At 50.9% G+C, this 57,671-nt stretch carries 37 protein-coding genes (2 of these 37 only partly in view); 28 read left to right on the top strand and 9 right to left on the bottom strand.

The annotated features are described in order from the left end of the window. The 3 genes from AB2U10_RS03335 to AB2U10_RS03325 all read right to left on the bottom strand — a co-directional run. Positions 1-1,486: the 5' portion of a peptide MFS transporter gene (locus AB2U10_RS03335; protein ID WP_367914175.1), read on the bottom strand. Its footprint begins 29 nt before the window's first position; 1,486 of the gene's 1,515 nt are visible here — the first part of the coding sequence; the start codon lies at positions 1,484-1,486; its stop codon lies beyond the left edge, outside the window. Between the two features lie 113 nt (positions 1,487-1,599). Further along, the gene (locus tag AB2U10_RS03330) at positions 1,600-2,928 is read right to left on the bottom strand and encodes an ABC transporter permease (protein WP_367914174.1); all 1,329 of its coding nucleotides are present in this window, start codon (positions 2,926-2,928) and stop codon (positions 1,600-1,602) included. A gap of 7 nt (positions 2,929-2,935) precedes the next feature. Next, positions 2,936-3,844: an ABC transporter ATP-binding protein gene (locus tag AB2U10_RS03325; protein ID WP_367914173.1), complete on the bottom strand. Its 909-nt coding sequence runs from the start codon at positions 3,842-3,844 to the stop codon at positions 2,936-2,938. A gap of 309 nt (positions 3,845-4,153) precedes the next feature. Here AB2U10_RS03325 and AB2U10_RS03320 point away from each other — a divergent pair, with 309 nt between their 5' ends. From AB2U10_RS03320 to AB2U10_RS03250, 15 genes are all read left to right on the top strand, one after another. Beyond that, entirely contained in the window at positions 4,154-6,643 is a 2,490-nt protein-coding gene (locus tag AB2U10_RS03320) for a transglycosylase domain-containing protein (RefSeq protein WP_493820157.1), read from the top strand. Positions 6,644-6,781: 138 nt separating this feature from the next. Next, entirely contained in the window at positions 6,782-7,885 is a 1,104-nt protein-coding gene (gene ychF / locus AB2U10_RS03315) for a redox-regulated ATPase YchF (protein WP_367914171.1), read from the top strand. Positions 7,886-8,033: 148 nt separating this feature from the next. Beyond that, positions 8,034-9,047: a PDDEXK nuclease domain-containing protein gene (locus AB2U10_RS03310; protein WP_367914170.1), complete on the top strand. Its 1,014-nt coding sequence runs from the start codon at positions 8,034-8,036 to the stop codon at positions 9,045-9,047. A gap of 107 nt (positions 9,048-9,154) precedes the next feature. Beyond that, positions 9,155-9,847 (top strand): hypothetical protein, encoded by a 693-nt coding sequence (locus AB2U10_RS03305; protein ID WP_367914169.1) that lies wholly within the window; start codon positions 9,155-9,157, stop codon positions 9,845-9,847. 111 nt (positions 9,848-9,958) lie between these two features. Continuing rightward, entirely contained in the window at positions 9,959-11,602 is a 1,644-nt protein-coding gene (locus AB2U10_RS03300; RefSeq protein WP_367914168.1) for a TldD/PmbA family protein, read from the top strand. A gap of 6 nt (positions 11,603-11,608) precedes the next feature. Further along, positions 11,609-12,928: a TldD/PmbA family protein gene (locus tag AB2U10_RS03295; RefSeq protein ID WP_367914167.1), complete on the top strand. Its 1,320-nt coding sequence runs from the start codon at positions 11,609-11,611 to the stop codon at positions 12,926-12,928. 150 nt (positions 12,929-13,078) lie between these two features. Then, positions 13,079-14,713, top strand: coding sequence for a TldD/PmbA family protein (locus AB2U10_RS03290; protein WP_367914166.1), 1,635 nt, complete (start codon positions 13,079-13,081; stop codon positions 14,711-14,713). 5 nt (positions 14,714-14,718) lie between these two features. Next, on the top strand, positions 14,719-16,056 hold the full coding sequence (locus tag AB2U10_RS03285) for a TldD/PmbA family protein (RefSeq protein WP_367914165.1): 1,338 nt from the start codon (positions 14,719-14,721) through the stop codon (positions 16,054-16,056). 18 nt (positions 16,057-16,074) lie between these two features. Further along, a complete protein-coding gene (locus AB2U10_RS03280; protein ID WP_367914164.1) occupies positions 16,075-16,689 on the top strand; it encodes a DUF4159 domain-containing protein in 615 nt (204 codons plus the stop codon). 5 nt (positions 16,690-16,694) lie between these two features. Further along, positions 16,695-17,657 (top strand): AAA family ATPase, encoded by a 963-nt coding sequence (locus AB2U10_RS03275; RefSeq protein WP_493820153.1) that lies wholly within the window; start codon positions 16,695-16,697, stop codon positions 17,655-17,657. Next, complete coding sequence (locus tag AB2U10_RS03270; protein WP_367914162.1) at positions 17,644-18,507, top strand: DUF58 domain-containing protein; 864 nt, start codon at positions 17,644-17,646, stop codon at positions 18,505-18,507. The genes AB2U10_RS03275 and AB2U10_RS03270 overlap by 14 nt, the downstream gene beginning before the upstream one ends. Beyond that, positions 18,495-19,559, top strand: a complete 1,065-nt coding sequence (locus AB2U10_RS03265) for a BatA domain-containing protein (protein WP_367914161.1) — start codon at positions 18,495-18,497, stop codon at positions 19,557-19,559. Before AB2U10_RS03270 ends, AB2U10_RS03265 begins: the two co-directional genes overlap by 13 nt. Next, on the top strand, positions 19,556-21,736 hold the full coding sequence (locus tag AB2U10_RS03260; RefSeq protein WP_367914160.1) for a hypothetical protein: 2,181 nt from the start codon (positions 19,556-19,558) through the stop codon (positions 21,734-21,736). The genes AB2U10_RS03265 and AB2U10_RS03260 overlap by 4 nt, the downstream gene beginning before the upstream one ends. 4 nt (positions 21,737-21,740) lie before the next feature. Beyond that, on the top strand, positions 21,741-23,357 hold the full coding sequence (locus AB2U10_RS03255; RefSeq protein WP_367914159.1) for a hypothetical protein: 1,617 nt from the start codon (positions 21,741-21,743) through the stop codon (positions 23,355-23,357). Positions 23,358-23,599: 242 nt separating this feature from the next. Then, entirely contained in the window at positions 23,600-27,265 is a 3,666-nt protein-coding gene (locus AB2U10_RS03250) for an ATP-binding protein (RefSeq protein ID WP_367914158.1), read from the top strand. A 135-nt stretch (positions 27,266-27,400) separates the two neighbouring features. On the opposite strand, the gene AB2U10_RS03245 is transcribed toward AB2U10_RS03250, so the two are convergent. Further along, positions 27,401-30,559, bottom strand: a complete 3,159-nt coding sequence (locus AB2U10_RS03245; protein ID WP_367914157.1) for a UvrD-helicase domain-containing protein — start codon at positions 30,557-30,559, stop codon at positions 27,401-27,403. A 223-nt stretch (positions 30,560-30,782) separates the two neighbouring features. Here AB2U10_RS03245 and AB2U10_RS03240 point away from each other — a divergent pair, with 223 nt between their 5' ends. The 11 genes from AB2U10_RS03240 (at position 30,783) to AB2U10_RS03190 (ending at position 50,194) form a co-directional block, all read left to right on the top strand. Then, positions 30,783-33,059 carry a TonB-dependent receptor gene (locus AB2U10_RS03240; protein ID WP_367914156.1) on the top strand — a complete coding sequence of 759 codons (2,277 nt, stop codon included), beginning with the start codon at positions 30,783-30,785 and terminating at the stop codon, positions 33,057-33,059. 55 nt (positions 33,060-33,114) lie between these two features. After that, the gene (cmk, locus tag AB2U10_RS03235) at positions 33,115-33,804 is read left to right on the top strand and encodes a (d)CMP kinase (protein ID WP_367914155.1); all 690 of its coding nucleotides are present in this window, start codon (positions 33,115-33,117) and stop codon (positions 33,802-33,804) included. A 4-nt stretch (positions 33,805-33,808) separates the two neighbouring features. After that, complete coding sequence (locus AB2U10_RS03230; protein ID WP_367914154.1) at positions 33,809-34,870, top strand: NAD(P)/FAD-dependent oxidoreductase; 1,062 nt, start codon at positions 33,809-33,811, stop codon at positions 34,868-34,870. A gap of 54 nt (positions 34,871-34,924) precedes the next feature. Then, positions 34,925-37,159 carry a BamA/TamA family outer membrane protein gene (locus tag AB2U10_RS03225; protein ID WP_367914153.1) on the top strand — a complete coding sequence of 745 codons (2,235 nt, stop codon included), beginning with the start codon at positions 34,925-34,927 and terminating at the stop codon, positions 37,157-37,159. Positions 37,160-37,391: 232 nt separating this feature from the next. Then, entirely contained in the window at positions 37,392-38,378 is a 987-nt protein-coding gene (locus tag AB2U10_RS03220; RefSeq protein ID WP_367914152.1) for a PorP/SprF family type IX secretion system membrane protein, read from the top strand. 16 nt (positions 38,379-38,394) lie between these two features. After that, the gene (locus AB2U10_RS03215) at positions 38,395-40,833 is read left to right on the top strand and encodes a carboxypeptidase regulatory-like domain-containing protein (RefSeq protein WP_367914151.1); all 2,439 of its coding nucleotides are present in this window, start codon (positions 38,395-38,397) and stop codon (positions 40,831-40,833) included. A 147-nt stretch (positions 40,834-40,980) separates the two neighbouring features. Next, on the top strand, positions 40,981-41,874 hold the full coding sequence (locus AB2U10_RS03210; protein WP_367914150.1) for a type IX secretion system membrane protein PorP/SprF: 894 nt from the start codon (positions 40,981-40,983) through the stop codon (positions 41,872-41,874). Positions 41,875-42,108: 234 nt separating this feature from the next. Further along, a complete protein-coding gene (locus AB2U10_RS03205; protein ID WP_367914149.1) occupies positions 42,109-44,868 on the top strand; it encodes a 2-oxoglutarate dehydrogenase E1 component in 2,760 nt (919 codons plus the stop codon). A 9-nt stretch (positions 44,869-44,877) separates the two neighbouring features. After that, a complete protein-coding gene (gene odhB / locus AB2U10_RS03200; protein ID WP_367914148.1) occupies positions 44,878-46,410 on the top strand; it encodes a 2-oxoglutarate dehydrogenase complex dihydrolipoyllysine-residue succinyltransferase in 1,533 nt (510 codons plus the stop codon). Positions 46,411-46,440: 30 nt separating this feature from the next. Further along, positions 46,441-47,841, top strand: a complete 1,401-nt coding sequence (gene lpdA / locus AB2U10_RS03195) for a dihydrolipoyl dehydrogenase (protein ID WP_367914147.1) — start codon at positions 46,441-46,443, stop codon at positions 47,839-47,841. 115 nt (positions 47,842-47,956) lie between these two features. After that, positions 47,957-50,194: a glycoside hydrolase family 20 protein gene (locus AB2U10_RS03190; protein WP_367914146.1), complete on the top strand. Its 2,238-nt coding sequence runs from the start codon at positions 47,957-47,959 to the stop codon at positions 50,192-50,194. Between the two features lie 11 nt (positions 50,195-50,205). On the opposite strand, the gene AB2U10_RS03185 is transcribed toward AB2U10_RS03190, so the two are convergent. The 5 genes from AB2U10_RS03185 to AB2U10_RS03165 form a co-directional block, all read right to left on the bottom strand. Beyond that, positions 50,206-51,276 carry a dipeptidase gene (locus AB2U10_RS03185; RefSeq protein ID WP_367914145.1) on the bottom strand — a complete coding sequence of 357 codons (1,071 nt, stop codon included), beginning with the start codon at positions 51,274-51,276 and terminating at the stop codon, positions 50,206-50,208. Positions 51,277-51,352: 76 nt separating this feature from the next. After that, on the bottom strand, positions 51,353-51,817 hold the full coding sequence (locus tag AB2U10_RS03180) for a RidA family protein (RefSeq protein ID WP_367914144.1): 465 nt from the start codon (positions 51,815-51,817) through the stop codon (positions 51,353-51,355). 6 nt (positions 51,818-51,823) lie between these two features. Further along, positions 51,824-53,137: a gluconate:H+ symporter gene (locus AB2U10_RS03175; protein ID WP_367914143.1), complete on the bottom strand. Its 1,314-nt coding sequence runs from the start codon at positions 53,135-53,137 to the stop codon at positions 51,824-51,826. A gap of 93 nt (positions 53,138-53,230) precedes the next feature. Continuing rightward, on the bottom strand, positions 53,231-54,859 hold the full coding sequence (locus AB2U10_RS03170; protein ID WP_367914142.1) for an amidohydrolase: 1,629 nt from the start codon (positions 54,857-54,859) through the stop codon (positions 53,231-53,233). Between the two features lie 121 nt (positions 54,860-54,980). Next, on the bottom strand, positions 54,981-55,487 hold the full coding sequence (locus AB2U10_RS03165) for a DUF6702 family protein (protein WP_367914141.1): 507 nt from the start codon (positions 55,485-55,487) through the stop codon (positions 54,981-54,983). A 31-nt stretch (positions 55,488-55,518) separates the two neighbouring features. Here AB2U10_RS03165 and AB2U10_RS03160 point away from each other — a divergent pair, with 31 nt between their 5' ends. Next, positions 55,519-56,103, top strand: a complete 585-nt coding sequence (locus AB2U10_RS03160) for a HupE/UreJ family protein (protein WP_367914140.1) — start codon at positions 55,519-55,521, stop codon at positions 56,101-56,103. A 9-nt stretch (positions 56,104-56,112) separates the two neighbouring features. Beyond that, positions 56,113-57,671 carry the 5' portion of a M1 family metallopeptidase gene (locus AB2U10_RS03155; protein WP_367914139.1) on the top strand. It continues 757 nt past the right edge of the window, so the window shows 1,559 of its 2,316 coding nt (coding positions 1-1,559); the start codon lies at positions 56,113-56,115; its stop codon lies off the right edge, out of view.

Genomic DNA, 57,671 nt, shown 5'->3' with positions numbered 1-57,671 from the left:
CTATCGGGGAAATAACAATCAGCACTACCCCCGCAATCAACGCATAGATGGCCAGCTGCTGGTATCCTGCGGTAAAGGCCATAAGCTTATCCATGGCCGGGGCGTCGTTATCGGCGGTGCTCATACCGGCGCCCAAAATCCCGGCTACGTATTGGCCGTAGGCGGTAGCCAGAAACCACATGCCCATCATCATGCCCTGAAGCTTGGCCGGGGCCAGCTTGGTCATAATAGAAAGCCCGATCGGCGACAGGCAGAGCTCTCCCAGCGTCATAACCAGGTAGGCCAGGGTAAATACATTCAAAGAGGTAATCCCCAGGTCATTGGCATAAAACCGGGTGGCGTAGAGGATGTAAAAAGCAATACTCAGGAAGATGAACGCCAGCCCGAACTTGACTACGGTATTGGGCTCAATTTTCTTTTTAGCCAGCGCTATCCAGATTAAGCCGGCCAGCCATGCCAGTATAATCACAAAGAAAGCATTGGCCGAGTTATTGACAGAATTGGGATCAAGGGTCATGAAGCCCAGCAGCTTGTTGTCGAGGTTGGAAGCGGCAAAGATGCTGAGCGAACCTCCGCTCTGTTCAAAAAACGCCCAGAACAGGATGGAAAACAGGATAAATACCAGGGCGGCTATCAGCTTCTTGTTTTCACCGGCTGAATACCTCCTCATTTCAAACAAAAGGTAAAGCAGCACGGCCGGGCCTATGGTATACATGAACCAGTCGGTATATTGTGTTTTGGAAACCATGGTCATGATGATGGGAATACACGCCAGCGCGCCGGCATATACGGCATAATCGTACCAGGGTTTGGCCTGCAGACCTTTTAAGGCAAACGGACTTTCGCCTATGGGGCCCAGGTTTTTCTTCGTAAATAAGAAGGTGATCAGGCTGATGGTCATCACCAATGCCGCGAACCCGAAGGCCACGTTCCATGTTTTATCTGCCGGCACCAGCGAGGTGAGCATGGTTCCCTTTCCTACGGCTACACAGATGTACCCGCCAAGCACGGCCCCGAGGTTAATGCCCGAATAAAAGAGAGAAAAACCGGCATCGCGCCGTACATCGCCGGGCTTGTATAAAGCACCTACCATGGTAGAGATATTGGGCTTAAAGAAACCGGTGCCAATCACCGTAAAGCTGATGCCCAGGAAGAAAAACGCTTTGGGATCAATGGCCAGGATGAGGCTCCCGGTGATCATCAGGATACCGCCCCAGAAGAGCGATTTCTTAAACCCTAAAATTTTATCGGCGAAGAGTCCGCCGATAAACGTAAAAGCGTACACGAAGGCCTGGGTGGCACCGTACTGCAGCTGGGCTGCTTTTTCGTCAAAAAGCAGCTCATGAACCATGAAGAAAGTGAGCATGCCCCGCATACCGTAGAAACAGAAACGTTCCCACATTTCGGAGAAGAAAAGCGACCAGATCTGCTTGGGATACTTTCCTGAGAAATTTTGAATACGGTCTAATTCGACATTATTTTCCAATGCGTTTTGGCTCATAGTCTTTGGGTTTTTTAATAAATCGGGGACAAATTATAACTTTATTGATAAACTTCCAGCCTGAAGGGCGTTTTTTATCGATTTTTGATACATCCGTTTTATGTTTTATAGAAAAGCCATTTCCCCAATTCTTTCCAGGTGATCTTCTTTCCGTACATCAGGATACCCACCCGGTAGATCCTCGAAGCCAGCCAGGTAGTGAAGATAAAGCCTCCAATCAGTAAGGTTACGGAAAGGACGATCTGCCAGGCCGGCACACCGAAAGGTATACGAACCATCATGATAATGGGGGAGGTGAAAGGAATCATGGAGGCCCAGACGGCCAGCGGGCTGTAGGGGTCCCGTATCACGATCTGGGCAATGGCAAACGAAGCAATGATGGGAATAGTGATAGGCAGCATAAACTGCTGGGTGTCGGTTTCGCTGTCTACCGCAGAGCCTACGGCTCCGAAAAGAGAGCTGTACAGCAGGTACCCGCCTATAAAATACAGGATGAAGCAGAGTATAATCGTACCTACCGGCAGGGTGGAGATGGCATCCATAACTTTGATGATGGCATCGGCACCGGTAGACTGGTTCTGCAGGGCATCTTTTGCTTCCGGAGGCAGGTTACCCATTTGCATGGTCAGGCTTTCGGGAACGGCTTTTACCCGGTTGGTCATCAGCTTCCCTCCAAAGCTGGTGATGGCGGCGGTCAGGATGATCCACAACCCAAACTGGGTCAGTCCTACCAGGGCTACACCTACTATTTTGCCGATCATCAGCTGGAAAGGCTTTACGGAAGAGATCAGGACTTCCACGATGCGGCTGGTTTTTTCTTCCGTTATGCTCCGCATGACCTGCGCTCCGTAGATAAATACGGCCATATAGATCAGGAAAGCGGAGATTCCCCCGATGATCGAAGCAGCCGTAGCGCTGCTTTTTTTCTCTTCACCGGCTTTCAGGCTGATGGTTTCTGCAGAAACTTTTACCTTGGCGCTTTCAAGGGTGCTCCGGGTGATACCGGCCTGGGTGAGCTTAATATTTTCTATCTCATTTTCAATCTCTTCTTCAATACGGCCCTGTAACTCCAGCGAAACCCCTTTCTCACTGTAAATCTTTACTGAGCCGGGGTTTTCAAAAATATGGGCGGGAATATACACAAGGGCATCGGCACCCGATTGCTTCAGGGCATTCTTCAGGCTGTCGATATCTCCTTTCTTGTATTCATAAATATAGGAAGAAGAGTTTTTGAATTTGTCGTGGAACAACTCGCTTTGATCCAGGATTTCTATTTTTTTCTGGTTTATGGAAGACATGGCCGCCCAGAAAATCCCGGCATACATAAGACCAACCAGCACCGGACCGAGGATGGTCATCACAATAAATGATTTTTTTCTGACACGGGTCAGGTATTCTCTTTGTATGATGAGCAGGATATTTTTCATGGGTTTGTCAGAATTTTACGGATTTAAGGAAAACATCGTTCATAGAAGCCACGTCTTCGCGGAAAGAAATGACGTGCACACGGTCAACCAGCTCTTTCAGGATGTCGTTAGACGTATGCCCCGGCAGGGCTTCTATGGTAGCTGAAACTACGCCCTCCGGGTTGGTACGGCTTTTTTGTACCCGGAAAGTAGAATTGTCGCCGCTCAGGATACCCGTGAAATCCAGTGAAAAGGTATTGGGCTTGAATTGCTGCTTGATATCCGTTTTCCGGCCTTCCAGCACTTTTTTTGATTTGTTGATCAGGCCGATATAGTCGCAAAGCTCTTCCACCGATTCCATGCGGTGTGTAGAGAAGATAATGGTGGAGCCTTTCTCCTTCAGTTCGAGGATTTCGTCTTTAATGAGGTTGGCATTGATGGGGTCAAATCCTGAAAAGGGCTCGTCAAGGATGATCAGCCTGGGTTGATGAAGCACCGTGGCTACAAATTGTATCTTCTGCTGCATCCCCTTGCTGAGGTCTTCCACATTTTTATCCCACCAGGTTTTGATATCGAATTTGATAAACCACTCTTTCAGCTTTTCCATGGCGTCTTCCCGGGTCAGCCCTTTGAGGCGGGCCAGGTAGAGCAGCTGTTCGCCCACCTTCATTTTTTTATAAAGCCCTCTTTCTTCCGGAAGATAACCGATATCATAAATATTGTTTTCTGCCAGGGGGTGTCCGTCAAACAGGACAGTGCCTTCATCCGGGCCTGTGATCTGGTTGACGATCCGTATAAGAGAAGTTTTCCCGGCCCCGTTCGGCCCTAAAAGCCCGTAAATAACTCCTTTAGGCACGGTGAGGCTTACATTATCCAGTGCGCGATGATTAGCATAATTTTTTACTACATTCCTGACTTCCAGAATATTCTCGGACATACCAGCGTTTTTTGGAACAAAAATAACCTTTTTACGCAGTATTTAAAGGATTTGTTGAAAAGATAGTACCGGGTGGATAGTGCCGGCAGACCGTGAGTGGCGACATATACGTGGAGTCTTGCGCCGGAGAGCTCTGCCGGCCCGGCCCACTATTTCATATTTAAAAGTCAATTTGATTTGAAATTAAATTTATTGCTATAATTTTGGAGCAGGTTCGGTTACAGATAAGAAAGCGTCTAACACGTGATTCAGAGGTTCAGAGATTTTTTGCGGAATATAACAGCGAAGATAAGTAATGCGATACGGATCTTGCTGGTAAATGCATTGGGAGAGCAGCGGGTAAATGCAGGCATACAATTCTATTACAAGGGAAGGAGGGCGCTGAGCCGTTTTCTTTTCGGGCACCTGGACGAGACCGGGAAATACTACCCCGTGATCCGGAATATTTATAAATTTACGTTCCTGGCCCTGGTTCTGGCGATAGGGTTTTACCTGCAGCTGCGCACCAATTTCTTATGGCTCACGGGCGGCATGCCCAGTATTGAAGCCCTGCAGAATCCCAAGATGAACCAGTCTTCTTCTATTTACTCGTCTGACGGCGAGCTGATCGGGAAGTTTTTTACGGAGAACCGTTCGGCGGTAGACAGCTCGGATATTTCTCCCTGGATGTTCAGTGCGCTGATTGCTACTGAAGATAAGCGTTTTGACCGGCATTCGGGTATTGATATCCGGCGTATGGCCAGTGTGGCGGTAGGGGTGCTGACCGGTGATGCCGACCGCGGCGGCGGAAGTACCATTTCGCAGCAGCTGGCCAAAAACCTGTACAATACCCGGCGGAAGGAAATGCGGGGCGTGCTCTACCATATCCCGTTACTGGGTACCCTCATTTATAAAGCCAAGGAATGGATTACGGCCATTCAGCTGGAAAAACGCTTCACCAAAGGCGAGATCGCTACCATGTATCTCAATACCGTGGATTACGGGAATAACGCCTTCGGTATCAAAACGGCCGCCAAAACCTATTTTAACAAGACACCGGATAAGCTGGATGCATCGGAGTCTGCCGTTTTGGTCGGACTGCAGAAGGCCACAACCTATTATAACCCGATCCGGAACCCGCAAAACTCGAAGCGCAGGCGGAATACCGTGCTGGGCCGCTTGGTGCAAAGCGGTGACCTCGACGCCAAAGAGGCTGAAAAGCTGATGGAGAAGGATATTAAGCTGGATGTGAATATTGAAGATGCCAGCGACGGCCTTGGTAACTATTTTAAGGTGGCACTGGCCAGGCAAATTGAAAAGTGGGCCAAAGAGAAAGATATCGACATTGATATTTATCGTGACGGGCTGAAAATACATACCACCATTGACTCGAGGATGCAGGTTTATGCCGAATCAGCCATGGAAACCCATATGCGCATGCTGCAGCGCGAGTTTGATGCCCAATGGAAAGACAAAAACCCGTGGACGTACGAGAACGGGGAGGAGATCCCGAATTTTATTGAAACGGTTGCCAAAAGAACCCGTTTTTACCAGCAGCTGGAAGCGAAATATGCCGGTAACCTGGATTCGATCAACTATTATATGAACAAACCCATGCGGATGAAGCTGTTCAGCTGGAAAGGCCCTATAGAGCAGGAGATCAGCCATATGGATTCTCTCCGGTATTATAAGCGCTTCCTCCAGGCGGGAATGATGGCGTATGATCCGTACTCCGGGTTTATCAAGGCCTGGGTGGGCGGGGTAGACTTCGACCATTTCAAATATGACCATGTACGGCAGGGCAGGCGGCAACCCGGCTCGGTTTTCAAGCCGGTGGTGTATACGGCGGCTATAGACGGTCCGCTGGATCTGGGCCCCTGCGACCGGCGCCAGGACAAGATGGTGGAGTTCAAATGGAAAGAAGACGGGGTAGAGAAAGTATGGCGCCCCCGCAATGCCAACGGGGTTTATTCGGGAGCCAATCTTACGTTAAGGTCGGCGCTGGCCCGCTCCATAAACACGGTAGCCGTACAGCTGACCGGTGAGATGAAGCCCAAAGGTGTGATTGAATATGCCAAAAAGATGGGAATTACCTCTCCGCTTGATAATGTGACGTCTATCGGGCTGGGTACGTCAGACGTATCGCTCTACGAGCTGGTAGCAGCTTATGGGATCTTCCTGAACGAAGGTACCTACCGCGAGCCCATCCTGGTATTTAAAATAGAAGACAGTAACGGCAAAGTGCTGGCCGAGTTTAAGCCGGCAGAACACCAGGCCATTCGCCCTGAATCGGCCTATTTAATGCAGTATATGCTGCGCGGAAATGTGGAAGAGCCGGGCGGTACCGGCAAACGGTTATTTAATTACAATGCCCTTTTCAGAAACGGCGGACAGGTAGCGGGGAAAACCGGTACCACCTCTAATAACTCTGATGCCTGGTATGTGGGCTTTACCAAAGACCTGGTGTGCGGTGTTTGGGTAGGAGGCGATGACCGGAGTATCCATTTTAAAGGAAGCATGGGAGAAGGAAGCAAAGCAGCGCTACCGGTTTTCGGTATATTTATGAACAGCGTTTATTCTGACAAATCGCTGGGTTATGTAGCGGGGCCTTTCCCTAAGCCTGCCGTAAAAATTCAGAAAGAATACCTGGGCTGCTCTTCGTATGAGGTAGAAGAAACCGGCATCGATAGCCTGAACACCGCTGAGATAGACTCGATCATGGCCTACAAGAATCGTTTTCGTAACGACTCGCTCATCAATATGGAAAAGCTGGAGCGTACTTTGCCGGCCAGGAGGCCGGATAGCCTGAAGCTGCCGTAGGGGAAGTACTTTTTGGGTAAATTTGTTTTTTTGTTTTTCTGCCGGGGTGGTTAAACCTCTGCACAAAAAAACGAATTTACAAAAACCCAAGCAACTTGCGCCTAAAAAGCGTAATTTTGCGAAAAAATTTAGAATCGTATGGCTTTAAGGGCAGGGATCGTTGGTTTACCCAATGTAGGCAAATCCACTTTATTCAATGCAGTTTCCACTAGTGCGAAGGCGCAGGCCTCCAATTACAGGTTCTGTACCATTGACCCCAACGTGGGCCTGGTTGACGTTCCTGACGAGCGGCTGGACCAGCTGGCTGAGCTGGTAAACCCCAATAAAATTGTTCCTACGCAGATAGAGATTGTTGATATTGCCGGCCTGGTGAAGGGGGCCTCCCGCGGAGAAGGGCTGGGAAATAAATTTCTCGGTAACATCCGTGAGGTAGACGCCATTATTCATGTAGTCCGGTGTTTTGAAGATGAAAATGTATTGCGTGAGGAAGGAGCGATTAACCCGGTTTCCGATAAAGAAATTATTGATACCGAGCTTCAGCTGAAAGACCTGGAATCGGTAGAAAAGAAGATCCAGCGGATTCAGAAGCAGGCCCGGGTGGGCGGAGATGCCCAGGCAAAGTTTGAGCTTGACGTGCTGGAGTCGGTGAAGCAGTGGCTGGAGCAGGGAAAGAATGTGCGTGGAATGGGCCTGACCAAAGAGCAGCTGGTGGCTGTTAGTGACCTCTTCCTGCTGACGGTAAAGCCCACGCTCTATGTGGCAAACGTAGATGAGGCGTCTATGCATACCGGTAATCCGTACTCGGAGGCCTTAAAAAAAGTAGCAGATGAAGAAGGAGCCGAGCTGATTGTGCTGAATAACAGCATTGAGGCGCAGATTGCCGAAATGGATGACCCGGAGGATAAAGCCATGTTTTTTGCCGAATACAATATGGAAGAGCCGGGGCTGAACAAGCTGATCCGGTCGGCCTACAAGCTGCTGAACCTGGCTACTTATTTTACGGCCGGTGTTCAGGAAGTGCGGGCATGGACTATCGGTAAGGGCTGGAAAGCGCCGCAGGCGGCCAGCGTGATTCATACTGATTTTGAAAAAGGATTTATCAAGGCCGAAGTGATCTCTTTTGACGACAGGATCAAATACAAAACCGAAGCGGGCTGCCGTGATGCCGGCAAGCTGCGTATCGAAGGAAAAGAATACATAGTTCAGGACGGCGATGTGATGCATTTCCGGTTTAACGTGTAAACAGGCACTTTTTAGTGAAAAATCCCGTGGCGGCCGTTACGGGATTTTTTTTTATTCCCTGGAATTTACCTTGTCAAATCTTATCCACGATTCAGAAGAGACGACAGATTAGTTCATACCTTTGCAGGGCAACTTAAACAATTAAAACATGCTTATTCATCCATCCGTCATAACTGATATCAGATCCATTATTGCCGAATCGAAAGAAAAAGCAATTCGTGCTGTTGACCACCAGCGAACACTGATGTACTGGCATATTGGCAAACGCATCTTTGAGGAAGAGCAAAAGGGACAAGACCGGGCAGATTATGGAACGTACCTGATAAGATTTCTTTCCGAACAGCTTCAACCTGAATTTGGAAGTGGTTTTTCTTACCGACAATTAAATTGGTACAGACAGTTTTACCGTACTTTCCCAATTGTGTCTGCACTGCGGACACAATTGAGCTGGACCCAATATAAACTACTTTTAAGTATTGATAACGAAGATAAAAGAGTATTTTATATTACAGAGTCGGTAAAGAATAACTGGACTTCCCGGCAACTAGAGCGACAGATTCAGAGTAGTTTGTATGAACGCCTCTTACTAAGCAATGACAAGGAAAGTATATTGGCAATTGCCAAAAATGAGAAGCAGCCCTCCGATGCCCGCGAAATCATCAAAGATCCGATGGTTCTGGAGTTTTTAGGATTAAAAAGAGAATCTTCCTTTTATGAAAAAGACATGGAAGGGGCTATCCTTTCACACTTACAGGATTTTTTATTAGAGCTGGGCAACGGTTTTTCGTTTGTGGCAAGGCAAAAAAGAATACACCTGGAAGGGGATGAGTTTTTTGCTGACCTGGTCTTTTATAACCGCTTAATGCAGTGTTTTGTGATTATAGAGCTTAAAACAACCCGGCTCACCCACCAGCATATAGGACAACTTCAAATGTATGTCAATTACTATGACCGCGTAGAAAAACTGCCGCATGAAAATCCGACGATAGGGATTCTGCTATGTGCAGGCAAAAACGATACGGTGGTTCGCTTTACATTGCCGGAAAACCAAAAACAGATCATTGCCAGCCAATATGAGCTCTACCTTCCCACTGAAAAGCAGTTACTGGAAGAAGTAAAAAAAGAATTGGAAAGTTTTGAAGGAAAAGAAAGCAGTCGTTAAAATTTCGGTTAGAAAATTGGATTTCAAAAATAAAATATTTAATATTATGAATATTTTACCGGGGTATAAGGGATAAGCACCTTGCCTGTCCCGAATCTTACCTCTTCATGATTAAATTATTGGTTTGTTGTATTCTGCTCTGTCTTGTGGTTTCTGCCGAAGGTCAGCTCATTGATTTCTCCCGGATAAAGCAGCGGAAAGTACGCAAGCTGATGACGGAAAACCACCTGTCGTCCCAGAAAGATTTTAACGGACTGGAAACGGCCTGCTTCGCTGAGGGCGGGGGGTATTCCAAAAATACCAAGACCTTCCTGGTAAAAGCACGGCCCGATGAGGTGTGGGATGCCTATCGCAACAGCAGCCCCAAACAGTGCTGGGGCGGAAAGCTGGTCTCGTTCGGTGTGCTTTTTGATTCTGCAGAAAAACCCCTGGTATATGCCGATGCCCCGTATGGAGGTATGAAAGCGGGCCAGATCATCTTTATCCAGTTACGCTTGCTGAAAGGGCTTTACAAGCTGGCTGTAGCCCATAAAGTGGTGGCGATAGATGATTTGCATAAAAGCCTGCAGATATGCTATATGAAAAAAGGCGCCTCAGAAGGAAGCCAGTTCATCAGCCTCAGAGAAACCCCCGAAGGCTTCACGGAAGTTACTCACGAAACATATTACAAAAGCAAATCGAAATTCAGGGACCGGCGGATCTACCCGGGTATCCACGAAAAGGTCATTTCCGAGTACCATGCAAATGTAGCCCGTAGTGTTGTCCACCGGGAATTGGCAGGTATTGAAATTACGCCCTGATCTACCAAAACACGGCTTTCATCTTTCAGATTATTTTTTTCTCCCGGAAATGTGCAGCTATTTGCATCTTTGTTGATACTTTTAAGTATTCTTTAACAACCCAAAATGACTATGAAGAGACGGGACTTTATTCAATGGTCCGGGATGGGCGTGGGCGCCATTCTGGGATCTTCTATTCCTGTGATCGGCCGGCCGGTGACCCTCGAGGAGCTGCTGGAGCCTGCCGCTGACCGGGCCCTCAAAAAACGACTGGCTGATGTGGCGCTGAATGCCGCCAGGGCCAAAGGAGCTACCTATTCTGACGTACGGATAGGCCGCTACCTGCAGCAATACCTTTTTACACGGGAAAAAAATGTGCAGAACATCGCCAATGCCGAGTCGTATGGCGTAGGTATCCGGGTGATTGTCAACGGCACGTGGGGATTTGCCGCCACCAGTGACGTCACCACCGACGGTGTGGCCAGATGTGCCGAAACGGCGGTGGCCATTGCCAGAGCTAACTCCCGTATCCAGACCGAACCCGTAAACCTGGCTCCTCAGAAGGGCGTAGGAGAGGTAGTCTGGAATACTCCCATCCGAAAGAATGCATTCCAGGTGCCTGTTCAGGAAAAAATAGACCTGCTGCTGAATGTTAACAACCAGGCCATGCAAAACGGTGCGGCCTTTGTAACCTCTAACCTTTTCCAGATCAATGAGCAGAAGTATTTTGCTTCTACAGACGGCTCGTATATTGACCAGGATATCCACCGGATCTGGCCTACTTTTACCGTAACCGTAGTAGATAAGGCCGCCGGGAAATTCAAGACACGTGATGCTCTCAGCTCACCTATGGGTATGGGGTATGAATACCTGGACGGGCTGGCCTCAGAGAAAATTGCCGGACCTAACGGCCTGGTGGGGTATCGTAACTCGTACGATATGACAGAAGATGCCATCCTGGCCGCTAAGCAGTCGAAAGAGAAAGTAACGGCCAAATCGGTAGAGCCCGGTAAATATGACCTGGTGCTGGATCCGAATCACCTGGGCCTGACCATTCATGAGTCGGTGGGTCACCCTACCGAGCTCGACAGGGTGCTGGGCTACGAAGCCAACTATGCCGGAACCAGCTTTGCCACGCTTGACAAATGGCGGTCAAAGTCGTTCAACTACGGAAGCCCGCTGGTGAATATTGTAGCCGATAAGACCCAGCCGCATACATTGGGATGTGTAGGGTATGACGATGAGGGCGTTCCCTGCAAGCAATGGGATCTCATCAAAGACGGTATACTGGTGAACTACCAGGCTACCCGCGACCAGGTAGGCATATTGGGTGAGAAAGAATCGCACGGATGCTGCTATGCCGACGACTGGAGCTCGGTACAGTTTCAGCGTATGCCGAATGTATCGCTGCAGCCCGGCAAGCAGAAGCTGAATGTGCACGAAATGATCAAAGGCGTGGAGAAAGGCATTTATATTATCGGTCGCGGTTCTTATTCCATTGACCAGCAGCGTTATAACTTCCAGTTCGGCGGGCAGCTGTTCTATGAGATCAAAAACGGCGAGATTGCCGGGATGCTCGATGACGTGGCCTACCAATCGAATACCCAGGAATTCTGGAACTCCTGTGCCCAGATCTGTGACAAGGATGATTACCGTACGTTCGGATCGTTTTTTGACGGGAAAGGACAACCCTCGCAGGTTAGTGCCGTGTCGCACGGTTGCTCCACTACCCGTTTTAACGGCGTAAATGTTATTAATACCGGACGAAAAATCTAAACGATCATGGCAATTTTAAGCAAAGAAGAAGCAAAGAAAATTATAGATAAGGTTTTGTCGTTTGCTAAAGCCGATGAAACCGCAGTAAGCCTGAACGGCAGCAAGACCGGGAATATCCGGTATGCACGCAATACCGTCTCTACCAGCGGGGAATCTACCAATCTCTCGCTGGCCGTTACCTCCGTTTTTGGTAAGCGTTCAGGTACCGCTACCATCAATGAATTTGATGATCAGTCGCTCGAAAAAACCGTACGCCGGGCAGAAGAGATTGCGCGGCTTGCTCCTGAAAATCCTGAATATGTACCTATGCTGGGGCCTCAGCAGTATATCGACGTAGAGGCAACGTATGCAGCCTCTACGGCGGCCATAGACCCGGAATACCGTGCGAAAGCAGCCCTTGACAGCATCGAGATATGCAAAAAGAGGAACCTGACCTCTGCCGGGTACCTGGAAGACTCTGCCGGGTTCATGGCCATGGGAAACAGCAAAGGATTGTTTGCCTACAACCGTTCTACTTCGGTAGATTTTTCGGTTACGGTAAGAACAGATGACGGATTGGGTTCAGGGTACGCTATTCAGGATTACAACGATGTCAGCAAGCTGAATGCGGGAGCCTCTACCGAGGTGGCCGCCCAGAAAGCCCTGGCTTCGAAAGGAGCGGTGGCATTGGAGCCGGGTAAATATACGGTGATCCTTGAGCCGGTAGCAGGAGCAGAGCTCATTCAGAACATGATGCGTAGCTTTGATGCCCGTAATGCTGATGAAGGCCGGAGTTTCCTGAGTAAGAAAGGAGGAGGTACCCGTTTGGGCGAAAAGCTTTTTGACGAGCGGGTAACCATTATTTCCGATCCTGCCCATCCGGATATCCCGAAATCAGGATTTTTCATGGACGGCCGTCCGAGGGAAAAAACCACCTGGGTAGAAAAAGGAGTAGTGAAAAACCTGGCTTACTCCCGTTTCTGGGCGCAGAAGCAGGGTGTTAAAGACCTTCCGCCTCCGTTTGGATTTATTATGGAAGGCGGAAACGAGTCACTGGCCGATCTGATCAAAGGGACCAAGAAAGGTATCCTGGTTACCCGCTTCTGGTACATCCGGGCAGTAGACCCGCAAACCCAGCTGTATACGGGCCTGACGAGAGACGGAACATTTTATATTGAAGACGGTAAGATCAAGCACCCGATCAAGAACTTCCGCTTTAACGAAAGCCCCGTAATTATGCTGAATAACGTGGAGGCCGTGGGTAAATCGGTGCGGGTAGGAGGAAGCATGATTCCGCCGCTGAAGATCCGTGATTTTACGTTTTCCAGCTTATCGGATGCCGTATAAGGCATCTGCCTTCAGCAATATGCTTCCGGCCGGTGGCGGCGACGTTTTCAGGCGTTAGCCCTCTGCTGCCGTAAAAGCATATTGCTGAAGGCTTTTATACATGAAAAAGCATACTTATATTTATACCTTTACCTGTTAAACAATAAAACATTGAAAAGAAGAGACTTTATCCAGCTGTCAGGAATGGGAATCGGCGGAATGATGATGATTCCTGTCCTGGGCCATGCGGTATCTCCAGAATCTTTCCTGGATTCGGGGGTAGACGTGGCCGTGAAAAAACGCCTGGCTGATGCTGCGCTGAACGCGGCAAAGTCAAAGGGCGCTACCTATACCGATGTGCGCATCGGGCGTTACCTTAACCAGTATGTGATCACGCGGGAAGACAAGGTACAGAACATCGTCAATACCGAATCATACGGGGTGGGCGTACGGGTGATTGCCGATGGTTGCTGGGGTTTTGCCGCCATTGTAGACGCCAAAACCGAAAAAGACACCGCCAGGGCCGCTGAAGAGGCCGTGGCTATTGCCCGGGCCAATGCGCGGCTGATGAAGAGCCCGGTTATCCTGGCTCCGCAAAAAGGCTTTGGTGAAGTCAGCTGGAAAGCCCCTATCGGGCGAAATGCGTTTGAAGTGCCTATCCAGGAAAAGGTAGACCTGTTGCTGGGCGTCAATGACGCGGCGCTGAAGAACGGAGCCAATTACGTGAACTCCATCCTGTTCATGGTGAATGAGCAGAAATACTTTGCCTCTTCTGACGGCTCGTATATTGACCAGGATGTTCACCGCATGTGGCCCATTTTTGCGGTGACCTGCATTGATCCCAAAACCGGGAAATTTGAGACCCGCCAGTCGCTGAGCGCTCCCATGGGTATGGGTTACGATTACCTGCAGACCAACCCGGCCGATAAGATAACCGGCATCACCACCCGGTATAACAAAGGGTACGATATGCTGGAAGATGTGGTGGCCGCTGCACAGCAGGCCAAAGAAAAGCTTTCTGCCAAGTCGGTGGAGGCCGGCAAATATGACCTGGTGCTGGATCCCTCGCATTTGTGGCTCACCATCCACGAGTCAGTGGGGCACCCGCTTGAGCTGGACCGCGTGCTGGGCTATGAAGCCAACTTTGCAGGCACTTCTTTTGCTACGCTCGACAAGCTCAAATCAGGGAATTTCAATTACGGAAGCCCGCAGGTGACACTCTATGCCGACAAAACCCGGGAAGGCTCGCTGGGCGCCGTAGGCTGGGACGACGAAGGGGTGAAAACCAAACGTTGGGACCTGGTGAAAGACGGTACGCTGGTCAACTACGAGGCCATTCGTGACCAGGTGCATATTTTAGGGGAAAACGAGTCACACGGATGCTGCTACGCCGACAGTTGGAGCTCGGTACAGTTCCAGCGCATGCCCAATGTTTCCCTTGCACCGGGTAAGGAGCCCCTTTCGGTGAAAGAGATGATCAAAGATGTGAAAAAAGGAATTTATATTATTGGTGACGGTTCGTTCTCTATTGATCAGCAACGGTATAACTTCCAGTTTGGCGGACAGCTGTTTTATGAGATCAAAGACGGCGAAATTACAGGCATGCTGAAAGACGTGGCCTACCAGTCGAATACGCAGGAGTTCTGGAACTCATGTGTGAAAATCTGTGATGAACGCGATTTTCGCCTGGGCGGCTCTTTCTTTGACGGGAAAGGGCAACCGGAACAGGTGAGCGCCGTTTCGCACGGCAGTTCCACCGCACGTTTTAATGGAGTCAATGTAATTAACACCGCTCGTAAAATTTAAGGATCATGTCAGTAATATTAACAGAAGCAGAGGCAAAAGCCCTGCTTGAAAAAGTCATAAAATTCTCCCGGGCAGATCAATGTGAAGTGAACCTGTCGGGTGAAGTGCGGGGAAATATCCGCTATGCCCGCAATGAAGTTTCTACCAGTGGCAGCCTGACCAACCAGAACCTGGTGGTACAGTCGGCTTTCGGAAAGAAAGTAGGCGTGGCCACGATTGATGAATTTGACGATGCCTCACTGGAGAAAGTGGTCCGGCGATCGGAAGAGCTGGCCCGCCTGGCACCGGAAAACCCCGAATACATGGGTGTCCTGGAACCGCAGTCGTACGGGAAATCCAAAGGCTATTTTGAGTCAACGGCCAACATCACGCCTGCATTGCGTGCAGAGGCCGTAGCGCAAAGTCTGGCACTGGCCGGGCAGGATCAGCTGACCTCTGCCGGCTTCCTGGAAAACCGGACCGGTTTTTCAGCCATGATGAATTCAAAGGGGCTGTTTGCTTACTACCCGAGTACCGGTGTTAACTTCTCGCTCACCGTGAGAACCGATGACGGGAAGGGATCGGGGTATGTGATCCGGGGATATAACGACTTCTCGAAGCTGGATGCTGCGGCAGCTACCCGGATAGCGGTAGAAAAAGCCCGGAGCTCGGTAGGGGCAAAAGCCCTTGAGCCCGGGAAATATACGGTTATCCTGGAGCCTACGGCCGCAGCAGTGCTGCTGGAAAACCTCTATTATGACATGGATGCCCGCGCTGCTGATGAAGGGCGGTCGTCGTTCAGCAAGCCCGGCGGTAAAACCCGCCTGGGAGAGAAGATCGTGGATGAACGCGTTAGCATTTATTCGGATCCTTCACACCCCGATCTGCCCGCTTCACCGTGGTCAGGCGACGGGCAGGCGCAGAACCGGGTGTCCTGGATTGAAAAAGGTGTGGTAAAGAACCTGGCCTATTCGCGGTTCTGGGCGCAGCAGAAAGGGGTGAAGCCCGTGCCTTATCCCGGCAACATGATCATGGAAGGAGGCGCCGCCACCCTGGAAGAAATGATCCGGAATACGAAGAAGGGAATCCTGGTGACCAAGCTGTGGTACATCCGGCCGGTAGATCCGCAGACCCTGCTGCTGACGGGCCTTACCCGTGACGGTACATTTTATATTGAAGACGGGAAAATCAAACATCCGGTCAAGAATTTCCGTTTTAATGAAAGTCCGATTATCATGCTGAATAACCTGGAAACGCTGGGTAAATCCGAGCGGGTGGTCAGCACGGAATCGAACCAAAGTTATATGGTGCCGCCGATGAAGATCAGGGAGTTTACTTTCTCTTCCCTGTCAGATGCGGTGTAAAGTAAATAGTACGGACTTTTGAAACCTTTTGTTTTTACCAGAATACAATACACATCAGGCAATTGGGATACGGATCAGCGCATGCCTTCCAATCTCCTGCATTCCCTGGTAGAGTACACGACCATTCCTGTAGACGAGAAGGAAAAGGTAGTACAGCTGAGTAGTAACGAGATTTTCAAAAGTCCGTTCTGTTACCTGAGCGGTCATAAGCTGGTAGAGTTCTCGGCAGAAGAGCGCGATCATTTCCGGCGCTATGTCAAAAACGGGGGCTTTGTATTTGTAGATGACTGTAATCACGACATTGACGGCCTTTTTGCGAAATCATTCGAGCAGGAAATGGCCCGGACCTTCGGTCAGGATGCCCTCCGTAAAATACCGAATGATCACCCGATCTATACCTGTTTTTTTGAGTTTGACGGCCCCCCTACCACCAGCTTTGAGCTGAACGGCTGGGGTGATGATCTTGTGCACGATTACCTGAAGGCAATAGAAGTGAACGGGCGTATAGGTGTGCTTTACAGCAACAAAGATTACGGATGCGAATGGGATTACGATTTTAGAAATAAACGCTGGCTCATGGAAGACAATACAAAATTCGGAGTCAACATCATCAAGTATGCATTAACGGTTTGAGAACATTGGAACATTATAAAGGCCTGGTGGCCAAACTACCTGATTTAAAGAAAGAAATTGCTAAAGTAATTGTAGGGCAGGAAGAAGCCATTGATGAAATCATGATAGCCTTGCTGGCAGGCGGGCACTGCCTGCTGGAAGGAGTACCCGGGCTGGCCAAGACATTGATGGTGAAAACCCTGTCAGATGCCCTGGAAATGAAGTTTAAGCGTATCCAGTTTACGCCTGACCTCATGCCGGGTGATATCATCGGTACGGAGGTGATGGAAGAAGAGGCCGGGCGGAAGTTTTTCCGGTTTACCCGCGGACCCGTCTTTGCCAACATTGTCCTGGCAGACGAGATCAACCGTACGCCTCCCAAAACCCAGTCGGCTCTCCTGGAGGCCATGCAGGAGTACAAAGTGACCTATTCGGGCACTACGCATGACCTGCCGGCCCCGTTTTTTATCATTGCCACCCAGAACCCCATTGAGCAGGCAGGTACCTACCCGCTGCCTGAGGCTCAGCTTGATCGCTTTCTTTTGTACATCAGGCTGGGGTATCCTTCAGAGAAGGAAGAGCTGATGGTGCTCAAGAATACAACGGGCGTAAAAAAAGCAGACCTTAAAAGTGTGCTGTCCGGCGAAGATATCCTGGAGCTGCAGGAGCTGACCCGGCAGGTGCATATCAGCGATGAGCTGGCGGAAAGAGTAAATACCCTGGTACGCTCTACCCGGCCTGAAAGCAGCCCATCGGCCTTTGTTAAGCAGTGGTGCGACTGGGGAGCAGGCCCCCGTGCCGGCCAGGCCCTGGTGCTGTGCTCCAAGGCCCGGGCTGTATTGCACGGTCGTTTTTCCGTGATCCCCGAAGATATAAAGACGCTGGCTTTCCCGGTGTTACGGCACCGTATAGCGCTGAACTTCAAAGCAGAGGCGGAAGGTATTTCTGCAGACCGCGTGATAGAAGAGCTTACCCATGGATATCACTGAACTTGTCAGGCTGAATAATTTACAGCTGGCGGCCCGGGTGATCAGTGACCGGCTGCTGCTGGGAGTTCACCAGAGCAGGCGTACCGGCACAGGAACCGAGTTTGAACAGTACCGGCCCTACTTTCCGGGAGACGACCTGCGGCGGGTGGACTGGAAATTGTATGCCCGCTCAGGCAGGTACCTGGTGAAAGAATCGGCCACGGAAAGTCATCTGCATATCCGTCTGGTGCTTGACCTGTCAGGCTCCATGAATTATAGCGAAGGGGGGATCAGCCGCCTGGATTACAGCAAGGTGCTGCTGGCTTCGCTGGCGTATATGGCCTACCGGCAAAATGACCCCATAAGCTTTTATACAGTAAAGGAAGGAAAGCCCGGGCTGTTGGTCAAAGAAGGGAAGAACGCGTTCTACCGGATCCTGTACCACCTTGAAAATGCGGTGGCGGAAGGAAAGCAGGGCGAAGGGCCTTTTCCTGAATTTCATCACAACCAGAAAGAACTGCTCATCCTGGTATCGGATCTTTTGCAGGCCGGTAACGAATGGGCAGACCTGGTAGCCAAAACGGCTTCACCGTACCGGCAGATCCTGATCATCCAGGTGCTGGGCCGGGAGGAGCTGGATTTCAACCTCAAAGGATTTTATCGTTTTAAAGATCTCGAAACGGGCAAAGAATTGGAAATGGAAGCAGAAAGTGTGCGAAAAGAATACCGGGCGGCTTTTTCAGGCTACCTGGCTGCGCTGGAAGAAGAGCTGAAGCTTCCTCACGTTCACCTGGTCAGGGCATCGCTCGACACGCCGCTGGCCGGAGTCATCTCGGAAGCCCTGAAAACAATAAGCACATGGAATTCCTGAACCCCGGCATACTTTGGGGGGCGCTGGCTGTGGGCCTTCCCGTTCTTCTCCACTTCTGGCACCAGAAGAGAGGGGAGGAGCTGCCGTGGGCGGCCAGCCGCTGGCTGAGCGATGTAGTGCTGCAAAAATCAAGGGGAATGCGCCTGGAAAACCTCCTTTTGCTGCTTTTGCGCTGCCTACTGCTGATTTTACTGGTGCTTTGCTTAAGTGAACCCTTACTGAAGAGAGTTGCGGATAAACAGGAGAAAATTCACTGGATACAACCGAAAAAGGAGGTGGTGGAAAATTTCCGGTTTGAGCTGGAAGAAGCCGGGAAGCGGGGAGAAAAACGTTTCTGGTTTACCGGTGAGCCGGTAACAGACCTTGCTTCGCTGCCTGACGGGAAGCACACCGACCTCCAGGCCGGGATCAACAAGGTAAAAATAACGGGAAAGACAGAAATCTACCTGGCCGGCACCGATGATTTTACCCGTTTTACACAGGTTTACCTGCCGGCACCTTATACGCTCCATACGGTCAAACCGGTTTCCGGCCAACCCGGAGGTGAGCGCTTAAACACCGGGATAAAAGAAAGGGAATTGCCTGTAAAAGTATTGCTGGAAAGCGGGGAAGAGAGTATTCCTGCGGCACTCCGGGCCATTACAGAAGCGTACGGAATTCGTTTCGAGGTAGATGATCAGCGCAAGCCCGGCCGGGTATATGACCTGGCGTTTACCCACCGGCCCGACTCGTCGGCCCGCGTGAACCTGGTTTCAGGAGCGGCGGCTTTGCCGGTGGAACAGACGGTAACGGGCCGTACGGTGCGCTGGTTTAATGAGCTGTTAAACCCCGAAAGCTCCGATGCCGTTTTTAACGGGGAGCTTCCGGAGATCATCCTGGATGCGCTGATGCCGCAGGCACCGGCGGAAACACTCAGCACGCAGCAGCTGCGCAATAAATTTGCCGAAAGGCAGGCTTCACAGGCCAGCGGGCCGTTTCCGGCTGTTATTCTTATCCTTTTTGTTTTGACACTGGGTGCGGAACGGTGGTTAGCTATACAGAAAAACGCATGAATCATATTAACCGAATCATATCGTCAGTCCGGTTCCAGCTCCATGTTTCGGCATGGATTCGCTGCCTGCTGGCCGGTGTATCGGCCGGTCTTGTGGTGCAGGCGCTCGGGCAGCGGCCCGCCCTGAGCCTGCTGGCAGCGCTGACGGGGTTCCTGGCGGGGGCCTTCTTCCTGAAGCCTGTTGAAAATAAGCGGCCGCTGGCCCTCCGGATCCTGCATGACCGGGTAGAAGATGCTGAATACAGCCTGGAGCTGCTGAACGTAGCCCGGCCCAACGGGGCCGAACAGCTTCAGCTGGAAAGGCTGGGCCGGCAAATGGAGCACAGGAAGGCCCCGCAGGTATGGTATGACGGCGTATGGCCGTTTGTGCCGGCGCTTCTCCTGGCCTGGGGGGTATATGCGTTTTTCCCGGGTTGGAAAAACAAACCTGTGGCTTCTTCTGTACAGCCGGCGGGAAAAGAAGAAACAGAGCGTATTTCGCCGCCTGTTCCGGGTTTCAGGAATGCGGAGGTACGGATCACGCCACCGGCATATACCCTATTACCTGAAAAAAGCAGCCGGGATCTGAACATTTCTTCTGTGGCCGGCACGGTTTTGCGTTGGCGCGTTGGCTTCTCCGGCTCAGATAACCTGAAGGTCACGCTGAACAACAGCCGGGGCGAAGAGCTGGCGTTCACCAGGAAGGACGCATTTTTTGAGTATACCGACCGGCTGTCGGCCTCAGGCTTGTACGCCATCCGGGCATATTGGAAAGATTCACTGGTGTACCAGTCGGATTATTACCGGCTGGAAGCCCTGATAGATGCGGCTCCCCGCATAGAGCCGGCCTCACGGGAGTTGTACCGTTTTCATTTCCTGAAAGATCCGGAAAGCCTCCCGGTGGCAGCCAGGATATCCGATGACTTCCTCGTGAAGCAGGTGTATATGGTAGCTACCGTGGCGCGCGGTTCGGGCGAAAATGTAAAATTCCGGGAAGTGCGCCTGCCGGTTAGCCAAACGGCTTTTAAGAGCCGGAATGTATCGGCCACCATTGACCTGAAAGCGCTCAATTTTGCTCCCGGTGATGAATTGTACTATTACTGGGCCGCTGTAGACAACAAAACCCCGGAGCCGAACTTCAGTAAATCGGATACCTACTTCCTGGTCTATAAAGATACGGCGGCGCTGAATGAAAGCGAGCTGGCTACCATGGCGGTCAATATTCTGCCGGAGTATTTCAGGAGCCAGCGACAGATCATCATAGATACGGAGAAGCTGATCGCCATGCGGAATAAAATGGAAAAGACCCGGTTTAATGCCGTCTCGAACGACATCGGGTTTGACCAGAAAGCCCTCCGTATCCGGTACGGACAATACCTGGGAGAAGAATATGAAACCTCTATAGGCGATCACGGGCACACGGACAGTGACAACCCGCTGGAAGGCTTTATTCATAAGCATGACAGCGAAGAAGAAGAACATCATGACCACGATCACGATCATGGACACGATCATGGAAAACCCGCTTCTCCGGCCTTGGAAGGCAGCAAAGATCCGCTTGCCGAGCTCCTGGAGGCCTATGTGCATTCGCATGACGATGCCGAAACCAACACCTTCTACGAACAATCTACGCGCAGTATTCTTAAAACCGCTCTTGAGAACATGTGGCAGTCGGAGTTGCATTTGCGGCTTTACGAGCCGGAAAAAGCGCTTCCGTATGAAAATAAAGCCCTGGAATTGCTGAAAGAAGTACAGCAGAAAGCGCGGGTTTTTATAGCCAAAACCAGCTATGATCCGCCACCGATCAAAGAAAAAGAGCTGCGGATGAAAGGAGAGCTGAAAAAATTTAACCGCGGCTTCCGGTCAGAGGTGCAGCTGAGCCGTGAACAGGTCAGCCGGCTGGCCGGGCAGGTGGCTGGTTTCCTGGAGTCGGATGACGCACTTTCAGCGGTACAGAAGCAGGACGTGGCACTGCTCAGCCGGCAGATCAGTGCTGCTGTGGTTAACGCGGGTCTTGATAAATGGAAGCTGCTGACCCTGCTTCAGAAGCTGTTGAACGACCAGGCATTGACGGCACAGGAAAAAGCTATCCTGAAAACAGGACTGTTTACGATAAGTGCCGTTCAGAAAAGTGCCTTGCCGCCTGCGGGCTTTGGTGAAAAGCAATTGGAAAAATTATTCTGGAAAAACCTGTTGTAAGCGAATGATACTCAGTTCTCTTTTCATAGAACCCCTGACAGGCCGGCTTCTTTCGGGTTTGCTGCTGGCCATGGGCGTGGCCGTTATCCTGAAGCTGGTACGTATGAAGTCGCTGAGTGCCCGGCAGCGGAACGTTAAGATCCTGCTGAATACCCTGCTTTTCCTGTTGGCGGTTTTGTTCCTGCTTCAACCGGTGTGGCCGGTACAGCAGGGCGATGGCACGCTCCTGGTTCGTGATGCCGGCATACCGGCAGAAGTGACAGACTCGGTTCAGATGGCCCGGGGCATCAAACGGGTAATCTCGTATAAAGAATTCAAAAAGAAATTTGTGCAGTACGGATCCTATAAGCTTTTCTTCCTGGGCCAGGAGGCCGAACCGCAGCTCTTAAGCCGCCTGGCCGGGAGTGAAGTGGAGTGGATACCGTATTTCAGGCCCGGAACCCTGCAGGAAATTCACTGGCAGGGAATGGTGCAGCAGGGTGAACGGCAGACGGTTACCGGCAAGATCAGCCTCACGGATCCTGCAAAAATAAGGCTGGTTTACGGGGAGAAAACCCTCGACAGCCTTTCACTGCAAAAAGGATTTAATGCTTTTCAACTGTCGTTCCCGGTATTTGCAGAGGGTCGGAACTCGGTTTCGCTTCAACTGGAAAAGCAGCCTTTGCAGGACATCCCGTTTTATGCTCAGCCGGCCCGGCCGCTGAACATCGCGCTGCTTATCGATAACCCGGATTTTGAAAGCCGTATCCTGGCAGAGTGGCTGGGCGCCCGCAGCCACCGGGTTGAAATCTCAACGCCAGTGGCTCAATCGGCCCTGTACGAAAGTTATGTCAACAAGGCTCCGGAAAAAACGGCTGCCGACCTGGTTATAGCTACCCCGGCCCACGCAGCGGATACACGTGTAAAGAAGGCGATCATTGAAGGGAGAAGCGTGCTTTTCTTTGGCCTGGAAAACGTGCCGGACGCCCTTTCCCGCATCAACCGGGCCACGGGTGCCGCTTTCTCAGCACAGCGGACCTCTGCCCTTGAGTCTCTCCCTTTAAAAAACGGGCTTACGGCTTTTCCCTTTACGCTGAATGCCCGGCCTAACCAGCGGCAGGTAGGCGAATGGCCCGTATTCTTCCAGAAAAACGGGGGGCTGGTGGCCGTGAGCTTGCTGAATGAGACCTTTCCTGCCCGGCTGAGCGGTGATACACTGACCTATAGTGAAGTGTGGACTGCCGTTATGGCCGCCCTCCGCAATGCAGACAGTACAAAAGTGCGGGTGCCGGCGCCCGTTTTCAGGGCTCTTCCGGTAGAAATTACCCGGCTCAGCGCTGAAAGCCGGATGACACCCGCTAACGATACCCTTTACCTGGGAGAATCTCCCGTTAACCCGCTAAAAAAATCAGGAACATATACCTTTGCAGATACGGGCTGGACCACCCTGGACCCTGCAGGAGAAGTGTATGTGGAAGACCCGCCTTTAGCCGCGGCAGAACGTTGGAAGGCCTGGCTGAAGGCCAATACACCCGAAGGCCCGGCGGCCCCCCGCGGCCAGCCCCTGGCTGCTACTGCATGGTACCTGGCTTTTCTTACCTGCCTGGCTGCCCTCTGGATAGAAACCAAATTCAGGTATTGATCTTCAGTGGGCTGTAAGGGAAGAAGATAGAAGCCCCGGAGAAAAAAAGTGAACTTTTTTTTGTCGGTTGCAGTTTACTGGTTTTTCGCGTTTCAGATTGATTGGATTGCAAACCGGTTATTTTCTGCAGCTGTTGAAAATAATTGGAAGATATAGCGGAAACCGGTACTGATAATTAGAAATAAATCGCCTATATTTAGACGTGCTTTTAAATATAGCCTAAAAATTTAGTCAAGAAAGCTATGAAATACATTAACAGGCTGGCCGTGCTTGTTACGGGCGTTTTGCTGTTAATATTTGGCATATTTGGCCATAACTACCAGGAAGAGAAAACTTATGCTTCTGTTTTGCAGAAGAATTACAGCCGTGAGATTAACCTGGTCAGGAAAACTCATGTCCATATCCGGATGCTGACCGGTACCGGTAAAGCGGTAACTTTTAAAGGGCTGAGTGTTCCTGCTTCCTACCCTTATTTTGTTTTTGCCAACGGTAAGCTGATCTACTGGTCATGCAACAATCATATCCCTTCGTACAATGACGTACTGCTGGTGAACGGTGAAAATTTCTTCATCAGTGAAAAAGAGCCCTCGGTGATGGTCAGGACTCCCGTGACATATAAAACCAGTCACTATGATATTGTAAGTGTGGTTCCCCTGCTGCACGATGAAAACTATATAAATAACTTTAAGGCTCCTCCCTTTAATGCATCTGTTTTCTTTATAAAACCTGAAAAAATCTCGGCAGATGCTTTTCCCGGCGCCCTCACCGTACGGTCAGCAGACGGGAAGGCCGTTTTCTATACGCAGGTTAAGGGAGACCTGCGTCATCTGAGCCTGGCGGTGGCGCCTTTCAGCGTCATCATGATCACGCTGGGAATTTTGCTGATATGGTATTTTCTTTATACCCGGTCTATCCTCTTATCCAATACGCACCGTTACCTGACCGCGGGTTTACTGATGGGAACTTCTTTCCTGGTTTTGCGGCTGCTGATGCGTTATTTCAACCTGCCGTGGATATTCTTTCCGAACAAACTGATCGATATCTTTTATGGGAATCTCTTCATTGACACGCTCTGCATACTGATCATCCTGACCAAATTCTCCCTGGCACAATACCGGGCATTGCTTTACCTGAACCTGGAAGGTATGAGCTCTTTTATGCGCAATGGCCTGTCTTTGCTGTGTGTGCTGTTTATGTTTGGCCTGGGCCGGGCAGTATGGTGGTTAATCGATCATACCTACCAGGAAAGCCTGATTGAGAATCATTACTCGATGAGCTTCTATCTCGGCAATGTGAAAGATACCATGTACGTGTATCTTTTTATACTCCTAGGTGTTTATTTCCTGACCACGCACTCCATAGCCAATGTATATAAGCGGCTTCAGCCGGAATACCGCAAAGGAACCTTTTACTGGGCCTACGGAACGGTAGCAGGTATTTTTCTTATCTATGCGCTCGGCTGGGGGCCGGTGGTGATTACCAGCAGCGTATTCCTGCTCATTGTATACCTCTTACGCCTGCCCCGGTATTTCTACCGCCTCCGTTCTTTCACCTACGTGTATTATATCATAGGTGCTTTTGCCTATACGCTGATCCTCTTCTGTGTGCTGTTTCAGAAAGACACACAGCGCAGCCGGATGGAAAAGGAAAACTTTGCCGAAAACTATATGAGCGGCAAAGACAGGCGCCTGGAAAGACAGATTCACCAGCTGAGTGTATTGCTCGGCAAATCAGACCTGTTTCAAAACCTGCTGAAGGGAGAGAAGACCTACCAGGAGACAGATGAAGTGATAAGGCAGGAGCTCTACAATAGCTTCCTGGATCCTTTCCTGGTCACTTACGAGGTCTTTGACTCTGCAGGTATAGAAGTAGCTCCTCATAAAATACATGGCCTGAGTACCTTAACACACCATGCCCTGGGAGAGTCTGACCCTACAGATTACCCCAATCTTTACCTCACCCGTAATTCGGGTCAAACCTCGTATTATACCCTCATTCATGAGATAAAAGAAGAAGATCATAAGTTTGGAACTGCTGTTTTCAGGCTTTACCCGAACAGAAGCAGTAACCTGACCCTGAAAACCCTGCTGCAGATGAAACGGGTATCCCATAACCCGTTCACCCGGTATTACAGCTACGGGGTTTTTGATTCTACGGGCGACCTCGTTTTCCAGTATGGCAATTACAATTACAGGCGTATTTTTGATTCGGTGCTGGCAGGCAACCTGGGTATTTTTGAGAAAGAATCCATGTATAAAGGGTATTCTCACCTGGCCAGGAAAGGAGACGGGGACAAGATCATTGTAGTGTCTGAAAAGAAAGAGCTTTATAAGGATATCCTGGCCAATTTCTCCTTCCTCTTTTTCGTGTCGCTGATCGGGGTGATGGGATTGCTGATCTTTATGGGCTTTTTCAATGATTTCAGGCGTTACCAGATGAATTTATCGGGGAAAATCCAGCTCTACCTGAACGGAGCCTTTCTCCTGCCCCTGACCATTATCATGGTGATCGGCGCCATCATCATAAAAAATATGTTCTCCGATATCCGGAACGACTCCATACTGGCTACATCGCTCAATATATCGGAAGTGCTGAATATCTACGGGCAAAATTTTGAAACGGGAAAATTCTCACGAAGAGACCTCCGGAATAACCTGGATAATCTTTCCCGCAGCTCATCGGTCGATATTAACCTGTATGACCTGAACGGCACCTTGTTTTATTCCTCGTCTATCCCGTACCAGAACCTGGAAAAACCGCTGTATATCAATCCCGTGGCCTTTGCGGCTATCAAGAACGACGGTGAGCCGGTGGTGCTGCTGGATGACTTCCAGGACAAGATATCTTCCAAAACCGCTTTTGTGCCGGTGAAGGGGAGCGCCGATAACCTGACCTGCATTGCCGGCCTGAATTATATGGATGCGCAAACCGCGGTAGAGTCGTGGACCAAGCAGATCGGGCAGACCCTCCTGATAGCATTCCTGGTGATCTTTATCTTCCTGTATACATTTTCTTTCGTTTCCAGTAAAAAGCTGACCGAACCGCTGAAGCTGATCGCCGATAAAATTAAATCGGTGAACTTTAACCAGCAGAATAAAGAGATCGTATGGGATGCCAAGGATGAGATCGGCCTGCTGACCGGTGAATACAACCGGATGCTCAGGAAGCTGGAAGAAAGCAAGCAGGCCCTTTCTATCAGTGAGAAGCAGTCGGCCTGGCGCGATATGGCCAAGCAGCTGGCCCACGAGATCCGGAACCCGCTTACGCCCATGATGCTGTCGGTACAGCATTTGCAGCGCCTGGTGCTTTCTGATCACCCCGATGTGAAAAAACGCACCCTGAGATTGCTGGGCTCCATCAGCGACCAGATAGAAAATATTACCGGCATTTCCATGTCGTTCTCCCGCTTTGCGGAAATGCCGTTACCGGCGCACGAAGAATTTGATATGGTAGCCACGGTTAAGGGTGTTCCCGAACTGGAAAAGGGAACCCCCGGTGTGTATTTCACCAGCACTGAAGAGGAGCTTTGGGTCAGGGGTGATAGCAGAACTATCAGCAGAACCCTGACGCACCTGATTAAGACCGGGCTTGAGTCGGTTCCTGAAGGCCGAGAACCCAGGATCACCGTGGCTGTTTCAAAAAATGAGACCAGCGGCATTATAGAGGTTCGGGATAACGGAACGGGCATCCCGGAAGATAAGAAAGAGAAAGTTTTTCGCCCTACCTTCAGTGAAAAAGATGAGGAGGCCGGTTTTGGGCTGAGCATATCGCGGATCAGCATCGAACATTTCGGTGGAAATATCTGGTTTGATTCGGAAGAAGGCGAGGGCAAAACCTTTTATATCCAGCTTATGCTCAAAGAAGGGGGTGATCACGACCAGCCGGCAGGCGACCGGGTAATTTTTTAATGGGACCCCTAAAAATTCCAAACTCTGCGTTATGCCTCAAAATTAAAATACTCATTTACAATTAGTAAACTGTGTTTTTAATTTTTTGCAAGCCTTGATTTTGGAGTTTTTAGAGGTTCCCTGGAATTGCTTTCTTTATTTTGCCCGGGGAGGTGCTACTTTTACTACTTCCGGCGGATCAAGGTATACCAGGAAAAGATGTACGGCAGCGTAGCCCATCTGCAGCAAGAGACGGGCATAATCCTGCAGTTGCTTTTCATGAGCGGCCCGTTTCTGACCGGTTTTGTAATCCAGGATATAGGCTTCGTTGTTCAGGAATACCACCCGGTCAGGCCGGCCGGTATTGCTGTGGCTGGAAAGAATATCGGCCTCATTTTTCACTACAGCCTTTTCTTCAAACAGCGGTGCCAGTGCCGGGTGCTGAAACACAGACCGGATTTTCGGAGCAATGGCTTCGGCCAACGCCGCGGTAAGCAGGCCCTCCTGCTGCAGCTTGTTCAGGACCGGTTCAAGATCAGAAGCCTTTTTAATTCTTTCAAAAGCCAGGTGAATCAGGTTCCCTTCCCGCACTCTTTCTTCGGGTACGGTCCACTTGATCTTCAGGCCGCGTTGGTCTTTAAACGGCTCATGCAGCTGCAGCTCAAAACGGGGCGGAGGCGTTTTCTCTTCTTTACGGGCAGGAGATCCTTTCTCCCCGAATTCGTAGAGCAGGCGTTCCGGCTGGCGGCCTGCCTCCAGGAAATCTTCCAGGAGCTTCCCGATGTTTTCAATGGCCAGTCCCGTTTTGGTGGGGCGACCCCAGATCCAGAGATACTGGCGGTCTATGGCCCTGGTCAGCGCCACATACAGCATGTTCAGGTTTTCAATATAGATCAGGTCTTTTTCCTTTTGCAGGATCTCCGCTGAAAATTCAAACTCCGGCGAATAGGCAAAGGGGGCCGACAGGATCCGGCCGGCAGGAGAGTTCAGCTCGGGGTAGCCGAGCCCATCAATATCCAGCCAGATGCGGGACTCCCGGTTCGGGGCGGTATCCCAGTTAACATAGGGCAGGATCACAACCGGGTATTCAAGCCCTTTGGCTTTGTGAATGGTATTAATGGTGATGGCGTTGGCTGCTTTTGCCGGAATGGCCGCTTTTTCTTTTCGGACCTCCCAGTCGCGAAGAAACTCGGCCAGGCTTTTTGACTTCCGGGTGGTATAATCCAGCAGGTGATCCAGCAGGGCAAGCACGTAATCGGCAGCTCCCGGTTTTTGGAGCAGGGCAAACCGGGCGGTAAAAAATTCAGCCAGCTGGTAGGGGTCAAGCCCCGCCGTGCCTTCGAGGTCAACCCCGAAATGGGTGAAAAATATCCTGAATTCAGCCGGAGGCAATGAGCAGAGGTAGTGCAGGTCGTAATCTGCGGCACGGATATTCCCGGTCAGGAAAAAGAACTGGAGAAATTCAAACCGTTCAAACTGCCGCTCCGGGTGAAGCGAAAACCGCAGGGCGGAAATCAGGAACCGTACCTCCGGGCGGTTGTTCAGCTTCAGCGCTTCTGATGAGCTGATGGCGTAACCCGCATTTTCCAGCATCGAGGCTATGGTTTCCCCTTCTTTTTTTCTCCGGCACAAAATACAGATATCTGACAGCCGGTACCCGTCTGCCAGGATACTGTCTATCAGCGAGGTCATTTTCCCGGCTACATCGTCTTCGTCTTTCCGGAGTATCTCTACAGCGGTATAGCCCCCGGTTTTAGGCTTTTCCGGCGTATATTGAAGATAATCACTGAACACCTGCCGGGCCACAGCGCTTTCCTGGCCGGCTATCACAGAAGAAAACAGCGCATTGTTAAAGCTGATGATCTCTTCCCGGCTCCGGTAGTTGGTGCTTAAGGTTTTAAGACCGGTTACGGTATTCAGGGTGCCGATCTGTGAAAGCTGGATTTCGGGAGCCCTTGACCGGAAGTAGGTATTCTGCCCGTTGATCAGGTCCAGCATCAGCATCACGTTTCCGCCCCGCCAGCTGTAAATGGCCTGCTTGGGGTCGCCTACGATCAGGTTTTCATGGTTTTTCGAAACGGCGTTTTCAAGCAGGGGCAGCAGGTTGAAAAACTGGATATCAGAGGTGTCCTGGAACTCGTCTACCAGGATATGATTGTACCTTTCACCAATACGCTCATAGATGTACGGCACGGGTTCACTGGCTACAATTTCCAGGATCTTCCGGTTAAAATCAGCCAGAACCGCTTCGTTATTTTCGGCCAGGAGGGTGTCTATCTCTTTCTTGATGACCGCCAGAAACGGAATTTTAAGCAGGTTTTTATCAATGATCCGGAGAATGGAATATTTCTCTGTCCGCAGCGCCAGCAGCTCCTCCGTCAGCTCCGTGAGCCGGGGAGAGATCGCATCGATGCGTGCTGCTGCCGGGCTCTTCTCCTTATACCACCGGTTTTCCCAGAGGGTGGTTTGTACGGTTGCCCCCGGCATACCGTCTTTCCAGAGGGTTTCGGGTGACTGCACCATTTTGCTGTAGAAGTTGCAGATGCCCCGGGCACCCTGGTAAAAATCGGCAGCCGACAGCCCGGCTGAAACCACCAGGTCAAGGGCCTGCTGCGCCAGCCGCCTTACTGCCAGCTCCGATTCTTTCAGGAACGCCCTGACCTGGCCTTTGATTTGCAGCACATCGGCGTGCGAAAGCAGCCTGTTTTTATCAATCTCTGCGGCGTTGTTGTCGCGGTAAATCACCCCGGCAAAATCCACAATATCGCTTTGCAGTGAATTCCAGCTCTGGTTGTCGTCCAGCTTGCTCAGGGCAAATTCCCTGAACATCGCAGTCAGTTCGGGATCGTCTCCCACCCGGTCTATCAGGCGGCTGACGGCCTCTTCGATCAGCTCGCCGGTATCCAGGATGATCTCGTAATTGTACGGAAGATTCAGGTCAAAGGTAAAAGAGCTGATGATCTGGTTAACGAAGCTGTCAATGGTTTTAATGGCAAAATCGTTGTAATTCTGCAGCACCTGGCGGAGCACCAGCCCGGCGCGTTCCTGTAGCATTTCAGGCGGAATGTGGGGGAGGTCTTCCGACAGTAGCCGGAGGAGGACCGACGTTTCACCGGTTCCGGAGCTCAGCTCCTTTAATGCGCTGATGATCCGCCTTTTCATCTCTTCTGCCGCATCATTGGTGAAGGTCATAGCCAGGATATTCCGGAAATAAGACGGGTCAACCTGGCTTAAAGCCAGCCGCAGGTATTCGCGGGTGAGGGTGAAGGTCTTGCCCGATCCGGCAGAAGAAGAGTAGATGGTAAATAGCGCCATATTCCTGTTCCGAAACCTCAAAGATAGGGGAAAGTAACAGCTTATTTCTGTAAAAGGATGCGTTTTTAAAAAACGGACAACCTATATTTGCCGGGTAATTTATAACAGCCATGAGCTGTGAGCTATGAGTCTTGAGAAATTCACAGCGTATAGGGGTCCATGTATAAAGGTGAAGTGTCACCCGGCTCAAGGCCCATAGCTCACAGCTAAAAATGTATACAGAATGAAATTGTTGACACTTGCAGGCCTGTTGGTTTCCCTGAATGTTTTTGCCCAGAACACCCAAACCGTTAAGATTCACCTGTCAGACGGACACAGCCGCCTCCCGGTAGAAGGAGCAAATGTGTCGATACCGAAATACCATCTTTCTGCCTCCAGTGATGCCAACGGTGATGTGCGTTTTGATGCCGTGCCCCTGGGCCGCCTCGAAGTGGAAGTAAGCTCGGTAGCCTACGGAAAGTATATTTACAGGGAGCTGCTGCTGGAAAACTCCCGGCAGCTGGTGCTTGACCTGGAGCTGCTGGCGGCCGGCAGGGAGCTGGCCGAGCTGAAAGTAGTCTCTCCCGGCAGCGGAACCTCTGCGCTGGCCAATGTAGAGAGCATAACGTCAGAGCAGATCATGCGCTTCCCGGCTACCTTTTTTGACCCGGCCCGGCTGGCCATGTCGTTTGCCGGGGTAGCCAATACCAACGACCAGGCCAACAACGTGTCGGTCCGCGGCAACTCTCCCGAGTTTGTGCAGTGGCGCATGGAAGGAGTGGAAATCGTGAATCCCAACCACCTGAGCAATGCAGGCATGTTCTCTGACAAGCCGGCTGCCGTGGGTGGCGGAACCAACATTCTTTCGGCGCAGATGCTGGGCAATATGAATTTCCTGAGCGGGGCATTCCCGGCCGGTTATTCCAATGCATTGGCGGGTGTTTTTGATATGAACCTGCGCACGGGTAACAGTGAAGAGTACCAGCACGTGGTGCAGGCAGGGCTGATCGGGATAGACCTTTCTTCCGAAGGTCCGATCAATAAGAAAAAAGGCAGCAGCTACCTGGTGAACTACCGCTATTCTTTTACGGGGCTCCTGGCACAGGCCGGGGTGAATTTCGGCGGAGAGGCCATTACCTTCCAGGACCTGGCCTTTAACCTGAATTTCCCTACCCGCAAAGCCGGTACGTTTACGTTCTTTGGTATGGGCGGGCTGTCGTCCAATATTTTTGCGCCGGATGCCGACAGTACCACGTGGGAGTCATCGAAAGACCTGAACAATATTGATTTTTACGGCCGTATGGGCCTGCTGGGCGCCAAACATTCGGTTAAGCTGTTAAAGAAGTGGAACCTGCGTACCGTGCTGGTCAATTCGGCGCTGGAGAACCTCCGGAATGCTTATTCGGGAAATACCAATGTCAATTATGACTATTCGGCCAAAAATTACCTCAGCTTTTCTACGGCGGTTTCAGGAGACCTCAACCGCTTATGGGCATTGAATGCCGGTGTTCAGCTGAGCCATCAGTTCAACCGCTTCAATGCGATGGATTCAGATGCTTTCTTTTTCAACTTTGCCAACCTCCTGGTGCAGCCTTATGCCAGGATTACCAACCGCGAGCGGGCAAGGTTCAATTATAACGTGGGCTTTGTGGCACCGCACTATTCCTACAGTCATTCCTCGGGCAGCTCACAGTATTTTGAGCCCCGGCTGTCGGCAGATTATCACCTGACCGCAGGCCAAAAGATAAAAGCGGCTTACGGGCTGCACAGCCAGATCGTCTCTAACCGGGTGGCCTTTTACCTGCCGTATAAGCCTGCCAGGTCGCATCATTTTACCCTCGGGTACCAGGTTGATCCCGATACCCGCCAGTCGTTCTCGGCAGAGCTGTTCTACCAGAACATGTTTAACCTGAGCCGGTTTGACTCAGTGTATGTATCGGTGCTGAACGGCTATGAAATAGGGTACTTTACCAACGGGTATTACCTGCTGAACCAGAGAAATCAGGGCCGGAATTACGGTATAGAGCTCAATTACCGGCATTATCTTGACAACGGCTTTTTTGCGCTCGTGAATGCCACCTTCTACAAATCGCAGTTTAAGGCATTTGACAATAAATTTTATGACACCCGTTACGCCGGGAATTACATATACAATGCTACAGCGGGCAAGGAGTGGGAGAAAACTGACGGGAAGCTGCTGGGTCTCAACGCCCGTTTGAACTGGGTAGGTGGTTTTCGCGATTACCGGATACTTACAACAGAGTATGAAAATATGCTGTATGTGTATTACAATTACCTGTCTCCGCTGACCGTCAAATACAACGACTACTTCAGGCTGGATGTCCGGGCCTATATCAAAAAGACAAAGAAACGCGGATCAGAAACCATCTCGCTGGATATCCAGAACCTGACGAACCGCGAAAATGTAGCCTACAATTACTTTGATGCCTACCTGATGAAGGTGGTGCAGAAGAAGCAGCTGGGGCTGGTGCCCATGCTGAATTACCGCTGGGAATTCTGAGTTATTGAATTTTTACGGAAAATGTATTACCTTTAGATTATTCTGTGCGGTTTATATGTCTAGAATTATCGTAGCCATTGACGGCTATTCTTCCTGTGGAAAAAGCAGTACGGCCAGGCTGGTAGCAGAAAGGCTCAATTACCGGTATATTGACACCGGTGCCATGTACCGGGCCGTTACCCTGTATTTCCTGCAAAATCATGTAAGCCTGAATAACCCGAGGGAAGTGGCTGACGCCCTGGAAAAAACAGATATCGAGTTCAGAAGCACCCGGGAAGGGAAAAATGAAACTTTCCTGAACGGCCTCAATGTGGAAGAGGAGATCAGGAAGCTGTATGTGGCCGACCAGGTAAGTGAAGTGGCGGCTATCGGCGAAGTCAGGAAAGCCATGGTCCGGCAACAGCAGCGCATGGGCAGGAAAAAAGGATTTGTTCTCGACGGACGGGATATCGGTACGGTGGTTTTCCCGGATGCCGAACTTAAGATTTTTATGAACGCAGACCCGCTTGTCAGGGCCCGGCGCCGGCAACAGGAGCTGATCGAAAAGGGCGAGCTGGCCAACCTCGATGAGATCCTGGAAAATATCCGGAAAAGAGACATCATCGATACCACCCGCGAGGAAAGTCCGTTGCGCCAGGCACCTGACGCGTATGTGCTGGACACCACGTATATGACCCTGGATGAACAGGTGGAAAGAGTAGTGCTGCTGGCCGACATGATCATGAGCCGCCAGCCATCAGAATAAGCCGATGAAAAAAACAGACTTCCTTGTGGTAGGATCGGGTCTGGCAGGTTCGGTGCTGGCCCTGGAGATGCTTCGGGCCGGGTGCACGGTGAGAGTGCTGACCGATTCTTCACTGCCTTCTTCCAGCCGGGTAGCCGGCGGACTGATCAACCCGGTAACCGGTAAATACCTGGCCAAAACCTGGCTGGCCGATACGCTTTTCAGTACCCTGGAAACTTACTATAAGGAACTGGAAAACCGGCTTTCCGCTTCGTTTTATCACCCAACGGGCCTTTTCAGGCCCTTTACCGGTGAAGAGCACCGCAGGAGCTCGCAGGCCCAGATCATCAAGCACGCCCTGGAAGACTACGTGGAGATACGCCTTGCAGACGAGGCCGTGAGTGCCGGTTTTAACAGCGGGCCGGAAGGAATGTATTCTCCTGCTGCCGGCTGGCTGGACATGCCGGTTTTCCTGGATGCCGCCGCACGTTACCTGCAGGGAGAGGCTGAGTGGGCCGACACCACATTTGATTTTGAAGAATTCAGCATACAGGCTGACGGGGTAAAATTCAGGGACTGGGAGGCCTCCCGCGTGGTTTTCTGCGAAGGATTTTACGCCCTGAACAACCCGTATTTCCGCTGGCTGCCCTTTAACCCGGTAAAAGGAGAAACCCTTCTCGGTGTTATTGAAGACTACGGGGTAAGCACCATTGTTAACCAGGGCAAATGGATCATCCCGCTGGGAGATAACCGGGTGCGCCTGGGAGCTACCTACTCCTGGCATGAGCTCGATTTTGAAGCTACGGCCCGTGCACGGGAGGAGCTCCTGGCCGTTGCCGGTAAAATGCTCAGAAAGCCGTTCAGGGTTACCGGGCAGCAGGCCGGCGTACGGCCCGCCACCAAAGACCGGAGGCCGTTTGTGGGCAGGCACCCCGGGCAACCCCTCCTCTATATATTTAACGGCCTGGGGGCAAAAGGCGTGTCGCTGGCACCCCATTTTGCGAAACAACTGGTGCAAAATATTCTTCATGATGAACTAATTCATCCGGAAGCAAACATTGAAAGATTTTATACGTTATATTCGTAAGTTGATTTTTCCCGGATGATAAGACGACTATCGATCATATTTTTCTGTTTTCTGATGACGAAAACCGTAATGGCTCAAAGGTATTACGGGGTTTCAGGAGAAGAATTTGGTAAAAGTAAGATCCAGAACAAAGAGTTTCAGTGGAGAACCTTCAGCTCAGCTAATTTCACCTATAACTTTTACCGTGGCGGCGAGCAGATCAGCCGGAATGCGGCGGCTTTCCTGGAGAAATCGTACCCGCGTATAACCGGTATCCTGGGCTATATTCCCTATGAGCCCGTAACCGTTTTTGTTTTTAACTCTTCTGCCGACCTGAACTCGACCAACCTGATCGGTGAAACGGCCCGTGTGGAAAACGGAACTTTGCTCGACAGCCGGCACAGCCGCATACTCACTGCCTACGAGAAAAATGATTCGCTCTTTCATAAGCAGCTGGTCAGCAGCGTTTCTTCCATATATGTATACGACATGCTGTACGGCGGCAATGTCAGGGAATCTATTGAAAGCCAGATCCTGCTGAACCTCCCCGAATGGTTTACCGCCGGGATAAGCGCCTACGTGGCTGAAGAAGATAACTCGGCACGCTTTGATGCCTTTAAAACGGCTATTGCCGGGGTGCAGTCGCAGCGCCTGAAAAACCTGAAGGGTGAAACCGCCAGGCTGGTCGGGCAGTCGATATGGAATTTTATAGCGCTGAAATACGGTAAAGATAATATATCCAATATTCTCAACCTTACCCGGATTATCCACAACGAGCAGTCGAGCATTACCAGCACACTGGGGGTGTCTTTCCCGAAATTTATGAAAGACTGGACCGATTTCTACCTGGCCGGTGCACCCCTTCATGAAGCACCGGAGGAAACGGTGCCTGTGGTGATATTGCCGCCGGCGAAAAGAATTGCAGACCTGGCTCCGGGAGAAGTGGATACCGACGATTACCTGTTTGATGAAGCCAACGTGCTTCGTTACCAGGGTGCCGCTTCAGGGGCAACGCAGGCCGGCACCACACCGGATAGCAGAGGAGGAACCAAGCCGGGGAACGGTGATGTGAAGCTGTCGGCAGTGAAGCTGTTTAAAAATTTCCTGGTAAGCAACGACCGGAAGATCGATGTGGTGGCTGACCCGGTACGGCAGTTCGGCCTGGGCTATGCCATCTCGTTTCATGACCTGCTTCAGAACAATGTTTTTTCGTTTAATTCATTTATACGGCCCTCTACACCGCTGTTCAAAAGCTTTGATTTCGGGCTGACCTACGGGCACTATGCCCGGAAAGTGGATTTTGTGTTTAAGTACGAGAAAAGATCGGTAGACCTGGAGACCGCTGACAGCCGCGATGCCTTCCTGTTCCGGCCTCTGAACCATGTGATTGCCCGCGACCAGCCCGAGTACCTGTACCGCCGGCTGATACAGCAGCGGATTTCTGCCACGCTTATCTACCCGTTTTCTACCCGGCTGAAGATCGAGATCACACCGGCGCTGGTGAAAAATGAAGATATTGACTACGAAATGATGACCGTAAAAGGTATCCCGGATGACTATTACTTCGCTCCGAATGTCAGCGTGGTTTTTGACAATACCCGGGTGAGCTCATTGGGCGTGGAAACAGGTACCAAAGCCAAAGTATCTTTTGACCAGTATTACCATACCTCCAACACCTTACGTAGCTTTAAAAACACCTATGTGGATATCCGGCATTACCAGCGGATCTTCCGGGGGCTCCAGGTAGCGGGTCGCCTGAGTTACGGTACTTCGAGGGGAAATTCGCCCAAATACTCGTTTATCGGGGGCGTGGAGAACAGCATAAACCGGAAAACCTACCAGACCGATGAAGTGATAGCAGGAGGGGATCCGGACAACAAGAACATCCTGCTTTACAATTTCCCGGGTACCCTGAGGGGCTTTGACTTTGGCCGGCTGTACGGCAATAACCACCTGTTGGGCAATGTGGAGCTCAGGTCACACCTGGTGGAAATCCTGCCCCAGATGGCCCTGTCGAGCAACTTCCTGCGGAATATGCAGCTGGTAGGGTTCTACGACATCGGTACGGCCTGGATGGGTTCTAAAGGCCCTTTCAGCCGGCAAAACAGCCTGAATACCGTCATTACAGGGCAGAACAGCCCCTTTCTGATAGAAGTAACCAACTTTAAAAATCCGTTTCTGTCCGGTTTCGGTGGCGGTATCAGGACTACCATACTCGGAATATTTGTTCGTGCCGACTACGCTTACGGCTTTGAAGACGGCACGGTTACATCTCCTAAATTCCATCTTTCTGTAGGAAAAGACTTTTAACCGCATCGGCAGACCGTTTTCAGCTTTTAGTTTTTCACTTTTCACTTTTCACTTTTCACTCCCCATCCCTTGGCATAGTTTTCGCTACGCTTTATCTCCGGACGGTCCTGGTATATCCGGTTGCGGGAATAATTTATTTTTCCGAATAAGCCGCAGTTAAGAAATTTTGGCTTGGTTATTGGTATATCATTAGACAGAATCTTAACGGAAGTGAGTATTTATAATTGAAAATATGAAATATCTGAATTTTACTCAATTTTGGATAACGCTTTTAGCCATTTGCGGAATATCCTGGTCGGCTTCAGCGCAGCAGGAAGTATTTTACTCCCAATACATGTTCAATACCATGGCCATTAACCCGGCCTATGCGGGTAGCCGCGATGTGCTGAGCATTACGGCCCTGGGCCGGTACCAGTGGGTGGGGGTGAACGGCGCTCCCAAAACCCATTCGCTTACGCTGGATATGCCTTTCCAGAACGAGAAAATGGGCATCGGGCTTTCTGTCTATAACGACAACATCGGGCACTGGAACACCACGGGCCTCAACCTGGCCTATGCGTACAAATTCAAGCTTACCGAGCGGACTACCATGTCGTTGGGTGTGCAGCCTACCATTACCAATGTGAGCGCCAATCTTTCCAATGTGAAGAATATTGAAGAAAATGACCCGGCATTTGACATGGATGTTTCGCGGTTTGTGTTTAACGCCGGGCTGGGCATGTTCATCAGCAACGACAAAGCCTATTTCGGGCTGTCGGTACCGCAGCTGATTGAGCAGCGGATATCCCCCAACGCCGACAGCGAGGGCAAAACCCAGCGGCACTACTTTGCCATGATGGGCTTTGTAGTGGGCAACGGTAACTTTAAGCTGAAGCCTTCTACCGTAATCCGGGTAACAAGAGGCGCCCCGATAGGCCTGGACGGTAACCTGAACCTCTGGTACCGCGACAAAATAGCCATTGGCTTCTCGGCCCGTAAATCACAGATGGTATTCTCAGGAACAGACCAGATGGATGCCCTGGTAGGTATGCTGGAACTGCAGCTTACTCCCCAGCTCCGGATAGGCTTTGCCTATGACACCAGCTTAGGAAAGATGAGCGAAACCAGCGAAGGAAAGACATTCTATAAAAAAATAGCCGGAACGCCTACTTATGAAGGATTCCTGAGATACGAATTCGGCTTCGGAAAAGATAAGATTGTTACGCCGCGCTATTTCTGATTACCACTTAAAGAAGATGACGAACGTGAAAAATTTTACCTGTATATTGCTTTTCCTTTTACTGGCTCAGGTGGTTTCTGCACAGAGCGTTTTGATCAAAACAGCAAACCACTACTACGAAAGCATGAGCTATATGAAGGCCATCACTGCGTATGAGGAGGTCTTGAAAAAGAAGAATATTTCTGATGTGGAGAAGGTACTGGTGATGAAAAACCTTTCAGAAAGCTATCTTAAAGTAAAAGACGCTGTCAATGCAGAGCGTGTGCTGCAGTCGCTGCTCAACTCGGGCATTGACCTGGGTGCTGATCGTGCTAACCTGACGCTCTCTTATGCAAGGGCGCTGGCCAGCAACTCCAAATACAAGGAATCACAGGAGCAGTTTGATAACTACCTGCTCCTGGTAGACAACGATGACAGGGCCAAAGGTTTTTCAAAGCTTTACGAAGACATCAGTGTACTGGCTAAAAATGTAGATTGCTATAAGGTAGACTACTTGTCTATCAACACTTCTGCTGCTGATTTCAGCCCGGTAAAATACCAGAACGGCTTAGTGTTTGTTTCTAACCGGAAGACCTCCGGGGGAGTGAAGCGTGTATTTGAGTGGAACAACAGCCCGTTCCTGGATCTGTATCACCTCGACGAGCTGGCCAAAGTATCGACAGGGGAGGCCGGACTGGGCGGGGCTGCTTCTGCCAAAACCTCGAAAACACGGCGTACACCACAGGTAGGATCGGACGAATACACCACCTCCACCGCCAATGACTCTCCCACACTGGGGGTTCTGGGCGGCGGGAACATCGGGGGGAAACGGACGAATTACGCTGACCGGGCCCTGACCGAAAGCGACCGGATGAGCGGCGCCATTAACTCCAAGTACCACGAAGGTCCGGTAGCCTTTTTCAAAGACGGCAGACGGGTGATATTTACCCGGAACAATATGAAAGGCGGAAGCCCTAAAAAGAGCGATGACGGCGTGATCAAGCTGAAAATGTATTCGGCAGAAGCCAAAAAAGACTCATGGACGAACATTACCGAGCTGCCCTTTAACTCGGATCAGTACTCTACCGGCCACCCGGCACTTTCAGCCGATGAGCGCTTACTGTTCTTTGTGTCGGATATGCCCGGCGGCTTTGGCGGAACCGACCTTTACGTATCGAGATACGAAGGTTCAGGCTGGGGTGCTCCCATTAACCTGGGCGACAAGATCAATACTGCCGGAAATGAAATGTTTCCTTTTATAGATGAGCTCGGAAACCTGTACTTCTCCTCCGACGGCCACCCCGGGCTGGGTGATCTCGATATCTTTTACGTGAGAATGGAAGGTACCACGCCCAAAGGAAAGGTAACCAACCTGGGCATGCCGCTGAACTCCAGCAAAGACGACTTCGGTATCATTACTGACGGGCAACGCAAAAGCGGTTATTTCTCTTCCAACCGGAAAGAAGGCGGTGATGATGACGATATCTATAAATTTGACCGGGAATGTGAAGCCGGCTGCGATCTGCTGATCGCCGTATACGATGCCGACACAAAAATGCCGCTGGATCGCTCCAGGATTACCTTTACTGACGACAAGGGAAATGAGCAGACCGTGGAAACCGACGCAGACGGTATTGTGAAGATGGATAACGTTGTAACCACGCACAATTATGCCTTCAAGGCCACGAAAGAAGGGTATACCCCCAATACCGTGACCTATATGACGGAAGAATGCGATACCGAAACACCGCGGCTGGAAATACCGTTGCAACGGCCGGGGCTCGACAGCAGCGGGCTGATTGCCAGGGACCGGATTCCTTCCAGCCTGAGGCCGGATGCAAAAACCTGTACCATCAGGGGCAAAGTGAAAATGCTCTCGTCTAAGGCACCGGTAGAAGGTGTGCTGGTAAGCCTGAAAAACGAATGCGACGGCACCACCATCACGGCGTATTCGGATAAAGACGGTAACTTTGAATTTACAGCAGTGGAAGGCTGCGATTATACCCTGCAGGGCAAGAAAGACGAATACGGCTCGAAGAGCTCGCTGCTGCAGAAATTTAATTGTAATGATGCGGCCAATGTAGTGCCTGAGATCTATATGTTCAAAGAAGGTGATGTGGTGGAAATTGAGAACATTTACTTTGACTATGGGAAATACTATATCCGCAGAGACGCAAGAGCCGGGCTGGACAAGCTGGTAGATATCATGCGGGAATACCCCAATATGAAAATAGAGCTCCGGTCACATACCGACAGCCGCAGCTCAAAAGAATTTAACCAGAAATTGTCGGATAACCGGGCAAAAAGTACGGCAGAATACCTCTTCAAACGGGGCATAAGCCGTTCACGGATCCTGGATTACCGGGGCTTCGGCGAAACCCAGCTGGTGAACGGCTGTGCTGACGGCGTGAAGTGCTCGGAAGCAGAACACCAGCTGAACCGCCGTACAGAAATAAAAGTGGTGCAGCTGAACTGACCAGACGTAGAGAAAAAATAGGGCCGTTTAATTTTTGTTAAACGGCCTTTTTCATATCTTACATTCCGGAAGACAGGAACCGGTGGAAGGTGCAAAAAATTACACCTTAATACCTTGGAACTCAATGTGCGGAACTTTTTAGCAAATATGAAGAAATACCTTTTTAGCTGCCTCATGCTTTTCACGCTGGCCGCAAATGCGCAGATCGGCCTGATGAACCAGTATCATTTTAATTACCTGGCCTTAAACCCGGCCCTGGCGGGTGAAAACGGCCCGTTTACCATCAAAGGAATTGTGGGAAACCAGTTTAACGGTAACCTGCGCTTTAACCAGCTGAGCCACGTACTGGTCCTGGACGGGCAGCTGTATAACAAAACAGGCCTGGCTTTCCAGAGCTCCAGCGACAATTATGGCAATGCCAGCGGGAATAACTTTGGGCTAAGCCTGGCCAAAGGGGTGGAAATGGGTGACTTCCGCTTAAAGGGAGGAGTAAATGCGGGCCTGGCTATCCTGCCGGCGTATATAGCTTCTTCGCGGCCCCGCACTTCTTTTAACGCAGGCCTGGGCATCTTTATGTCGTATAACGGGGTGTTCCTGGGGGTATCCAAGCCCTCGCTGTATGTATCTGAAAATGACCTTACGGTGAAAGGGCCCTTTTATGTCAACGGCGGCTATGCATCGGGTGATGAAAACTTTGTGAGCTACAATGCCAATGTGGTGTGGTCAGGTATGGACGGGCAAAACAATTTTGATTTCAACCTGAAGCTCTGGTTCAATAAGCGCCTGGCCCTGACCGGCTCTTACCGCATCAATAAAATATTTGACTACTATACCAAAGACAAGTCGTTTCTGCCGGCTGCCGAATACAAATTTACCGAAGACCTTACCCTGGGCCTGGCTTACAATACCAACACCCTCCGGTATTCTACGGCCCCCATCACCGGTAACCCCAATTTCCGGATGAACGGTATCTTCCAGTTTTACCTGAAATACAACCACCGCGACAGGAGCGGAGACAGCTGGTATTACGACCGGTTCTGATTAATTTATATAATTAGTTAATTGTCTAATTAAAATATTCCTTTTTTCTTACTTTCGGGAGAAAAATGTCGGAAAAAAATCGAAAATGAGCGCAGTTTTTAGGTAAAACGATGGAAAAAATTGTGTTTTAGAAATAAAAGCACGTAGTTCGCAAAGTAATCAGTTCACGGGGTTATCATCTACAATTAATAAGCAGTTTTATACATAATAAGTGTTAAGAGAAAACTAAAAATAATGGACCAGTTTTCATACATTGCCAACGGCGACGTCTCCGCCATTGAAGCATTATACAAACAATATTTACAGGATCCTGCATCAGTAGACAAAAGCTGGGAGTTCTTTTTTAAAGGTTACGAATTTTTTAATTCCTGGGGTGGGGGAAAAGGAAATGTATCTGTTTCAGAAGATACACTGAAAAAAGAGCGCGAGGTGGTTCACCTTATACGGGGGTATCGCTCACGGGGACATTTGTTGTCCCAGATTGACCCCATCTACCCGGTCAGAAAATACAACGCCAACCTGGACCTGAAGTTTTTCGGGCTCAGTGAAGCAGATTACGATACCGTATTTGAAGCAGGGGTGGAGGTATTCGGCCGCCCGGCTACCCTCCGCGAAACGGAGACATTCCTGAAGAATGTATATGGCGGAAAAATTGGTTACGAATACCTGTATATCCGGGATTCGAAGATCAAAAACTGGCTTCGCAAAAAAGTGGAGTCAGATTACCTGAATCATAAGCCCTCCAGGGCGCAGAAGGGCAGGATACTGGCCCAGCTGAACAAGGCGGTGGCCTTTGAAAACTTCCTGCATACCAAATTCCTGGGTAAAAAACGCTTCTCGCTGGAAGGTGGCGAGTCAACTATCCCGGCGCTGGATGCCGTCATTCAGTACGGTGCCAAGCTGGGTGTGGAAGAAGTGGTGATCGGTATGGCTCACCGGGGCCGGCTGAACGTGCTGACCAACATCATGCAGAAGCCTTATGGGCAGGTTTTCAACGAGTTTGAAGAGAATGTTCCTACCCTTGAGTTCAGTGACGGCGACGTGAAATACCACATGGGGTATTCGTCGCAGATAGAAACCGAAGACGGCCACCGGGTATCGCTGAAGCTGATGGCCAACCCCTCGCACCTCGAAACCGTAGACCCTGTGGTATTGGGCTATGCCCGTGCCCGCGCCGATGCCCACTTTGAAAGTGCAGGCACCAAATACAATGACTTTGACGATATCTACGATAAAATCCTGCCCATCATCATTCACGGCGATGCCTCACTGGCAGGACAGGGTATTGTTTATGAGGTGAACCAGATGTCTAACCTGCCCGGCTACTATGTGGGCGGGGCCATTCACTTTGTGATCAATAACCAGATTGGTTTTACTACAGATAACTTTGATGCCCGTTCCAGCATTTACAGCTCAGATGTGGCCAAAATGCTGGATACGCCTATCCTGCATGTGAATGGCGACGATCCGGAAGCCGTGGTTTATGCCATGGAGCTGGCTGTAGAGTTCCGGCAGGAATTCAATAAGGACATCTATATTGATATGGTCTGCTACCGTAAATACGGGCATAACGAAGCCGATGAGCCCCGCTTTACCCAGCCGGGCATGTACGAGATCATTTCAAAACACGCCTCTCCGAGAGAGATCTATATTGAAAAGCTGAAGTCTGACGGTACCATTACCGATGACGACGCCAAAAAGCTGAAAGAACAATTCGATGATAACCTGCAGGATCTGCTGTCAAAAGTGAAGCAGAACCAGCTTCCATATGAGCTGCCCAAGCTGGAAAGAGACTGGGCCGAGCTGCGCCGCTCTACCGTGGGAGACTTTGACAGTTCGCCCAAAACGGGGATCAGCAGGGAGGAGATCGAACAGGTAGGCAAAGCGCTTTCTTCGGTTCCCGAAGGATTTACCCCGATCAAGCAGATCGAGAAGGTACTGGAAGAAAGACGGGAGATCTTCAGCGGCAAAAAACCATTTAACTGGGCAGCCGGTGAGCTGCTGGCTTACGGGTCTATCCTTGCTGATGATAAATGGGTAAGAATGTCAGGACAGGATGTGCAAAGGGGTACTTTCTCCCATCGTCATGCCATTCTGCACGATGTGAAAACCTATAAATCCTACAATAATCTTTCGCATATCAAGCCCGTACAGGGCAAGTTTGAAATCTACAATTCCCTGCTTTCCGAATATGCGGTAATGGGATTTGAATACGGCTACGCCCTGGCCAATCCTAACGCCCTGGTGATCTGGGAGGCCCAGTTCGGTGATTTTGCCAACGGTGCGCAGATCATGATCGACCAGTTTGTGGTGGCGGCCGAATCAAAGTGGAACCTGATGAACGGACTGGTGCTTTTACTGCCTCACGGGTATGAAGGCCAGGGACCGGAGCACTCCAACGCCCGCCCGGAGAGATTCCTGCAGCTGGCCGGGGAGTACAATATTTATGTATGTAACTGTACCACACCGGCTAACTTCTTCCATATGCTGAGAAGACAGCTGGCCCTTCCGTTCCGGAAGCCCTGCGTGCACATGTCGCCCAAGTCTATGCTGAGACACCCGATGGCCATATCCGATATTTCAGAATTTGAAACGGGAACCACCTTTAAAGAGGTGATCGGTGACGACTCGGCAGATCCGAAAAAGGTGAAAAGAGTGCTCATGTGTACCGGTAAGATCTATTACGACCTGCTGAAACGCAAAACGGATACCCAACGGGAAGACATCGCTATTGTGCGTATGGAGCAATTGTATCCTTTCCCGAAAGTACAGCTCATGGCCGAGCTGGATAAATACCCCGGGGCTGAGCGGGTATGGGTACAGGAAGAACCCCTGAACATGGGGTACTGGTTTTACCTGAAAAGGGAATTCACGGATGGGATAAACGAGGTGCTGTCGCGGAAAATCAGCGCCTCTCCGGCTACGGGTTATACCAAGAACCACAATGAATACCAGAATAAAATTATTGACAAAGCATTTGAATCGAACAAATAGGATAAGTATATGGCTATTGAAATGAAAGTACCCTCGGTGGGCGAGTCCGTAACGGAGGTGACTATAGCATCTTGGGTAAAGAAAGACGGTGACCTGGTTAAAATGGACGAGGTGATCTGTGAGCTGGAATCGGATAAGGCTACCTTTGAGCTTCCGGCTGAAGCAGACGGAGTCCTGAGAATAGTAGGAAAAGAAGGCGATACACTGAGCATAGGCGCAGTAATCTGCCGGATTGAAGAAGCAGACGGCAAGGCTGCCCCGAAAGCAGAAGCCGCTCCGGCGCCTGCACCTGTGGCTGCTGCACCGGCCGCCGCCGCTGAAAGCAAAACCATAGAAATCACAGTGCCTGCTGTAGGAGAATCGATTTCAGAAGTAACGGTTTCCAGCTGGTTAAAGAAAACCGGTGATACGGTGGGTCTGGATGAAATTATTTGTGAGCTGGAGTCGGATAAGGCTACTTTTGAGCTGCCTTCGCCTCAGGCCGGAACGCTGACCGTAGTGGCCAATGAAGGCGATGTGGTGCCTATCGGCGGTGTACTGGCGAAACTGGTTGTGGGAGCTGCCGCTGCCCAGTCGTCTGTTCCGCTGGAAGCTGCGCCTGCCGCACCTGCTGCCGCAGCATCGGAAACTTCAGACAGCTATGCAACCGGGCATCCTTCTCCTGCCGCTGCCAAAGTGCTGGCAGAAAAAGGCATTTCACCCGCTGCTGTTCAGGGTACGGGAGTAGGAGGCCGCATTACAAAAGACGATGCGCAGAAAGCCTCTGCAACGCCTGCCCCGGCACCTGAAGCACCGAAAGCAGCTGCTTCAGCCCCGGCTGCTCCGGCAACAGGGACCGGTAACCGGGTATCAAGAAGAGAGAAAATGAGCTCACTCCGCAAGACCATTGCCCGCAGGCTGGTAGCGGTAAAAAGCGAAACGGCCATGCTTACCACCTTTAACGAGGTGGATATGAAACCGATCATGGACCTGCGTAAACAGTACAAAGATAAATTCAAGGAAGTACACGGCGTGGGCCTGGGCTTTATGTCGTTCTTTACCAAAGCCTGTTCTATCGCTCTCCAGGATTTCCCGGTAGTGAATGCGTTCATTGACGGTGACGAGATTGTATACAATGACTTTACCGATATTTCTATCGCTGTTTCTGCGCCGAGAGGACTGGTAGTTCCCGTGATCCGGAATGCCGAGAAAATGTCGTTCAGCGATATCGAATCCGAAGTGGTTCGGCTGGCCGTAAAAGCCCGCGACAATAAGCTGACCATTGAAGAAATGACCGGCGGTACCTTTACCATCACCAATGGCGGGATCTTCGGTTCCATGCTGTCTACCCCGATTATCAATGCACCGCAATCGGCTATCCTGGGTATGCACAACATTGTGGAAAGACCGGTAGCCATTAACGGGCAGGTAGAGATACGGCCTATCATGTATGTGGCGCTATCGTATGATCACCGTACCATTGACGGGAAGGACTCGGTGAGCTTCCTGGTACGTGTTAAACAATTATTGGAAGATCCGATGCGGATGCTTCTCCAGGTGTAGACATTTTAAGGGTTTAATTCAACGTAATTTATGCAGTACGACGTAATTGTTATTGGTTCCGGACCGGGAGGATATGTTGCCGCTATCCGTTGTGCCCAATTGGGTTTTAAAACGGCTATTATTGAGAAGTACCCTGTTATGGGAGGCACCTGCCTGAACGTAGGCTGTATCCCGTCAAAGGCACTGCTGGACTCGTCTGAGCATTATTATAATGCCGTACATCATTTTGAAGAACATGGCATTACCACCGGCAAAGTGAAGGCCGACCTGGCCCGGATGATCGACCGGAAAGGAGGTGTGGTGAAGAAGATGAATGACGGGATCAGTTACCTGATGAAGAAGAACAAAATCGATGTAAAATACGGTTTTGGCTCATTCATAGATAAAAACACGGTTAAGGTGGCTAAAAATGACGGCTCGGAAGAGCAGATCACCGGTAAAAATATCATTATTGCTACCGGCTCCAAGCCCACTATCCTGCCGTTTATGAATTATGACAAGACCCGCATCATCACTTCTACAGAAGCTTTGTCGCTGAAAGAGCTGCCCAAGCACCTGATCGTGATCGGGGCAGGGGTGATCGGGGCCGAGCTGGGTTCTGTATACGCCCGTTTAGGGTCCAAAGTGACGTTTGTGGAGTTTGCCGACGGCATGATCCCTACCATGGACAAGGCGCTGGGCAAAGAATTGCAGAAAACCGTGAAGAAGCTGGGCGCTGAGTTTCATTTCAATACCAAAGTCAGCCTGATTGAGAACGTGGGCAAAGAGGTGAAAGTGACGGCAGAGAATAAAGCGGGTGAAAAAGTAGAGATCACGGGCGACTACTGCCTGGTATCTATCGGCAGAAGACCCTATACCGACAACCTGAACCTGGAAGCAGCCGGGGTACAAACAGAGAAGGGCCGCGTGATTGTGGATGATCACACGCTTCAGACCAATGTGCCCGGCATATATGCCATAGGCGACGTGGTACGCGGGGCTATGCTGGCCCATAAAGCAGAAGAAGAGGGCGTGCTGGTGGCCGAAACCCTGGCAGGGCAGAAGCCGCATATCAATTATAACCTGATTCCCGGCGTGGTGTATACCTGGCCGGAGGTGGCCGCCGTAGGTAAAACGGAAGATGAGCTGAAGGCTGCCGGAGTAGCCTATAAGTCGGGACAATTTCCGTTCAAAGCGCTTGGAAGAGCCACGGCGAGCGGCGATGTAGACGGCTTTGTAAAGGTGCTGGCCGATAAAGCTACCGATGAGATCCTGGGCGTTCACATTATCGGGGCCCGGGCTGCAGATATGATCGGTGAAGCCGTGATCGCTATGGAGTTCCGGTCTTCGGCTGAAGATGTGGCCCGCTCTTCGCATGCGCACCCTACTTACCTGGAAGCACTCAAAGAAGCCTGCCTGGCGGCTACAGAGAACCGGTCAATACACATGTAATTCGCAGCCTGCGATAACGCCTGGTTAAAGAAGGCGCCTCAAAGATACACAAAGAAAGAACAGTTTGCCGTTCGCAATATTTGTAATATCTTTAAGACACCTATTAACGGGCAACATGTTTAGAAAAATCGGCTTATTATTCTGCATCATAACCGGATACAGCAGCAGTTGGGTAAATGCCCAGCTGCCGCTGATTCCCCAACCCGGATCCGTTCAGATCATGAACGGATCGTTTACAATACACGAAGGTACAACGCTTGGCGGTGAAACGTCTTTACGCCCTGCCGTGGAATTTCTCCGGGCCGGCCTGGAAGAGCTGCTGTCTGTACGGGTTTCAGCAGGAAACTCCGCAGGTACCGCCATATGGCTTGGAACAGATTCGCTGGGGAAGAAAGAAGCCTATACCCTGACGGTAAGCCCCGAGGGCATCCGGATCACCGGAAATGACGCCGCAGGTGCTTTTTACGGAGTCCAGAGCCTGCTGCAGCTGGCCGGGCAGTCACCGGTTATCCCGGCTTGCCGCATAGCCGATGCGCCGCGCTTTGCTTACCGGGGCTTGCACCTGGATGTGGGGCGCAACATGTTCTCCCCGGATTTTCTTAAAAAGTACATCGACCTGATGGCTTTTTACAAGCTGAATACCTTTCACTGGCACCTGACCGAAGACCAGGGCTGGCGGATAGAGATAAAAAAATACCCTGAGCTCCAGCGGGTAGCGGCCTACCGCAACGAAACGCTGATCGGTCATAAAAAAGACTCTCCGCACCGGTTTGACGGCAAGCCTTACGGGGGCTTTTATACCCAGGAAGAAGCCCGGGAGCTGGTACGCTACGCCGCTGAACGGCACATTACCGTTATTCCCGAAATCGAGATGCCCGGTCATGCATCAGCGGCACTGGCGGCTTACCCTTACCTGGGGTGCCGGGGAGAAAACTACCGGACCGCTACCTTCTGGGGTGTATTTGACGAGGTGTTCTGTGCCGGGAAAGACAGCACCTTTACGTTCCTCGAAGATGTGCTGGATGAGATCATGGCCGTTTTTCCTTCAAAATACATCCATATCGGGGGAGATGAATGCCCTAAAACGCGGTGGAAGGCCTGTCCGCGCTGCCAGGCCCGCATGAAAGAGCAGCACCTGCAAAACGAGCATGAGCTGCAGAGCTACTTTATCCGCCGTATAGAAAAATACCTGAACGGCAGGGGACGGGAGATCATCGGCTGGGACGAGATCCTGGAGGGCGGCCTGAGCCCGAATGCCACGGTGATGAGCTGGCAGGGAGAAGCAGGCGGCATAGCCGCAGCCCGGCAGAAGCACCGGGTCATTATGACGCCCGAAAGTCATTTGTATTTTGACTATTACCAGTCGCTTGACCCCGCCGAACCCACCGCTGCCGCCTGGTTTACTCCCCTGGATAAAGTTTATAGTTACGAGCCGTATCCCCAGGAGCTGGAGCCGGAGTTTTATCCCTATATTTCAGGCGTGCAGGGGAATTTGTGGTCAGAATACACCACCACAGCTGCCCAGGCAGAATACATAGTCTTTCCGAGAGCGCTGGCCGTGGCGGAAATTGCCTGGACTGCCCCGGAGCAGAAGAATTACAGTCGTTTCCTGGAACGCCTGCACCGCCACGAAACCGTGCTGAAAAGAAAAGGGGTAAACTATTTTGACCGCTACGAAGAGCTGAAGTATACCTGGAACAAAAATACGCTTTCCTTGTCTTCCACCCTGCCCGGCGCACAGATCTACTATACCCTGGACGGGCGGGAACCCACTACCCGTGACAGGCTGTACGGGCAGCCCATCCGTATGGAAAAAAGCGGGGTGATCAAAAGCCGTTTGTTCCGGTCAGGACAACCCTACGGCAAGGTGCTGGAACAGGAGTTCCGGTCGCACAAAGGCCTGTACAGGGATATCCGGCTTACTTACCCGCCTGAAGGGGCATTTAACCCGCCTTCTTCGTTTGCTTTGGTCAACGGGCTGACCGGGAATGCCCGTTACAACAACGGGGAGTGGACGGGCTTTAGCGGCAAAGATCTGGAAGCCGTGATTGACCTGGGCAAGGTGCAGGAAATCTCACAACTGGGTATCAATATCCTGAAATACCACTGGCAAAAAATGTGGGAACCCGTGACCCTGGTATTTTATGTGTCGGAAGACGGGGTAAGCTACCGCGAGGTTTTCCGTATGGCTGAATTCCCGGAAAACGGCATCAACCGGGTTCGGGCGAAGATCCGGCCGCAAAAAGCCCGTTATGTGAAAGTTTTCGCTCAAAACAAAGGGGTCATCCCGGAAGGCGAATACGGGGCGGGAGGTAAGGCCTGGTTACTGGCTGATGAGGTTTATGTGGAGTAAGCCCGCAGGGCTTACTCCGGTAGTGCGTTACGCATAAACCGCAGCCAGTTACCGTGGGCAATTTTCTGAAGATCTTCGTCGCTGTAGCCCCGGTTTCTGAGCATAGGAAATACCTTTTGCATATCAGCGATGGTCTCCAGGTCACAGGGACATTGTTCGCGCCCGAAAGCCCCATCCAGGTCACTGCCTATGGCCGCGTGATCGGTATTGCCGGCCAGCTGGCAGATATGGTCAATATTGTTGGCCATGATCTCCATTGTGCAGTTCATGGCGTCTGGCGTAGACCGGCCCCTGACCCAGCCCGGCACCATCATCCAGGCGTCAAGCGCTACACCGATGACCGCGTTGCGTTCCAGCAAAGCCTTAATCATGTCATCGCTGTACTGGCGGTTATGATCTACAAACCGACGGCAGTTGTTGTGACTGGCCCAAATATTCCCTTTGTACCGGTTGAGGGCATCCCAGAAGGCGTCGTCGTTCAGGTGAGTAGCATCCAGGATCATGTTCAGCCGTTCCATTTCCTGCAGCAGGGCCACGCCATCAGCGTTCAGCTTGCCTGAAGAATCGGTGCCGTTGGCATACCTGCCCGGTCCGTAATGGCCGGGGCCTATGGCCCGCAGTCCGTAGCGGTAGGCCCGTTCCACGTAGCTGAGGTTCACCAGCGAGTCGGCTCCTTCCAGGCTGAGCAGGTAGCCGATGGTCCTGTTGCCTGCCTGCCATTGGGCCAGGTGCTCTTCCAGCTCTTTCCGGCTGCAGATCATCCGCAAATGGCCGTCTTCCTCCATGGCTTTGTACCAGGCCAGCTGGCCCTGTGTCTGTGCCCAGGCCTGTTCGGGCGAGAGCCAGCCGGGAAGCGGACTGCCGGGTCGTACATTCCGGGCAATCTGGGTGGCCACTACCAGGCCGATGTTTCCTTTGCGGAGCTCGTCGAAGGTGACAGTCGCATTTCCTCGATCGGGTTTATCGGTCATGCCGGCTTCTCTGCCGTTCAGCTCATCAATGGAAATACGCAGGTCGCGGTTCCATTCCATGGCATTCATGCTCAGGTCAAGGTGGGCGTCAATAATGAACGGTTTTTCCATAATTTTAGCTATGAGTTGTGAGCCGTGAGCTTTGAGTTATGAGGGTCGTATATCCGGGCTCAAAGCTCACCGCTATTTAATACAATTCAAAAAGGGCTTCTATTTCTACGGGAATATTGTCGGGCAGGGAGCCAAAACCTACAGCGCTTCTTACGCCTATGCCGTTTTCTTCGCCCCATACCGAAGCAAACAACTCACTGCATCCGTTAATAATAAACGGATGGTGCTCAAATTCAGGGGTACAGTTGACCATACCCAGCACTTTGATCACCCGTTTTATCTTATTCAGGCTGCCCAGGTTGGTTTTAATGGTTGAAAGCATGGTCAGCCCAACCTGCCGTGCGGCCCGTTTTCCTTCGTCGGCATCCATTTCACGGCCTATCCGCCCGATGATCAGCGAGGCATCATCCTGCACCGGCCCGTGGCCTGAAAGATAGAGGTATTTGCCGTCGGTAAGACAGGGCTTGTAAACGCCCTTGGGTGCGGGTGCGGGAGGGAGAGACAAGCCCAGCTTTTCAAATTGTTCGTCTGCGTTATACATATAAATTTATTGAATGATCAGTTGCAACAGTAAAACCCCGGTCAGCCCGGTAAGAGAGACAATGGCTTCCATCATAGACCAGGAACGGAACGTGTCTTTCACACTGATTCCGAAATACTCTTTGAATAACCAGAAGCCGGAGTCATTGACATGAGAGAACATGAGGCTCCCCGCACCAATGGATAAAGCCATCAGGTTAGGATCTACGCCTGAAGACGTAACCAGGGGCAGCAGCACGCCGCCGGCCGTAAGCGCTGCCACCGTGGCAGAACCCACGCATCCGCGGATAACCGCCGTAATAACCCAGGCCAGGATAAGCGGGTGAATGTTCAGCTCCTGGAGGCTGACGGCTATCTGCATGCTCACGCCGCTGTCTTCCATCACCTGCTTGAAAATGCCGGAGCCGGCTATAATGAGAAGAATCATGGCGATGTCTTTAACCGCTTCTTCGTATACTTTCATGAGCCACACCATACTTTTGCCCTGCCCGATCCCCAGGGTATAGGTAGCCAGCAGCAGCGCCAGGATCATCACCATAGAGGGGTTTCCGAGGAAATGAATGAGCTTGAGGGTGCCCACACCAGACACGGTATACGTGAGAACAGTAAACAGGATCAGGGCAAAAACAGGAAACAGGGCGGTAATAAAGCTGTTGGCCGTGCCCGGTAGCTGGGCCTGCCCGGTTTCTTTAGGCTGGAAAAGGGCCGACGGGGCCGCCTGTATGCCGGTCAGGGTCTTTGAAAAAATTGGTCCGCCCAGAACGATGGCCGGAATGGCTATCATGAGCCCGTAGATCAGGGTAAGGCCCATGTCGGCATGAAACAGGGTAACCAGCGCTACCGGAGAAGGGTGCGGCGGAATAAACCCGTGCGTGACCGACAGGGCAGCCAGCATAGGCAGGCCGATATACACCGCCGGGAGCTTGTATTTGTAAACAATGGAGAAGATCAGGGGTACCAGCAGCACAAATCCCACGCCGTAAAAGAGCGGGATACCCACAATAAAACCGGTAACGGTCAGCCCCCAACGCATATATTTCTCTCCGAACACCCTGACCATCACGGCAGCTATGCGGTCAGCCGCACCGCTTTCTGCTACCAGCTTTCCCAGCATGGCGCCCAGTACCAGGATGAGCGTAAGGCTCCCCATGATCCCGCCTATGCCTTTTTCCACTGATGTAATGATGCTGTCAGAAGGTATGCCCAGGGCAAGACCCGTAGCAATGGAAACCAGCAAAAAGGAGAGAAAAGCATTTACCTTGAAGTACGAAATAAGTACAATCAGGCAGGCCAGGCTCAGTAAGATAATAAAAAAGGTCATTCTGCTATTTTTATTTAAGGCGGGAGGCTTCTGAATGAAGCCTCCCCGGTTGATTTTTGTCCTTACCCGGTACGTGCTGCTCTGTACCCGGAATTATGGATTCTCCCGCAGAAATACCGTTTCTCCCCCCACTACCGTACGCAGGGTCTTCACCGTTCTCAGCTTTTCGGCGGGCAGGGTCATGATATCGTTTTCCAGGATAATAAAATCGGCATCCTTGCCCTTCTCAATGCTGCCCCGCCGGTATTCCTGGAAACAGGAATAGGCCGCCCACAGGGTCATGCCCTTCAGGGTTTCCTCACGCGAGAGCACGTCCTGCATCTGGAAGCCGCCTTTGGGGTATCCTTTGGCATCTACACGGGCCACGGCAGCATGAAAACCGTAAAGCGGGTTAAAATGCTCTACCGGGAAATCGCTGCCTATCGCTACTTTGCCGTATTCATTCAGGAGGTGCTTATACGCATAAGCGCCTTTCATTCTTTCCTGGCCTATCCGGTCTTTTGCCCAATACATATCGGAAGTGGCATGCGTGGGCTGGATGGAAGGAATGATCCGGAACTGGGCAAATTTTGGAAAGTCGGTAGGTGAAACAATCTGGGCATGCTCAATGCGCCAGCGGCGGTTGGCATTGTTGGTCAGGTGCTTCCCGTAGAGGTCGAGGAGGATGCGGTTGGCCGAGTCGCCGATAGCGTGAGCATTGGCCTGGAAGGGGCTGTTGGAGATCTTCTCAATCATCTTATCCAGCTCTTCCGGGCTATGGAGAAGAAAACCTTTGGTAGGGGCGTCATGATAACGCTCCAGCAGGCAGGCCCCGCGCGAACCCAGTGCGCCGTCGCCCAGTATTTTGAAAGATTTGATCTCCAGCCGGTCCGATTCGTAGAATCCTCTTTGAATGTAGTCGTCTATGCTTTCCGGGGAGGCCGATACCATGGCGTAGTCCCTGATTTTCAGCTTCCCGTCGGCATAGAATTTTTTCATCAGCTCGAGGGTGCTGACCGGCAGACCGGCATCAATAATACTGGTGAGTCCTACTGAGAACAGGGAGTCCTGGGCAACCTGCAACAGCTTCAGGAATTCTTCTTCCGATGGCGGCGGAATATGGATCAGGTCCATGGCATTGTCTACCAGCAGGCCGTCAGGTACATTGTTTTTCCCGCCAATGAGCCCGCCCGGTACTTCTTTTATGTCCGTTATATGGTTCAGCGCCAGGGCCTTCGAGTTGACTACCGCCGCATGGTAATCCACGCGGCTCAGGAATACTGCCTTGTCCGGGAAAGCCTTATCCAGCAGGTCTTTGGTCGGAAACTGCTTTCCGGGCCAGAGATTCTGGTCCCACCCGCCACCAATGATCCAGTCTTTGCCGGGGTTGTTCTGCTCCCAGGCTTTGAGCCGGTTCACTACTTCTTCAAATGACTTTGAGCCGTTCAGATCCACCTGTCCTAAAAACTCCGCCAGGCTGGGGAAATGGGCATGGGCATCGTAAAAACCGGGATATACCGGTTTTCCCCGGGCATCAATGGTCTCTTTTGCCTTATATTTCCGCTGGATCTCCCGGGTGGTACCTACCCGGATAAACTTGCCGTCTTTTACGGCAAAAGCTTCTGCTGTGGTAAACCGCGAATTAACGGTATACACCCGGGCATTGATCACGACCAGGTCAGCTGTTTCTTTGGAAGAACAACTCCAGAAAGCAACGGCGATGAGGAGAAGAATTTTTTTCATGGGTGAAAGAGGATTCCGGGGCCCGGATAAGCCCCGGGAAATTCATATTCATTTGGGTTGAAAAGAGCAAGTTAGGAAGAAAATTGCAAGAGATGTTCTAAAAAGCCGATTTGTTTTAGGATTAAAATTCAAATCGGGCCTGCGTATCCGGGTTACTCAGTTTCGTACTCTTCTTCCTGCCGTTGATGTTCAGGTGAAAAATATGGATCTGCTCTTTGAAAGAGGAGTAAAGCAGGTTGTCATACACTTCTATTTTTTGTACAGAGGTAATGCCTTTTACTTCCAGGAAGCACCAGGCGGCCTCATGCTCAATAGAGAAGCCCAGGAATTCAGCGTTTACGGCTTTCCCGTCTATCCTGACTTTGAAATGCCGGTTGAAATACTGCCGGATCAGGTCTGAATTCTGCTGGCTTTGTGCCGTGTTGTTCAGGTCTGTTTTTCCGCCGAACTCATCTTTGAGGGCCACTTCGAGGTCATCGTAAAAAATCCGTGAAGTGATTTCCAGCGAAGTTTTATCGCGGCTTTGCTCGATGGTGGTGACACTGACATAGAAAGGATGCAGCCAGAATAGCCACAAAAACGGGATATAAAGCATATTTCTTCTTCTGAAATAACAATTAAACGTCAAATAAATACCATATTTGCCAATTAATAAGCATATGCATTTGGATATATTTTCACTTTATTTTGAGCTGGGCTGGCAGCATATACTGGATTTGGGTGGATATGACCACATTCTTTTCGTAACGGCTTTGTGCGGTATTTATACCCTCAACAACTGGAAAAAGGTGCTTATCCTGGTCACTGCCTTTACGATCGGCCACTCTATAGCACTGGCTCTCAGTGTTCTGAATGTAATAAGTATCAACTCCGACCTGATTGAATTCTTGATCCCCCTGTCGATAGTCGTAACCGCTCTCGGGAATATCCTGGGCGGGCAGCAGGAGCACCGGAGCTTCAAATATGCGGTGGCTGCCTTTTTTGGACTTATTCACGGAGCGGGCTTCTCCAATTATTTAAGAAGCCTGCTGGGGGGCGAATCTGACCTGCTTGTGCCGCTTTTCGGGTTTAATGTGGGGCTGGAGTTCGGGCAGGTGATCATCGTGCTGGTGGTACTGCTGGTGGCACAATTGGCCATAAAATATTTCAAAGTTTCCCGCAGAGACTGGAATATGTTTTTATCATCTGCTATATTTGGCATAGCATTGATTATGTGCATCGAAAGAATTGGTAATATATTTTAGAATTAAAAAATGAAAAAATTAGTCATCGTCCTGAGCTTTCTGGCCGGAAGTGTCTGTGCCCAGAACATCCGGAACAACCCTACTTCCAATCACGGGAACAAATTTGAGCAGTTGGGTACCATTATGAGCGATCCCAATATGTACCGTTCGGCTTCAGGAGCCCCCGGCCCGAACTACTGGCAGCAGAAGGCAGACTACGTGATCAACGTAGAGCTTGACGACAGCAACCAGAAAATCACCGGCTCCGAAACCATCACCTATACCAATAACTCGCCTGATCCGCTGAGTTATCTCTGGCTGCAGCTCGACGAAAACCAGCATGCATCCAATGCGGAGAGCAAGTCGTTTGACGGCAGCAGAATTACCGCCAGGGTATCGGAAAACCAGATCCGGTCCATGACCCAGAAGCCAACAAAAGAATTTGGCGTGAACATCATGAAAGTAACAGATGCTACAGGCAAAGCATTGCCTTACACCATCAATTATACCATGATGCGCATCGACCTGCCGGCCCCGTTGAGACCCGGCACTAAATTTGTCTTTAAAGTAGACTGGAATTACAATATCTCCGACCGGATGAAAGAAGGCGGCCGGGGTGGATACGAGTATTTCGCCAAAGACGATAACTACCTGTACACCATTACCCAGTGGTTCCCGCGTATGGCTGTTTACTCCGACTTCCAGGGATGGCAGCACAAGCAATTTACCGGCCGCGGCGAATTTGCGCTGGCCTTTGGCGATTACAAAGTCAATATTACCGTACCTGCTGACCACGTGGTAGGAGCTACAGGCGTTTGCCTGAACTACGACAAGGTGCTTTCGGCCGATCAGCTGAAAAGATGGAAAGCAGCCCAGAATGAAACCCGGGAACCGGTAGAAGTGGTGACCAAAGCTGAAATGGAGAGCGCTATCCGCTCAAAAGCAACCACGAAGAAGACCTGGACCTACGAAGCAAAGAACGTGCGTGACTTTGCCTTTGTTTCTTCCCGCCGGCTGGTATGGGATGCCATGAAAACCGACGGCATTGAAGGAAATACCCCGATGGCCATGTCGTATTATGGCCCCGAGGCTTACGGCCTGTACCGCAAATACTCGACCAAAGTGGTGGCTCATACCCTGAGAAACTATTCGAAGCATACCATTTCCTACCCTTACCCGGTAGCCATTTCGGTAGAAGCGGCTAACGGTATGGAATACCCGATGATCTGTTTTAACTACGGCCGTACAGAAGAAGACGGAACCTACTCGGAAGCCACCAAATACGGTATGATCGGCGTGATCATCCACGAAGTAGGGCATAACTTCTTCCCTATGATTGTTAACTCCGACGAAAGACAATGGACCTGGATGGACGAAGGCCTGAACACCTTTGTGCAATACCTGACCGAGCAGGCGTGGGAGCCGGGCTACCCGTCAAAAAGAGGCCCTGCTTTTATGATCACCGACTACATGAAGCTACCGAAAGACCAGCTGGAGCCTATCATGACCAACTCGGAAAACATTGTTCAGTTCGGCCCCAATGCCTATGCCAAGCCGGCTACCGGCCTGAATATTCTCCGGGAAACCAT

The sequence above is a fragment of the Leadbetterella sp. DM7 genome (assembly GCF_040829825.2).
GTDB lineage: Bacteria > Bacteroidota > Bacteroidia > Cytophagales > Spirosomataceae > Leadbetterella.
Note: the sequence above shows the minus strand (reverse complement) of the source record. Positions and strands in the feature narration are given on the sequence as shown.

Bases quoted from the DNA above. Each gene is read 5' to 3' on its own strand.
- AB2U10_RS03330 (WP_367914174.1), bottom strand. From the start codon at position 2,928: ATGAAAAATATCCTGCTCATCATACAAAGAGAATACCTGACCCGTGTC.
- AB2U10_RS03325 (WP_367914173.1), bottom strand. From the start codon at position 3,844: ATGTCCGAGAATATTCTGGAAGTCAGGAATGTAGTAAAAAATTATGCT.
- ychF (WP_367914171.1), top strand. From the start codon at position 6,782: ATGGCTTTAAGGGCAGGGATCGTTGGTTTACCCAATGTAGGCAAATCC.
- AB2U10_RS03310 (WP_367914170.1), top strand. From the start codon at position 8,034: ATGCTTATTCATCCATCCGTCATAACTGATATCAGATCCATTATTGCC.
- AB2U10_RS03305 (WP_367914169.1), top strand. From the start codon at position 9,155: ATGATTAAATTATTGGTTTGTTGTATTCTGCTCTGTCTTGTGGTTTCT.
- AB2U10_RS03300 (WP_367914168.1), top strand. From the start codon at position 9,959: ATGAAGAGACGGGACTTTATTCAATGGTCCGGGATGGGCGTGGGCGCC.
- AB2U10_RS03295 (WP_367914167.1), top strand. From the start codon at position 11,609: ATGGCAATTTTAAGCAAAGAAGAAGCAAAGAAAATTATAGATAAGGTT.
- AB2U10_RS03285 (WP_367914165.1), top strand. From the start codon at position 14,719: ATGTCAGTAATATTAACAGAAGCAGAGGCAAAAGCCCTGCTTGAAAAA.
- AB2U10_RS03270 (WP_367914162.1), top strand. From the start codon at position 17,644: ATGGATATCACTGAACTTGTCAGGCTGAATAATTTACAGCTGGCGGCC.
- AB2U10_RS03265 (WP_367914161.1), top strand. From the start codon at position 18,495: ATGGAATTCCTGAACCCCGGCATACTTTGGGGGGCGCTGGCTGTGGGC.
- AB2U10_RS03260 (WP_367914160.1), top strand. From the start codon at position 19,556: ATGAATCATATTAACCGAATCATATCGTCAGTCCGGTTCCAGCTCCAT.
- AB2U10_RS03255 (WP_367914159.1), top strand. From the start codon at position 21,741: ATGATACTCAGTTCTCTTTTCATAGAACCCCTGACAGGCCGGCTTCTT.
- AB2U10_RS03250 (WP_367914158.1), top strand. From the start codon at position 23,600: ATGAAATACATTAACAGGCTGGCCGTGCTTGTTACGGGCGTTTTGCTG.
- AB2U10_RS03245 (WP_367914157.1), bottom strand. From the start codon at position 30,559: ATGGCGCTATTTACCATCTACTCTTCTTCTGCCGGATCGGGCAAGACC.
- AB2U10_RS03240 (WP_367914156.1), top strand. From the start codon at position 30,783: ATGAAATTGTTGACACTTGCAGGCCTGTTGGTTTCCCTGAATGTTTTT.
- cmk (WP_367914155.1), top strand. From the start codon at position 33,115: ATGTCTAGAATTATCGTAGCCATTGACGGCTATTCTTCCTGTGGAAAA.
- AB2U10_RS03230 (WP_367914154.1), top strand. From the start codon at position 33,809: ATGAAAAAAACAGACTTCCTTGTGGTAGGATCGGGTCTGGCAGGTTCG.
- AB2U10_RS03225 (WP_367914153.1), top strand. From the start codon at position 34,925: ATGACGAAAACCGTAATGGCTCAAAGGTATTACGGGGTTTCAGGAGAA.
- AB2U10_RS03220 (WP_367914152.1), top strand. From the start codon at position 37,392: ATGAAATATCTGAATTTTACTCAATTTTGGATAACGCTTTTAGCCATT.
- AB2U10_RS03215 (WP_367914151.1), top strand. From the start codon at position 38,395: ATGACGAACGTGAAAAATTTTACCTGTATATTGCTTTTCCTTTTACTG.
- AB2U10_RS03210 (WP_367914150.1), top strand. From the start codon at position 40,981: ATGAAGAAATACCTTTTTAGCTGCCTCATGCTTTTCACGCTGGCCGCA.
- AB2U10_RS03205 (WP_367914149.1), top strand. From the start codon at position 42,109: ATGGACCAGTTTTCATACATTGCCAACGGCGACGTCTCCGCCATTGAA.
- odhB (WP_367914148.1), top strand. From the start codon at position 44,878: ATGGCTATTGAAATGAAAGTACCCTCGGTGGGCGAGTCCGTAACGGAG.
- lpdA (WP_367914147.1), top strand. From the start codon at position 46,441: ATGCAGTACGACGTAATTGTTATTGGTTCCGGACCGGGAGGATATGTT.
- AB2U10_RS03190 (WP_367914146.1), top strand. From the start codon at position 47,957: ATGTTTAGAAAAATCGGCTTATTATTCTGCATCATAACCGGATACAGC.
- AB2U10_RS03185 (WP_367914145.1), bottom strand. From the start codon at position 51,276: ATGGAAAAACCGTTCATTATTGACGCCCACCTTGACCTGAGCATGAAT.
- AB2U10_RS03180 (WP_367914144.1), bottom strand. From the start codon at position 51,817: ATGTATAACGCAGACGAACAATTTGAAAAGCTGGGCTTGTCTCTCCCT.
- AB2U10_RS03175 (WP_367914143.1), bottom strand. From the start codon at position 53,137: ATGACCTTTTTTATTATCTTACTGAGCCTGGCCTGCCTGATTGTACTT.
- AB2U10_RS03170 (WP_367914142.1), bottom strand. From the start codon at position 54,859: ATGAAAAAAATTCTTCTCCTCATCGCCGTTGCTTTCTGGAGTTGTTCT.
- AB2U10_RS03160 (WP_367914140.1), top strand. From the start codon at position 55,519: ATGCATTTGGATATATTTTCACTTTATTTTGAGCTGGGCTGGCAGCAT.